46 protein-coding genes (1 of these 46 running past the window's edge) are annotated in these 57,671 nt (G+C 69.0%); 35 read left to right on the plus strand and 11 right to left on the minus strand.

What is annotated here, in order from left to right; all coding sequences use genetic code 11:
* Positions 1 to 41: 41 nt before the first annotated feature.
* From ACTWQN_RS00005 to ACTWQN_RS00015, 3 genes are all read right to left on the minus strand, one after another.
* Entirely contained in the window at positions 42 to 1,601 is a 1,560-nt protein-coding gene (locus ACTWQN_RS00005) for a phosphodiester glycosidase family protein (RefSeq protein WP_443201161.1), read from the minus strand.
* Positions 1,602 to 1,743: 142 nt separating this feature from the next.
* Positions 1,744 to 2,586: an SAM-dependent methyltransferase gene (locus ACTWQN_RS00010; RefSeq protein ID WP_443201162.1), complete on the minus strand. Its 843-nt coding sequence runs from the start codon at positions 2,584 to 2,586 to the stop codon at positions 1,744 to 1,746.
* 320 nt (positions 2,587 to 2,906) lie between these two features.
* The gene (locus tag ACTWQN_RS00015) at positions 2,907 to 3,674 is read right to left on the minus strand and encodes an SDR family NAD(P)-dependent oxidoreductase (protein WP_443201163.1); all 768 of its coding nucleotides are present in this window, start codon (positions 3,672 to 3,674) and stop codon (positions 2,907 to 2,909) included.
* A 625-nt stretch (positions 3,675 to 4,299) separates the two neighbouring features.
* Here ACTWQN_RS00015 and ACTWQN_RS00020 point away from each other — a divergent pair.
* The 9 genes from ACTWQN_RS00020 (at position 4,300) to ACTWQN_RS00060 (ending at position 10,867) form a co-directional block, all read left to right on the plus strand.
* Complete coding sequence (locus tag ACTWQN_RS00020) at positions 4,300 to 4,548, plus strand: hypothetical protein (RefSeq protein ID WP_443201164.1); 249 nt, start codon at positions 4,300 to 4,302, stop codon at positions 4,546 to 4,548.
* Between the two features lie 119 nt (positions 4,549 to 4,667).
* The gene (locus ACTWQN_RS00025; RefSeq protein WP_443201165.1) at positions 4,668 to 5,321 is read left to right on the plus strand and encodes a hypothetical protein; all 654 of its coding nucleotides are present in this window, start codon (positions 4,668 to 4,670) and stop codon (positions 5,319 to 5,321) included.
* A gap of 15 nt (positions 5,322 to 5,336) precedes the next feature.
* Positions 5,337 to 5,651, plus strand: coding sequence for a hypothetical protein (locus ACTWQN_RS00030; RefSeq protein ID WP_443201166.1), 315 nt, complete (start codon positions 5,337 to 5,339; stop codon positions 5,649 to 5,651).
* 19 nt (positions 5,652 to 5,670) lie between these two features.
* Positions 5,671 to 6,450 (plus strand): hypothetical protein, encoded by a 780-nt coding sequence (locus ACTWQN_RS00035; RefSeq protein ID WP_443201167.1) that lies wholly within the window; start codon positions 5,671 to 5,673, stop codon positions 6,448 to 6,450.
* 197 nt (positions 6,451 to 6,647) lie between these two features.
* Complete coding sequence (locus tag ACTWQN_RS00040) at positions 6,648 to 6,776, plus strand: hypothetical protein (RefSeq protein WP_443201168.1); 129 nt, start codon at positions 6,648 to 6,650, stop codon at positions 6,774 to 6,776.
* Positions 6,773 to 7,792, plus strand: coding sequence for a TRAP transporter substrate-binding protein (locus ACTWQN_RS00045; RefSeq protein ID WP_443201169.1), 1,020 nt, complete (start codon positions 6,773 to 6,775; stop codon positions 7,790 to 7,792). Before ACTWQN_RS00040 ends, ACTWQN_RS00045 begins: the two co-directional genes overlap by 4 nt.
* A gap of 10 nt (positions 7,793 to 7,802) precedes the next feature.
* Entirely contained in the window at positions 7,803 to 8,327 is a 525-nt protein-coding gene (locus ACTWQN_RS00050) for a TRAP transporter small permease (RefSeq protein ID WP_443201170.1), read from the plus strand.
* A complete protein-coding gene (locus ACTWQN_RS00055; RefSeq protein WP_443201171.1) occupies positions 8,324 to 9,634 on the plus strand; it encodes a TRAP transporter large permease in 1,311 nt (436 codons plus the stop codon). The genes ACTWQN_RS00050 and ACTWQN_RS00055 overlap by 4 nt, the downstream gene beginning before the upstream one ends.
* 177 nt (positions 9,635 to 9,811) lie before the next feature.
* On the plus strand, positions 9,812 to 10,867 hold the full coding sequence (locus ACTWQN_RS00060; protein WP_443201172.1) for an amidohydrolase family protein: 1,056 nt from the start codon (positions 9,812 to 9,814) through the stop codon (positions 10,865 to 10,867).
* Here the strand turns inward: ACTWQN_RS00060 and ACTWQN_RS00065 are convergent.
* Entirely contained in the window at positions 10,857 to 11,879 is a 1,023-nt protein-coding gene (locus ACTWQN_RS00065; protein WP_443201996.1) for a LacI family DNA-binding transcriptional regulator, read from the minus strand. The two genes, ACTWQN_RS00060 and ACTWQN_RS00065, sit on opposite strands and share 11 nt — an antisense overlap.
* A 372-nt stretch (positions 11,880 to 12,251) precedes the next feature.
* Here ACTWQN_RS00065 and ACTWQN_RS00070 point away from each other — a divergent pair, with 372 nt between their 5' ends.
* The 20 genes from ACTWQN_RS00070 (at position 12,252) to ACTWQN_RS00165 (ending at position 44,371) form a co-directional block, all read left to right on the plus strand.
* Positions 12,252 to 13,439, plus strand: coding sequence for a sugar ABC transporter substrate-binding protein (locus ACTWQN_RS00070; protein ID WP_443201173.1), 1,188 nt, complete (start codon positions 12,252 to 12,254; stop codon positions 13,437 to 13,439).
* Between the two features lie 13 nt (positions 13,440 to 13,452).
* Positions 13,453 to 14,394, plus strand: a complete 942-nt coding sequence (locus tag ACTWQN_RS00075) for a carbohydrate ABC transporter permease (protein WP_443201174.1) — start codon at positions 13,453 to 13,455, stop codon at positions 14,392 to 14,394.
* Positions 14,395 to 14,399: 5 nt separating this feature from the next.
* Positions 14,400 to 15,206 carry a carbohydrate ABC transporter permease gene (locus ACTWQN_RS00080; protein ID WP_443201175.1) on the plus strand — a complete coding sequence of 269 codons (807 nt, stop codon included), beginning with the start codon at positions 14,400 to 14,402 and terminating at the stop codon, positions 15,204 to 15,206.
* Between the two features lie 220 nt (positions 15,207 to 15,426).
* A complete protein-coding gene (locus ACTWQN_RS00085) occupies positions 15,427 to 16,164 on the plus strand; it encodes a ThuA domain-containing protein (RefSeq protein WP_443201176.1) in 738 nt (245 codons plus the stop codon).
* Complete coding sequence (locus ACTWQN_RS00090; RefSeq protein ID WP_443201177.1) at positions 16,161 to 17,201, plus strand: Gfo/Idh/MocA family protein; 1,041 nt, start codon at positions 16,161 to 16,163, stop codon at positions 17,199 to 17,201. The genes ACTWQN_RS00085 and ACTWQN_RS00090 overlap by 4 nt, the downstream gene beginning before the upstream one ends.
* Positions 17,202 to 17,293: 92 nt before the next feature.
* Positions 17,294 to 18,427 carry a Gfo/Idh/MocA family protein gene (locus ACTWQN_RS00095; protein ID WP_443201997.1) on the plus strand — a complete coding sequence of 378 codons (1,134 nt, stop codon included), beginning with the start codon at positions 17,294 to 17,296 and terminating at the stop codon, positions 18,425 to 18,427.
* 70 nt (positions 18,428 to 18,497) lie between these two features.
* On the plus strand, positions 18,498 to 19,505 hold the full coding sequence (locus ACTWQN_RS00100) for a sugar phosphate isomerase/epimerase family protein (RefSeq protein WP_443201178.1): 1,008 nt from the start codon (positions 18,498 to 18,500) through the stop codon (positions 19,503 to 19,505).
* 209 nt (positions 19,506 to 19,714) lie between these two features.
* Complete coding sequence (gene mycP / locus ACTWQN_RS00105) at positions 19,715 to 20,941, plus strand: type VII secretion-associated serine protease mycosin (RefSeq protein WP_443201179.1); 1,227 nt, start codon at positions 19,715 to 19,717, stop codon at positions 20,939 to 20,941.
* A 231-nt stretch (positions 20,942 to 21,172) separates the two neighbouring features.
* On the plus strand, positions 21,173 to 25,108 hold the full coding sequence (gene eccCa / locus ACTWQN_RS00110) for a type VII secretion protein EccCa (protein ID WP_443201180.1): 3,936 nt from the start codon (positions 21,173 to 21,175) through the stop codon (positions 25,106 to 25,108).
* Positions 25,105 to 26,514 (plus strand): type VII secretion integral membrane protein EccD, encoded by a 1,410-nt coding sequence (gene eccD / locus ACTWQN_RS00115; RefSeq protein WP_443201181.1) that lies wholly within the window; start codon positions 25,105 to 25,107, stop codon positions 26,512 to 26,514. Before eccCa ends, eccD begins: the two co-directional genes overlap by 4 nt.
* 15 nt (positions 26,515 to 26,529) lie before the next feature.
* Complete coding sequence (eccB, locus tag ACTWQN_RS00120) at positions 26,530 to 27,885, plus strand: type VII secretion protein EccB (RefSeq protein WP_443201182.1); 1,356 nt, start codon at positions 26,530 to 26,532, stop codon at positions 27,883 to 27,885.
* Positions 27,882 to 29,900, plus strand: a complete 2,019-nt coding sequence (locus ACTWQN_RS00125) for a hypothetical protein (protein WP_443201183.1) — start codon at positions 27,882 to 27,884, stop codon at positions 29,898 to 29,900. The genes eccB and ACTWQN_RS00125 overlap by 4 nt, the downstream gene beginning before the upstream one ends.
* 474 nt (positions 29,901 to 30,374) lie before the next feature.
* The gene (locus ACTWQN_RS00130; RefSeq protein ID WP_443201184.1) at positions 30,375 to 30,695 is read left to right on the plus strand and encodes a WXG100 family type VII secretion target; all 321 of its coding nucleotides are present in this window, start codon (positions 30,375 to 30,377) and stop codon (positions 30,693 to 30,695) included.
* A 35-nt stretch (positions 30,696 to 30,730) separates the two neighbouring features.
* Positions 30,731 to 31,033 carry a WXG100 family type VII secretion target gene (locus ACTWQN_RS00135; protein ID WP_443201185.1) on the plus strand — a complete coding sequence of 101 codons (303 nt, stop codon included), beginning with the start codon at positions 30,731 to 30,733 and terminating at the stop codon, positions 31,031 to 31,033.
* Between the two features lie 6 nt (positions 31,034 to 31,039).
* Positions 31,040 to 31,642 carry a hypothetical protein gene (locus tag ACTWQN_RS00140; protein ID WP_443201186.1) on the plus strand — a complete coding sequence of 201 codons (603 nt, stop codon included), beginning with the start codon at positions 31,040 to 31,042 and terminating at the stop codon, positions 31,640 to 31,642.
* 20 nt (positions 31,643 to 31,662) lie between these two features.
* Positions 31,663 to 33,033, plus strand: a complete 1,371-nt coding sequence (locus ACTWQN_RS00145; RefSeq protein WP_443201187.1) for a hypothetical protein — start codon at positions 31,663 to 31,665, stop codon at positions 33,031 to 33,033.
* 32 nt (positions 33,034 to 33,065) lie between these two features.
* A complete protein-coding gene (locus ACTWQN_RS00150) occupies positions 33,066 to 33,482 on the plus strand; it encodes a YbaB/EbfC family nucleoid-associated protein (protein ID WP_443201188.1) in 417 nt (138 codons plus the stop codon).
* Positions 33,479 to 33,802, plus strand: a complete 324-nt coding sequence (locus ACTWQN_RS00155) for a WXG100 family type VII secretion target (protein WP_443201189.1) — start codon at positions 33,479 to 33,481, stop codon at positions 33,800 to 33,802. Before ACTWQN_RS00150 ends, ACTWQN_RS00155 begins: the two co-directional genes overlap by 4 nt.
* Positions 33,799 to 36,264: a right-handed parallel beta-helix repeat-containing protein gene (locus ACTWQN_RS00160; protein ID WP_443201190.1), complete on the plus strand. Its 2,466-nt coding sequence runs from the start codon at positions 33,799 to 33,801 to the stop codon at positions 36,262 to 36,264. Before ACTWQN_RS00155 ends, ACTWQN_RS00160 begins: the two co-directional genes overlap by 4 nt.
* A 40-nt stretch (positions 36,265 to 36,304) precedes the next feature.
* Positions 36,305 to 44,371 carry a DUF8616 domain-containing protein gene (locus ACTWQN_RS00165; protein ID WP_443201191.1) on the plus strand — a complete coding sequence of 2,689 codons (8,067 nt, stop codon included), beginning with the start codon at positions 36,305 to 36,307 and terminating at the stop codon, positions 44,369 to 44,371.
* Positions 44,372 to 44,502: 131 nt separating this feature from the next.
* Here the strand turns inward: ACTWQN_RS00165 and ACTWQN_RS00170 are convergent, their stop codons facing one another.
* The 3 genes from ACTWQN_RS00170 to ACTWQN_RS00180 all read right to left on the minus strand — a co-directional run bounded on the left by ACTWQN_RS00170 (position 44,503) and on the right by ACTWQN_RS00180 (position 46,357).
* Positions 44,503 to 44,877: a hypothetical protein gene (locus ACTWQN_RS00170; protein ID WP_443201192.1), complete on the minus strand. Its 375-nt coding sequence runs from the start codon at positions 44,875 to 44,877 to the stop codon at positions 44,503 to 44,505.
* 381 nt (positions 44,878 to 45,258) lie between these two features.
* Positions 45,259 to 45,696 (minus strand): hypothetical protein, encoded by a 438-nt coding sequence (locus ACTWQN_RS00175; RefSeq protein ID WP_443201193.1) that lies wholly within the window; start codon positions 45,694 to 45,696, stop codon positions 45,259 to 45,261.
* Positions 45,683 to 46,357 (minus strand): bifunctional DNA primase/polymerase, encoded by a 675-nt coding sequence (locus ACTWQN_RS00180; RefSeq protein WP_443201194.1) that lies wholly within the window; start codon positions 46,355 to 46,357, stop codon positions 45,683 to 45,685. Before ACTWQN_RS00180 ends, ACTWQN_RS00175 begins: the two co-directional genes overlap by 14 nt.
* A 778-nt stretch (positions 46,358 to 47,135) precedes the next feature.
* Between ACTWQN_RS00180 and ACTWQN_RS00185 the strand changes: the two genes are divergently transcribed.
* The 3 genes from ACTWQN_RS00185 (at position 47,136) to ACTWQN_RS00195 (ending at position 48,663) form a co-directional block, all read left to right on the plus strand.
* Positions 47,136 to 47,981 (plus strand): helix-turn-helix domain-containing protein, encoded by an 846-nt coding sequence (locus ACTWQN_RS00185; protein WP_443201195.1) that lies wholly within the window; start codon positions 47,136 to 47,138, stop codon positions 47,979 to 47,981.
* Entirely contained in the window at positions 47,974 to 48,150 is a 177-nt protein-coding gene (locus ACTWQN_RS00190; RefSeq protein WP_443201196.1) for a DUF397 domain-containing protein, read from the plus strand. Before ACTWQN_RS00185 ends, ACTWQN_RS00190 begins: the two co-directional genes overlap by 8 nt.
* Positions 48,151 to 48,450: 300 nt before the next feature.
* Positions 48,451 to 48,663 (plus strand): DUF397 domain-containing protein, encoded by a 213-nt coding sequence (locus tag ACTWQN_RS00195; RefSeq protein WP_443201197.1) that lies wholly within the window; start codon positions 48,451 to 48,453, stop codon positions 48,661 to 48,663.
* Positions 48,664 to 48,711: 48 nt separating this feature from the next.
* Here the strand turns inward: ACTWQN_RS00195 and ACTWQN_RS00200 are convergent, their stop codons facing one another.
* Positions 48,712 to 49,452: an SDR family oxidoreductase gene (locus tag ACTWQN_RS00200; RefSeq protein WP_443201198.1), complete on the minus strand. Its 741-nt coding sequence runs from the start codon at positions 49,450 to 49,452 to the stop codon at positions 48,712 to 48,714.
* Between the two features lie 96 nt (positions 49,453 to 49,548).
* Between ACTWQN_RS00200 and ACTWQN_RS00205 the strand changes: the two genes are divergently transcribed.
* Complete coding sequence (locus ACTWQN_RS00205) at positions 49,549 to 50,109, plus strand: TetR/AcrR family transcriptional regulator (RefSeq protein ID WP_443201199.1); 561 nt, start codon at positions 49,549 to 49,551, stop codon at positions 50,107 to 50,109.
* 616 nt (positions 50,110 to 50,725) lie between these two features.
* On the opposite strand, the gene ACTWQN_RS00210 is transcribed toward ACTWQN_RS00205, so the two are convergent.
* Complete coding sequence (locus tag ACTWQN_RS00210) at positions 50,726 to 51,298, minus strand: DUF308 domain-containing protein (protein ID WP_443201200.1); 573 nt, start codon at positions 51,296 to 51,298, stop codon at positions 50,726 to 50,728.
* A 390-nt stretch (positions 51,299 to 51,688) separates the two neighbouring features.
* Between ACTWQN_RS00210 and ACTWQN_RS00215 the strand changes: the two genes are divergently transcribed.
* Both ACTWQN_RS00215 and ACTWQN_RS00220 read left to right on the plus strand, forming a co-directional pair.
* The gene (locus tag ACTWQN_RS00215; protein WP_443201201.1) at positions 51,689 to 52,321 is read left to right on the plus strand and encodes a TetR/AcrR family transcriptional regulator; all 633 of its coding nucleotides are present in this window, start codon (positions 51,689 to 51,691) and stop codon (positions 52,319 to 52,321) included.
* A 543-nt stretch (positions 52,322 to 52,864) separates the two neighbouring features.
* Positions 52,865 to 53,185, plus strand: coding sequence for an EF-hand domain-containing protein (locus ACTWQN_RS00220; RefSeq protein ID WP_443201202.1), 321 nt, complete (start codon positions 52,865 to 52,867; stop codon positions 53,183 to 53,185).
* Between the two features lie 129 nt (positions 53,186 to 53,314).
* Here the strand turns inward: ACTWQN_RS00220 and ACTWQN_RS00225 are convergent, their stop codons facing one another.
* The gene (locus tag ACTWQN_RS00225; RefSeq protein ID WP_443201203.1) at positions 53,315 to 56,074 is read right to left on the minus strand and encodes a helix-turn-helix transcriptional regulator; all 2,760 of its coding nucleotides are present in this window, start codon (positions 56,072 to 56,074) and stop codon (positions 53,315 to 53,317) included.
* A 57-nt stretch (positions 56,075 to 56,131) separates the two neighbouring features.
* Positions 56,132 to 57,671: the 3' portion of an ATP-binding protein gene (locus ACTWQN_RS00230; RefSeq protein WP_443201204.1), read on the minus strand. The gene runs 1,307 nt beyond the window's last position; the window shows 1,540 of its 2,847 coding nt (coding positions 1,308–2,847); its start codon lies beyond the right edge, outside the window; the stop codon is at positions 56,132 to 56,134.

Raw genomic sequence — 57,671 nt, forward strand, 5'->3', positions numbered from 1 at the left:
CTAAAACCGCCACCAACCGGATTCCGCAATCACGACCACGATCAGCGGCGCGGCAACAGCAGCAGGGCGTCGCCGACAGCGCGTTCGCCGGTCGCGTCGGAGGGCGCGGTCACCAGGCGGTCGTTGACGACCATCGCGGCCGAGCCGCCGCCGTCGAGCGCCATCGCGTCGACGGCCCCCATCGAGCGGATGAACTCGGCGGCCTCCGGCAGGCCCCAGCCGTCGCTGAAACCGGGCTGGCGGCCGTCGGTGGTGACCAGGATGATCCGGCCCCGAGCGTCCACGCCGATGATGCTCCGCGGGTTGCGCTTGAGCCCCCACGTGTAAGCGAAGGATCGGTCGCCGTCGTGGACAACCCCGTCCTGCTGAAGGTTGATCCGGATCTGCCCGTCCCGAACCAATTCCGGGCCACCGTTGACGACGTCGTCGCTGGATCCGAGGCGCACCGGAACGCCCCGTTCGTCGCGGACCCGCTGGTCGACCAGCAGCGGTTCACCGGGCCGCGCGTTCGCGGTCAGCCAGCTGGCCGCTTCACCGACACCCTGCACGACGGTGCCTCCAGCCGGGACCGGGCCACCAGCCGGTCGGACCTCGACGACCCGGCCGGTGGCGTCGCGAACGGCCTCCACACCACCGCCAGCCGGTGTCGAAGCACCGAGCTCGTCGGTGAACAGCACCAGCTCGTCCGGGTCGGTGCAGGTCACGTCGTGCTGCGGACGTTCGGTCGGGCTGTCGCCGCCGACCCCGCCGCAGTTGCGGATCTTGCCGGGAATCCGGTTGATCCCGTCGACGATCCGCTGCTGCCCGCGGGCCGACGCGACGACGTCCGTGGACAACTTCGCGATCCTGGGGCGCATGCCGTTCCCGTCGAGGACCAGCGCGACGCGGCCGTTGGTCGCCGCGCTCTGCAACTGCCCGTCGTAGGCGCCGATGCCAGCGGGGGCTCCCGGAAGGCCGTCCTCGTCATTCACCACGAAGAACCCCGCGTTGATGCCCAGCACTGCGTGCCGCTGCGCGGACATGTCGGTCACCTTCTCCCGACCCGCGACGGAGTTCCCGTAGCTGGCGGTCAGCTCGCCGTCGAACCGGCTGGGGTCGATGATCGCGACGGTGGTCCGGGCGATGCCGGTGCCCGGTACGGCGTCCGCGCCGGTCCACTCGGTGCCGGAAGCGAAACCAGCCGCATTCACCTCCCGCACCAGCGCATCGGCCTGGTCTCGGCTGGCGAACCGGCCGGTTCGGACGAGCCATCCGACGGTGCCCGGGGCGGCATCGACACCGGCGGGCCAATCGATCCGCTCGACCCGGGACTCGAATCCACTGGCACCCAGCCGCCCCGCCATCGCCTCGGCATCGGCCTCGGAGCCCAGTACCTGGAAGCCGTTGGGGGTGGGAAATGCCACGGTCACGGTCCAGAAATCCGCGCCGGGCTTACCGTGCACCACCCCTTGGTACAGCGTGACGCCGGGCGACACGTCGGTGCGCTGCCAATCCCGGACCGCCTCCGGCGCGGCAGCACCGGCGGTGCTGGTCCCCGAACAGATCCCCACCAGGGCGATCGCAAGCAGGCTCGCGGCCGCGGATTTTCCGGGTCTGATCATCACTTCTCCATTCGTTCCTCGGTCGGTGCAGCTCAGCACCCGGCGCGGACGCGGATGTGTCGAGAGCTGAACCACCGGAGAACGAGGCAGCTAACGCGCGAAGAACATGGCAGGCGCGCACCTGCGGAAACTGCTGCGCAGACTAGGGCTTTCGCGCCACGCCGCCGGTCATGAAGCGGGCCGCGGTGGACGTGGCATCGGTGACGGGCGTGTCCGGGCGCCACAGCGGCAGCGGGACGACCCCCGGGGTGAGCAGTTCCAGGCCGGTGAAGAACCGAGCGAGCTCCGCTGGGGTGCGGACCCGTCCGGTGCCCAGCTGGGACAGCAGCACTCGCTCCAGCTCGACCGATTCCGGAGCGTCGCCGAGCCTGGTGAAGTTGGTGATGAAGAAGAAGGAACCCGGCGCGACCGCCTCGCGCAGCGTGTCGACGATGCCCTGCGGGTCCTCCTCGTCGAGGAGGTGGTGCAGGATGCCGCACAGCATCACGCACACCGGCTGGTCGAAATCGATCAGGCCGCGGGCGTCGGGATGGTCCAGCACCTCGCGCGGCTGGCGGATGTCGGCGGTGGCCACCCGGGTGTTGGCGTCGTTGGCGAGGATCGCGCGGCCGTGGGCGAGCACGATGGGATCGACGTCGACGTAGACGACGCGGGCCTGGGGGTTGGCCTGCTGCGCGACCTCGTGGGTGTTCATCGCCGTCGGCAGCCCCGACCCGAGATCGAGGAACTGGGTGATGCCCTCGTCGGCGGCGAGGTATCGCACCACGCGGTGCAGGATCGCCCGGTTGTGCAGTGCGATTTCCTTCAGCTCCGGCATCACCGCCAGGCTCGCTTCGGCGACCGCCCGGTCCGCGGCGTAGTTGTCCTTGCCGCCGAGCATCACGTCGTAGACGCGGGCCGCGGTCGGCACCCCGGTGTCCAACTCCGCTGAGGGACCAAGACTTCCTTCGCGATCACGTGCCCAGCTCAGGTGGTCAGCGGACATCAGAACTCCCTCAACGCGGACATTTCGCCAGGCATCGTAACGTTCCGGGCACGTGTCGTCACCAACTGCATCGACTGGAACCGTGCAGCACGGGAGATTCCCGTTGCGGGCTCGGCGGGCGCGGATCGTCGCTGGGCAGTTCGTGGTCGTGGGTGAAATCCCGGTTCGCACCGGAACAACCACCCACGCGAACCTCAGCGCCTGTCTTCGAAGTGGCGGTGTCGGGCCGACCGGACCGGGTGAGGTGGGCGATTTCGCGCGAAATCGCCAGGTTCCGCTACTCGCACCGCCATGCGAAACGAGCTCGAAGACAGGCTCTCTCAGATGCTGTACCCGCCGTCGACGTCGAGTTGTTGGCCGGTGATGAAGTTGGCGCGATCCGAGGCGAGAAAGGCCACGGCCTGGGCGATGTCGCCCGCGTTGCCGAACCGGCGCAGCGGGATGTTGCGGCGGGTGACGGCGAGAGCCGCCTCGTCGAGTTCACCGGATTCGATCAGTCGCGCGGCCATCCCATCGGTCAACATGCCCGGGCCGACGCAGTTGACGCGCACTCCGAAGCGGCCTTCTTCGGCGGCCAGTGCGCGGGCGACCGCCTCGACCGCACCTTTGGCGCCGGAGGACAGGCCATCGCGGACCGGGAAGCGCCGAGTCGCGGCGGTGGTGACCGCGACGATGCTGCCCTGGCTGGCGCGCAGCAGCGGCAGCGCGAAATGCGCCAGGTTGAAGAAGGCGACCGCGTCGGCTTCGAGTTGGGCGCGGTACTGGGCCGGTGCGACCTTGCTCAGGTGGACCATCGGCACATGCGGTCCGGCCGCGTACACCACGGTGTGGACGCCGCCGAACTCCTCGCGCACCCGATCGACCACAGCGGCGGTCGCCGCCTCGTCACCGAGATCGAGTTCCAACGCCAGTGCGGCGCAATGCCGTTGCACCGCACCAACCAGCTCGGCCGCCTTGCGCTCGTTCGAGCGGTAGGTGAAGGCGACTTCGCTACCCCGTTCGGCCAACAACTGGACGACCGCCGCACCGATCCCGCCAGTCCCCCCAGCGACCAACGCCACCCCAACCCGCCCCGCGAAGTCCACCATCCCACCACCCCAACCACGAATCCCGAACCGTTCCGATCATTGTGCCCGCACCCGATCAACATAACCAAGCACTCGCTTGGTCGCCAATAGTGCCGACGCGTCGGACGCGAAGTTCTCGCAGCGATCAACGAAATCCGACACCAGTGCCCTCGGCAAAAATTCATCGCGACATCCGGCCAAGCTGCCACCAGCGGCGAGCCGCCAGGACACAGTGGACCATCGCACACTGGTCATCGGGCAGCACCATGATGGGAAACATGGCAGACAGGCGGGGGCGCATGTCATTGGAATCGGTGCTTCGCTGGGCAACTTGCCGGTTTCATGCGGTTTGCCCTGAATGGCGGTGTCTGGTGTACCAGCGCTGCTGGGACATTGTTTTTTCGGATTTCTTGATTGGGGGGTGGTTTCCGCCACTCCATTCAGTGAAGTGTGCCTATTGGTGATCATGCGCCGCCGGTCGACGGTGATAGGAAGTGGCATGCTCTTTCGGCGTCCTGCGGTAGCTGTGACATGGAGCGCAGTCTCGGAGATCTGCCTTGCTGGCGCACTTCTCGTCGCATCCGGTGCGGGAGTGGTGACTACGCGGCCTTTTGGGTTGAACAGCGCTGCGGTAGTGGTTGTTGCCATGGCCGAAATCGCCGGGGCCGTCTGTTTGGTGTTGCTGGTCAGAAAGCCACGGGTGGTGGGGTTGGTGGCGTCGCTGCTCGTCTCCATTACCGCCGGAGTAGTGGCGGTTTGGGCGTTGCGATGTCTGGTCACTGCCACCGGACTGGCGCAGGTGGGAACCGGGGCGCTGCTCGCGGTCGGCGTGATCGGGATGGTCATGATCGCCGCACAGTTGGCGCGGCCAGTCGGTCCGAGGCCCGCGATGTGAGGCAGGCCCGCGATGTAAGGCAGGCCCGCGATGTAAGGCAGGGGAGTGTCATGGGGGATGCTGACGTAGCAGCGAGGCTTGAGCGGCTCAGCCGACGACTGCGGAGTACGCAGGCGGTTTTGGCGAACGCGGCGCATCGCAGCTCACCCGACGTTGAGGGTATTGATCGCACGGGCGTCGTTCGTGTCCGGTTGGACTCGGACGGGATTCCGATTGCGATCCGGGTGCGCCCGCGTTGGCGCGACAGTCTTCCTTCCGAGAGGTTGGCGGCGGCGGTGGGCGAAGCCGCCGACGCGGCCGCTGAGCAGCGGACGACAAGCTGGGCAGCCATGTTGGCTGAGGGACGTCGTGAAGAACATGACGACGAGAGGTGTTCGAGCAAGCCGCCGGAATTGCCATTTCCCGAAAGGGCGTCCCGAAAGCCTCGTGATTTGGACGCGCTCGCCGAACAGATGCTGGCGGCGTTGTCCGCTGCGCAAGAGTTGGCGCAGCATCCGCCACCCGTCGCTCAGGGAGTTGGTGCTGCCGCTGGTGGAAAGCTGACCCTGACGGTCTCCTCGGTCGGCCAACTGTCCTGCGTGGTCGATCGAGAGTGGATTGGGACAAGGGGAGGTGCGCGGTTGACCCATGCTCTGAGCGAAGCGTTGGCGCAAGCGCGATCCAAGTTGCGGAAGGCCGTGGCGACGCAGTTGCGCAGTGCGCGCAAATGGGATTCGGCGGTGGATGAAGCTCTCTCGATCATGCGTGAGCTGGACAAGAACCACCCGCTGTGAGTGGAGGTGAGAATCATGCCGCCGCCGGACAAGAACAAAGTCGAGGTCGCTACGGGGGCGCTGCGAGTAGAAGCGGACATCTGGGACGAGCAGGCCGACGTGCTGGCGCTGATTGTGTCGCAGGCCCAGCAGCTCCGCGTGGGGTATCTGGAATCGGGACTGTTCTTCCCGATGACTTCTGCCTACGACGAGGTCGTTGACCAGGTCCACGGTCGGTGCGCGGAAGGCGTCGAGCGGACGCGTGAAGTGGCCGACATCTTGCGGCAGGTTGCAGATACCTACGAACAAGAAGACGAGGCGGGAACGCACCTCTTCCGCAACCTGTACTGACACCGGGCAGGTGATTTTCGTGTTCAGCGAAGCACAGTTCGGCACTGTCATAGATCAGCTCACCGCCGGTACGGAGGAGCTGAACCGCCAGATCGCCAGGATCGGGCCAGCGGCTGCGTCCGCGATCGAGTCAGGCTGGGTCTCCCAGCCGGTCAAGGATGCGATCGAATGGTGCGCGCAAGAGCTGGAAGAGGCGGCATCCGAGTTCTACAGGGTGATCGTGGATCTGCTGAAGGCCGCCATCGCGCCGGTCCTGATGTACCAGAGAGCTTGGGAATGGCAAAATCTGCGAGGGCAGGCCAGCGGTGTCGCCGATTGTCTCACCCCAGAGGCACTGAACGTCGACAACAAGTGGCATGGCGAGGCAGCCACGGCCTACGCTAAGACGATCAAGCGGCACTCGAAGGCGGCTGCTCGCATAGCGGCGATCGCCAGCAGGATCGTAGGATCCCTGGTGTTCTGCGCGAGCGCCGGGCTCGCGTTCTACGTGGCGCTTGGGTTCGTCGTCGCCAAATACATCCAGACGATAGTCGTGGCCATCGCGGCAATTGAGTCAGGAGTCTTCTCGTTGGGCGGCGCTGTACTTTTCGTCGCAGAAACAGCAGTCGACTCAGCGCTCACCGGTGCCCTTGTCGTTGGTTTGGTCACGTTGATTGGTATCCAGGTTGAAGAGATGATCGCGCTTCACGGTGAAGCCGTCGATCCCGCCGGTTTTCCGGACGGTTGGCCCAAGCCGGGCACCACCCCTTTCAACGACGCAACCGTCACCGACGGCGATGCGGACTGGTCCCTCGCATGAACGGGCCCGCGTGATCGTTGTCCTGTTCGAGGTGGCGGACTGCTGGTTGATCGGGTCGGTCCCCGATGACGTTGGGCGAGCGGTTCTCCCGTAACGATCCCGGCTGTGGCGTTTCGTTCAGTGGGACGTTTTGCTTGGCTTGGGTGTCGGGGTGGTGTCAGAGTCCGGCGGCTCCACCGGTGGAAGGGAGTTCAGCGTTGAACGATCCCGAATTGGTGCTTTGCCGCGAGTTCCGGTCCGGTGACGATGCGACCAGGTGCCTCGCCGAAGGGGTGCACCACGTCCGCGCTGCCGGGCTCGGCCCGGTGCGGGGCGGTCGGTGGTGAGCGGGCTGGCGCGACGGGACTTCCTGGCCGCGGTGGGATCCGGGGTGCTCGCCGCCGGGCTCAGCGGCTGCGCTCCGGTGCGGGCCGGTGCGAAGCAGCCCATCGCGGCCACCTACCTGACGAAGTCCTACGACGACCTGTTCCCCGGCATCGAGATGTTCCTCGACACGGCCCGCGACGTCGGCGGATTCTCCTTCGACGTCTACAACTCCGGCACGCTGCTCGGCGCCGAGGAACTGGTGCCGGGTCTGCTGGGCGGCGTCGTCGACGTCGTCTTCCAGACCAGCTCGTACGTGTCGTCGAGCTTCCCGGTCCTGGGTTGCCTGGAACTGCCCTTCACGACCGAGGATTTCCGCAAGCACCGCAGGGCCGCTGATCCCGACGGTCCGGTGTCGGCGGTGATCAACGAACGGTTGGCCCGGCAGAACATGCGGGTGCTGGGCGGGATGCCGACCGGGTTCGAATACCTGTGGACGATCAACCGCCCGATCCTGCGCCCGGCGGACGTGCGGGGGCTGCGGCTGCGGGTCGCCGGTGAGATCGAGGGCGAGACGGTCAAGGCGCTCGGCGGGGCACCGGTGTTCATGGGGTCGGCGGAGGTCTACCAGGCCCTGGAGCGCGGCACTATCGACGGGATGATGAGCTACCTGGGCACCGTCGTCTCCCGCGACCTGCAGGAGATCATCCGGTACGGCACCGCGGCGCAGTTCGGAACGTACACAGTGGACGCCTACTGCCGCGTCGACTGGTACGCCGGGCTCGGCGAGCAGCAGCGGGCCGCGCTGGACGAGGCCGGGCGGACCATGTTCCGCGCGGGCACCGACCGCATGCTGGCCGTGCACGAGCAGGACTACCTCCCGGCGGTCCGCGCGGCCGGGGTGGAGTTGGTCGAACTCGACGAGGCGCAGCAGCGCCCGTTTCGCGCCGCGGCGGCCGAGGTGCACGAACGGTGGCGGCGGATGCTCGGTGACCCCGTCGCCGCACAACAGGTCCTCGATCTCGTCCGGAGTGCATGAGGAGGTTGCGATGCTTTCCACCGCACGCCGGATCGTGCTGGCGGGCACGCTCGCGATGGCGGTCCTCGCGATGGCGATGGTCGGACTGATGATGCTGACGATCAGCTACGACGTGCTGGTCCGGTACGCCTTCGCCGCGCCGACCGACTGGGCCTACCCGCTGAATTCGGGCGCGGTGCTGGCGGTGACCGTGCTGGCGATGCCGCACCTGTACGCCACCGGGCACCACATCTCGATGGACCTGGTGCACCGCGCGCTGCCGCCGCGCTGGCGGCGGATCGCGGACCTGGTGACCGCGGTGGCGGCGGCGCTGCTCGGGCTGGTGCTCGCGGTGACCGGGTTCCAGTCCATGGCGCTGTCCTATTCGCACGGCCTGACCGGGGCGGGCACGTTCAGCGTGCCGCTGTGGATTCCGGACGCCGTGCTGGCCGTGTCCGGCGCCTTCCTGGTGCTGGTGGCGTTGTTGTTCCCGCCGGGCGGGACGGCTGCCCCGGTCACAAGCGGTACCGGCGTGGCGGACGGAGCGAACCCGTGATCTTCTCCGACGGCCTCATCGTGGTGCTGGCGGTGCTGTTGCTGCTGGTGCTGATCGCGTTGCGCACACCGATCTTCATCGCCCTGGCGGTCTCCGGCGTCGCCGGACTGCTCGGGTTGGCCGGAACCGGCGGGCTGAAACTCGTGCCGCTGGCGATGGTCGCGCAACTGCAGGAGTACGCGCTGGTGGCCGCGCCGCTGTACATCCTGCTCGGCGAAGCGCTGGCGGTCAGCGGGCTGGGCCGGGACCTGTTCACGGCCGCGCACCGCTGGTTCAACCGGGTGCCGGGCGGGCTGGGCGCGTCGGCCATCGCTTCCTCGACGCTGTTCGGCGCGATGTCCGGTGTGAGCATCTCCTCGGTGGCGCTGATCGGGCGGATGGCGGTGCCCGAAATGCTGGCCCGCGGCTACAAACCCGCATTCGCCAGCGGTTCGGTGGCCGCCTCCGGTGCGCTGGCGATGCTCATCCCGCCGAGCCTCATGTTCATCCTCTACGCGTCGGTGACCGGGGAGAGCGTGGCCGCGCTGTTCGCCGGTGGCATCCTGCCGGGTCTGCTGCTGGCCGCGCTGATGATCGGCTACGTGGTGGTGCGCGCCAAGGTGGCGCCGAGCAATGCGCCGATGGAGCGGGAGCGGTTCAGCTGGGGGGAGCGGCTGCGCTCCATCGGCAAGATCGCCCCCGCCCTGGTGCTGATCGTGCTGGTGCTCGGTTCCATCTACACCGGGATCGCCACGCCGACCGAGGCGGCGGCCTTGGGCGCGCTCGCCGCGTTCGCGGTCACCGGCCTGGTCTACCGCAAGCTGGGCTGGCAGAACCTGAAGCTGATCTTCGCCGCGACCGCCCGGGTGTCCGCGGCGATGCTGGCGATCGTCGGGGCGGCCTTCGTGTTCACCCAGATGCTGGTGGTCGCCCGGGTGCCCGATGCGGTGACGGACTTCGTGGTGGGGCTCGACGTCCACCCGTACCTGGTGCTGGTCGCCATCATGCTGGTGCTGGTGCTGTTGGGCTGCCTGGTCGACGCCGCCTCGCTGCTGCTGGTGGTGACGCCGATCCTGGTGCCTGCGGTGGAGGGGCTGGGCTTCGACCCGTTGTGGTTCGGGGTGCTGCTGGTGGTGAACCTGGAGATGGCGGTGATCACGCCGCCGGTCGGGCTCAACCTCTACACCATGAAATCCGTGGTGCCGCAGCTGGATCTGGGCGACATCTTCCGAGGCATCGCGCCGTACCTGGCCATCGAGTTCGCGCTGATCCTGGTGATGATCGCGGTGCCGGAGATCGCCACCTACCTGCCCAGCGTGCTGACCTAGTCTTCGCCAACGAACGCGTATTGCGGTTCCGCGTCCTGGAAGACCCCGAGATTCGGGCCCCGTACCGCGAGTACGGTTACCATCTGGACAAGCGTCTCTGCACGAGGTGGTCGAGCTGTTCGGCGAGGACTGCGAGTCTTTTTCGCTGGTGGCTTCTACCACACGGAGGGATCTGCGATGACCGAGCTCAGCACCGGCGGTGGGATCGGCTACCGGCGAGTCGCCACCGAAGAGGCCTTCGCTCCGGCCGAGATGCTGGAGCACTACGTGAAACTGCTGCGCAACGGCAGCGGCGACAAGGGCTTCGACAGCCTGTGGGGCTTCTACCTGGAAAGCCAGGCACAACGCCCGCGCGACGTCCGGCGTCGGCTCGCCGACCTCGGCGACGAGCGGCTGTCCGATATGGACGCCACCGGCATCGACCACCAGGTGCTCGCCCTGACCTCGCCGGGCACGCAGATCCTCGACACCGCGACGGCCCGGTCGATCGCGGCGCTGGCCAACGATGCGGCGGCGCAGGCCGTCCGCGATCACCCGACCCGGTTCTCGGCGCTGGCCGCCGTGGCGTTGCAGGACCCGGAGTCGGCGGTCGCCGAGCTCGAACGAGCCGTCACGAAGCTGGGGCTGCGCGGGCTGATCGTCAACTCGCACGTGCACGGCGAATACCTGGACGATCCGAAGTTCTGGCCGGTGCTGGAGGCCGCCGAACGCCTCGACGTGCCCGTCTACCTGCATCCCAACACGCCGACCAACCGGATGATCGAACCGCTGCTGGAAGCGGGCCTGGACGGTGCGGTCTTCGGCTTCGCCGTGGAGACCAGCACGCACCTGCTGCGGCTGATCACCGCCGGTGTCTTCGACAGGTTCCCCCGGCTGAAGCTGGTCGTCGGCCACCTGGGGGAGGCCCTGCCGTTCTGGCTCTACCGGCTGGACTACATGCACACCGCGACGGTGCGCGCGCAGCGCTACGAGGTGCTCAAACCCCTGCAACGCAAGATCAGCGACTACTTCCGCAGCAACATCTGGGTCACCACCAGCGGCATGGCGTGGGAACCGGCGATCCTGTTCTGCCGCGACGTCCTCGGCGCCGACCGGGTGCTGTACGCGATGGACTACCCGTACCAGTACGCCCCGGACGAGGTGCGGGCGCAGGACGGCCTGTCGATCAGCCTCGACGAGCGTCGGCAGTTCTTCGAGACCACCGCGACGGAACTCTTCGGCATCAGCCTGTGAGCCGCCCGGCTCCTCGGCGCGCGGTGCTCCGGCCGGGGTTGAGTTGCGGTGTGAGCAGCCGGATTTCGGGCGAGCTGGTGCCGTCGAGTTGGCTCATCACCATCTCGACGGCGATCCGGCCGACATCGTTGGACGGCAGCGGAACCGTGGTCAGTGGCACCGACCAGTTCGTGGCCATGTCGTCTGGGCCGACGGCGACCACCGAGATGTCTTCTGGAATCCGCTTGTTCCGGCTCCGCAGCCCGGACAGGATGGTGCCGAGCGCGGCTTCGTTGTGCACGACCAGGCCGGTGAGTTCCGGGCGGTCGGCGAAGAGCTTGTCGAGGCAGTCGCCCACCGCGTCGTAAGTCGGTGCGCACGGCTGGTTGGTGGCGTGCAGGCCGCGTTCGCGCGCGGCGGCGCGGAAGCCGCGGAGGAACCGGCCGACGAAGTTGGTGCCGCGCTGGTGCACGGCCGGGGAGGGCCCGATCAGCGCGACGTGCTCGTGCCCGAGGTCGGCGAGGTGGTTGACGCAGCGGCGGGCCGCGGCGGCGAAGTCGAGGTCGACGCAGGACAGACCGGCCGGATCGTCGGGCACGCCGATCAGCACGGCTGGGCGCGACAGCGCCTGCACCACCGGTATCCGGGGGTCGTCGGCCTCGATGTCCATCACCAGGAGGGCGTCGGCCATCGCCGAGTTCACCACCCGGCGCAGCCCCTCGGGCCCCTCGTCGTTGGTCAGCAGCAGCACGTCGTAGTCGTACTTGCGCGCGCAGGTGACCACCGACGCGACGAATCGCATCATGACCGGCACGTGCACGTCGGTGCGCAGCGGTGTGGCCAGCGCCAGCACGTTGGTGCGGCTGCTGGCCAGCGCGCGGGCCCCCGCGTGCGGGTGGTAGCCGAGCTTGCGGATGCTCGCCTCCACGCGGCGCCGCGTCTCCGCGGAGATCGACCGCTTCCCGGACAGCGCGTAGGAAACGGTGCTCGACGACACGCCCGCGTCGCGCGCGACGTCGGAGATGGACACCATCTTCACCTCTCCAGCATAGGTGCGTCGAAGCGAATCGACGAAATCGACGCCGGACCGGAGGCTGCGGCCGGGCTGCGAAGAACAGCGAGTTACTAGCCGATTTCCCGGTAATTTCCGGTTGAGTATTGACCGCCGCGCGGCGGCGGCAGCAGAATCCGAACCCATCGCACGATCTCGCACCGGTGTTCTCGACGATAGTTGTCGAAGCGCTTCGACAGTGCTTCGAAGTCTTCGGAGGTGATACCAACCGGACATCCCGCGGCTCAGGCCCTATCGCCGCGGCTGATCGCAGAGCCCTCTAGTGCAACGGAGCAGGAGGAGAAGCCCTTGAAACGCAGGTCCCCCCGTCGCAGACGGCTCCGAAGTAGGACGGTGCTCGCCGCCTCGCTGTGCGCGCTGAGCCTGACCAGCTGCGCCAGCGGCCCCGACCCGAACGTCCTGACGTTCATGGACTACCACGGCGACGAACCGATGAAATCCGCGATGGGCCAACAACTCGCCGCCTGCGGCCGCGACATCGGCATGCCGGTCCGGCACTACAGCGTGGCCGGGGACCAGCTCGTCGCCAAAGCGCTGCGGATGGCCTCGTCGCGATCGCTGCCGGACGTGCTGATGCTGGACAACCCCGACCTGCCGCAGTTCGCCGCGACGCAGGCGCTCAACCCGCTGGCGGAGCTCGGGGTCACCGGCGAGGGCATGGCGCCGAACATCCTCGCCACCGGGCAGTACCAAGGCCAGCTCTACGGTGTCGCACCCACCGTGAACACCCTGGCGCTGTACTACAACGAGGACATCCTCGAACGAGCCGGGGTGCGGCCGCCGCGCACCTGGCAGGAACTCCGGGACACCGCGCGGCAGCTGACCGACGAGCGGCACCGCGGCGTGGCGTTCAGCGCCTACGCGTCGTTCGAGGGCGCGTACCAGTTCCTGGCGTTCCTGTGGCCGGGCGGCGGCGACGAACGGCGCCTGGACTCGCCGGAAGTGGTGGGCGCACTGCAACTCTGGGTCGATCTGGTGCGCTCGGGCTCGGCCTCGCAGTCGGTGGTCAACTGGGAGCAGGGCGACGTCAAGAACCAGTTCACCGCGGGCCGGGTCGCCATGATGGTCAACGGCAGCTGGCAGGCCGCCGAACTGCGCAAGACCCCTGGACTGCGCTGGGGCGTGGTGCCGGTCCCGGTGCCGCATCCCGGTGCCGCACCGGCCACCGCGCTGGGCGGCGAGGTCATGACGATCCCCAAGACGAGCCCGCAGCGGCAGCGCAAGGCCGCCGAGCTGGTTCGGTGCATGAACTCCGAACAGGCCCAGATCGCGGTGGCGCGCGCCGCGGACCGCGTTCCGACGCGACCCGCCGCTGCCGAGCAGCTGCGTCCCGAAGTCCCGGACCTCCAGGTCTTCTACGACACCGTGCCAGCCGCCCGGGCCAGAACCGCGCAGCTGGGCACCCGGTGGCCGACCACCGCGCGGGCGCTGTGGACCGCGTTCCAGTCGGCGCTGTCCGGCACCGCGACCCCGGAGCAGGCCCTGCGCCGGGCGCAGCAGCAGGCGAACTCGGGGTCGTGAGGAGGAGATGTCCATGACCACAACGGATTTCGCGGTCCGCCGCGCGCCCAGTGCCGCGCCTGCCGACCAGCACCGGTCTCGCCAGACGCTGGCCAAGTGGGCGTTCCTGGTCCCGGCGATCGTCTACATCGCCGCGTTCTTCGGCTATCCGCTGGTGAACAACGTGGTGATGAGCTTCCAGCACTACACCGCCAGCACGTTCTGGACCGGCGAGTCGCCGTTCATCGGCTGGGCGAACTGGCGGGCGGTGTTCGGCGACGAGGTGTTCCGCCGGGCATTGATCAACACCGCGCTGTTCACCGCGGGATCGCTGCTGGGCCAGTTCACCATCGGTCTCGCGCTGGCGCTGTTCTTCCGGCGCCGGTTCCCGCTGGGCGGCCCGCTGCGGTCGTTGCTGCTGCTGCCGTGGCTGGTTCCGCTGGTCGCGGCGGGCACCGTGTGGCGGCAGCTGCTCGACCAGGAAGGCGGCGCCGTCAACGAGTTCCTGCACGGCGTGGGGGTGATCTCGCAGAACGTGCCGTGGCTGAGCAGTCCGCAGATCGCGCTGCTGTCGATCATCCTGGTCAACATCTGGATCGGCATCCCGTTCAACATGGTCATCCTCTACGGCGGCCTGCAGGAAATACCCGCCGACCTCTACGAGGCCGCGTCGATCGACGGCGCGGGGCGGTGGCGCACCTTCACCGCCATCACCTGGCCGATGCTGCGGCCCGTGGTCGCGGTGGTGCTGCTGCTCGGGTTCATCGCCACGGTCAAGGTCCTCGACATCATCCTGGTCCTCACCGGCGGCGGCCCGGCGAACTCGACCGAGTCGCTGAGCACCCAGGTGTACGTGAATTCCTTCCTCCAACTGGACTTCGGCCGCGGCGCGGTCATCGGCAACGTCCTGATGGGCGCCTGCCTGGTGTTCGCGGTGATCTACCTGCGGGCCAACCGGAACGCGGACGTGAGGTGACCCCCATGCGTTCCTCATCACTGGGACATACCGCGCTGGCGTTGGGCATTCTCGCGGTGCTGCTGTTCCCGCTGTACTGGATGCTCAACATCGCGCTGCAACCCGGCAAGAGCCTGACGGCGATCAGCCCGGTGCCGCTGGACGCCGGTCTCGGCGGATTCGCCGAAGCGCTGGGCACCCAGGGCGGGGCGATGCTCACCAGCTTCGCGGTCGCGATCGGCGCGACGGTGCTGTGCCTGGCGATCGCCGCGCCCGCCGCGTTCGCCCTCGCCCGGTTCCGGCTCCCCGGCGCCCGGGTAGTGCTGTTCGCGGCACTGGTGGCGCAGATGGTGCCGGACATCGTCATCGCCAACGCCGTCTACAACGCCTACGTCGACCTGCGCCTGGTCAACTCCTACCTGGGCCTGGTGCTGGCCGATGCGGCGCTGGGCATCCCGTTCGTCATGGTGCTGCTGCGGGCGTTCATGACGGGGCTGCCCGGCGAGGTGTTCGAGGCGGCGATGGTCGACGGCGCCAACCGCTTCCGCGTCTTCGTCTCGATAGCGCTGCCGATGAGCCGCAACGCCCTGATCACCGGCGGGTTGTTCGCGTTCCTGTTCGCCTGGAGCGACTTCCTGTTCGCGCTCACCCTCAACACCACCGACGACATCAAACCGATCACCTTGGGCATCTACGACTTCCTCGGCGTGGACCTGACGGACTGGAGCGCGGTGATGGCCACGTCCGTACTGGCGTCGGTTCCAGCGGCAGTACTGCTGGTCTTCGCCCAGCGCTACATAGCCGCCGGAATCAGCGGAGGATCTATCAAGTGACAGAACCTGTCTTTGAACTCGTTTTGCGTGGCGGTGCGGGTGGCGGAACCTCAGAGGTCTTCTCGTCTCCGGGATCCCCGACTCATGTATGTCCGACGCAGCGTCGTGGCTGTCCTCGCGAGAAGACCTCTGAGAACCCGCGGCGGTGCGAGTGCCGTAGGTGGGCTAAGCGGCTGACGCCGCTTGAAAAAACAGATCAAATTATGGAAGGAAATCACGGATGGGCGAGCAAGTGCTGCGGGTCACGGTGTGGAACGAGAACGTCCACGAGACAACCGAACCCGAGGTCGCCGAACGCTACCCGGAAGGCATCCACGGCGCGATCGCGCAGGGCCTCCTCGACGACCACGGCGACGGGATCCGGGTGCGCACCGCGACGCTCGCCGACCCGGAGCACGGCCTGACCGAGGACGTGTTGGCCAGTACCGATGTGCTGACCTGGTGGGGGCACAAAGCGCACCAGCAGGTCAGCGACGAGGTGGTCGACCGGGTGCAGCAGCACGTGCTGGCCGGGATGGGGCTGGTGGTCCTGCACTCCGGGCACCTGTCGAAGATCTTCCGCCGCCTGCTTGGCACCACCTGCAACCTGAACTGGCGCAGCGAGCAGGACCGCGAACTGGTGTGGACCGTCGACCCGACGCACCCGATCGCCCGCGGCGTGCCGCACCCGATCGTCATCGACCGCCAGGAGATGTACGGCGAGTTCTTCGACATCCCCGCACCGGACGAACTGATCTTCATCAGCTCGTTCACCGGTGGCGAGGTCTTCCGCTCCGGCTGCACGTTCCGGCGCGGGAACGGCAAGATCTTCTACTTCAGCCCCGGCGACCAGGCCTTCCCGGTCTACCACCACCCCGACGTCCGGCGCGTCATCGCCAACGGCGTCGCCTGGGCCGCGCCAGCCGGGCAACGCACCGTGCCGACGCTGCGGAACAGGCCCGTGGGGTGGTTCGAGTGACGGTGTTCCGCACCATCCCCGGCGCGGACCCGCTGCGCCTGGTCGTGGTCGGCGCCGGGCAGATGGGCCGGGCCTGGTTGCGGGCGATCGACCGCAGCCCGCTGGTCGAAACCGTCGGCGTGGTCGATCTCGACCTCGCCGCCGCCGAGGCTGCCGCGCCCCCGGGCGCGGTCGCGGGCACCTCGCTGTCCGAGGTGGTCGGTCGTTGCGCGGCCGACGCGGTCGTCAACGTCACCGTTCCGGCCGCGCACCTGCCCGTCACGCGGGAGGCCTTCGGATTGGGTCTGCCGGTGCTCGGCGAGAAACCGCTGGCTGCCGCGCTCCCGGAGGCGGTGGTGCTGGTGCGCGCCGCCGAAGCCGCTGGTGAGTTGTTCATGGTCAGCCAGAACCGCCGCCTGCACCCCGGGCTGTGGGAGCTCAAGCGGCAGGTGGCTGGCCTCGGCCGCGTCGGCGTGCTCACCCACGAGTTCTTCAAAGCGCCCCGGTTCGGTGGGTTCCGGGACGCGATGGATCACCCGCTGCTGCTGGACATGGCCATCCACAACTTCGACGCGGCCCGGTTCCTGCTCGACGCCGACCCGATCGCGGTCTACTGCGAGGAGTACAACCCCACCTGGAGCTGGTACGCGGGCGATGCCGCCACCACGGCGATCTTCGAGATGACCGGTGGGGTGCGGTTCATCTACACCGGCAGCTGGTGCAGTCCGGGGCTGGAAACCTCGTGGAACAGCGAGTGGCGGGTCAGCGCGGAGCACGGCGCGGCCCGCTGGGATGGCGCCGGGACCCCACAGGTCGAGAGCATCGACGGCCAGCCGACCGCGGGCACCACCGACTATCCGGGTGACGACCTGCTGGGGTCGTTGACGTTGTTCGTCCAGGCGTTGCGCACCGGGCAGCCGCCGATGACCGACTGCCGCGACAACCTGCGCAGCCTCGCGATGGTGCACGCGGCCATCGCCTCCGCCGCAAAGGGAAGCCGGGTGCAGGTCGCGGACGTCCTGAACGCGGCCGAAGCCGAAGCCGAAACCCTGAGCTGAGTGTCTGTTTTGGTCTTCGGCACTAATGTGGCGCTGGGCAGGAAGGGAGGAACGAGGTGTCCGAGGACAGGAAACCGGCGTTGAGCGTGGGGATGATCGGCTACGCCTTCATGGGCCGGGTGCATTCCCACGCGTGGCGCAGTGCGGGGCGGTTCTTCGACCTGCCGCTGGACGTGCGGATGTCCGTGCTGTGCGGGCGGGACGCGCAGGCGGCTGAAGCGGCGGCGCGGACCTTGGGCTGGTCGTCGGCGGAGACCGACTGGCGGCGCGTGGTGGACTCCGACGAGGTGCAGTTGGTCGACATCTGCACACCCGGCTCCAGCCATGCCGAGATCGCGATCGCCGCGCTGGCCGCCGGAAAGCACGTGCTCTGCGAGAAACCGCTGGCCAACACCGTCGAGGAGGCGCGCGAAATGGTGCGCGCCGCCCGCCAGGCGGCCGAGGCGGGAGCGCTTGCGATGGTCGGGTTCAACTACCGGCGGCTACCCGCCGCGACGCTGGCGCACCGACTGGTCGAGCAGGGGCGCATCGGGACCGTCCGGCACGTGCGCGCCCAGTACCTCCAGGACTTCATCACCGACCCGCGGTTCCCGCTGGTGTGGCGGTTGCGCCGGGATGAGGCCGGGTCCGGTGCGCTGGGCGACATCGGCGCGCACATCGTGGATCTCGCGCAGTTCATCACCGGTGAGACCATCAGTTCGGTGTCCGGGACGACCGAGACGTTCGTGCGGCAGCGTCCCCTGCCCGACGGCTCCGGCGAGGGCGAGGTGACCGTTGACGACGCAGCTGTCTTCCTGGCCCGGATGTCCGGCGGTGGCCTGGCGACGTTCGAGGCGACCAGGTTCGCCAGCGGCCGCAAGAACGCGTTGCGGATCGAGATCAACGGCTCCCGAGGCAGCCTGGCCTTCGATCTGGAGCGGCTCAACGAGCTGGAGTTCTACGACGCAACCGAGGACGCGGCCACCGCCGGGTTCCGGCGGATCCTGGTGACCGAACCCGATCACCCGTACCTCGAAGGCTGGTGGCCACCGGGGCACGGGCTCGGTTACGAGCACAGCTTCACGCACGAGGTCAAGGACCTGGTGGAGTCGCTGGCCACCGGAACCCAGCCGCGTCCGTCCTTTGTGGATGGTCTGCGGGTGCAGGTGGTGCTGGACGCGGTCGAGCGCAGTGCGCGGGCCGACGGCCAGTGGACGAGCATCCCCGCCGACTCCGACGAGCTGTGAACGACCACGCGCCGAGACGGCCGGACCGTCGCACGCACGAAGTTTGCTGACTGACCGAAGGAGATCACGAATGCCGAAACCGATCACGCTGTTCACCGGCCAGTTCGCGGACCTCCCGTTCGAGGAGATGTGCCGCCTGGCGGGGGAGTGGGGCTACGACGGCCTGGAGATCGCCTGTTCCGGAGACCACTTCGAGGTGGACCGGGCGCTGGCCGAGGACGACTACGTCCAGGGACGGCTGGACATCCTCGAAGCGCACGGGCTGAAGGTGTGGACGATCTCGAACCACCTGGTGGGCCAGGCGGTCTGCGACCACCCCATCGACGAGCGGCACCGCAACATCCTGCCCAGCCGCATCTGGGGCGACGGCGAACCCGAAGGCGTCCGCGAGCGTGCGGCGGAGGAGCTGAAGAACACCGCGCGCGCCGCAGCGAAGCTCGGGGTGTCCACAGTGGTGGGATTCACCGGCTCGTCCATCTGGCACACGGTGGCGATGTTCCCGCCCGTGCCGCCGGAGATGATCGACCGCGGCTACGCCGACTTCGCCGCGCGGTGGAACCCGATCCTGGACGTCTTCGACGAGGTCGGGGTGCGCTTCGCACACGAGGTGCACCCGAGCGAGATCGCCTACGACTACTGGACCACGCAACGCGCGCTGGAGGCCATCGGCCACCGCGAGGCCTTCGGGCTCAACTTCGACCCGAGCCACTTCATCTGGCAGGACCTGGACCCGGTCACGTTCCTCTGGGACTTCCGGGACCGGATCTACCACGTCGACTGCAAGGAGTCGGTGAAGCAGTTCAACGGGCGCAACGGGCGGTTGGGCTCGCACCTGCCGTGGGCGGACCCGAGGCGCGGCTGGGACTTCGTGTCCACCGGGCACGGCGACGTGCCGTGGGAGCCGATCTTCCGGATGCTCAACGCCATCGGCTACGAGGGCCCGATCTCGGTCGAGTGGGAGGACGCGGGCATGGACCGCCTGATCGGCGCACCCGACGCACTCGCGTTCGTCCGGCAACTCGTGGCCATCGAGCCGCCAACAGCGGCCTTCGACGCCGCGTTCTCCACGAACAAGTAGGTGCCGCAGGTACCGAGCCGATGACGTGACCCGTGGTTTCGGTGGCTGGCCGCGTAGCGGATCGAGTGGCTGTGCGGGAAGCGTGGGCGGGTGCGGTGGGGCAGACCTGGGCGATGCGTGCGGCCGGGCGGTGGTGGGCGCAATACCGTGCGCTGTTGGCTGGTCGGTCCTGCGGTGGCGGGTTCTTGGTGCCGAATCGGGGGGTTGCGGTGACTTTTCGGGTTCGAGCGCTGGTGCTGTCGGCGGTGCTGGTCGCTGTTCCGGTGGCTCCGGCGTCCGCGCAGGCACCGCCGGTGCCCGATCCGTCGAGCCTGTCCGCGTCCAGTTGCGTGCCAGCGGCCACCGAGGTGGTCGGCGAGCTGCCCTGGGCGCAGCGGTTCCTCGCGCCGCAGCTGGCGTGGTCGGTCACCAGGGGAGCAGGGCAGCTGGTGGCCGTGATCGACTCCGGTGTCGATGGCGCGGTACCGCAGCTGGTGGGCCGGGTGCTGCCGGGAGTCGATGTGGTTCGCGGGTCCGGCACCGCGGCCGACGACTGCGTGGGGCATGGCACGTTCGTGGCCGGAATCATCGCCGCACAGCAGGTTCCCGGTGTTGCCTTCAGCGGTGTCGCGCCTGCCGCGCGGATTCTGCCCATCCGGCAGACCAGCAGCGGGTCGGACGGTACCGCCGGGTCGATGGCGACCTCGATCCGCGTCGCGGTGGACTCCGGCGCGAAGGTGATCAACATTTCGGCGAGCGCCCAGTACGGCAGTGCCGAGCTGGCCGCGGCCGTGGACTACGCGGCCGCGCACGACGTGCTGATCGTGGCCGCCGCGTCCAATGCCGCCGCGCAGGGGAATCCCAAGGCGTACCCGGCGGCCTACCCGTCGGTGCTGGCGGTCGGAGCCATCGATGGGCAGGGCAACCGGGCGGAGTTCTCCGAGACCGGTAGCTACCTCTCGCTCGTCGCCCCCGGCGTGGACATCCTCAGCGTCGGACCGCGCGGGCCGGGGCACCTGGTCGGCGACGGCACCAGCTACGCGGCGCCGTTCGTGGCCGGGGCGGCGGCACTGGTCCGGGCGGCGTTCCCGGATCTGTCCGCGCCGCAGGTCAAGCACCGGCTGGAAGCCACCGCGAACCATCCCCCGGCGGCACTGCCCGATCCGCTGCTCGGGTGGGGCGTGGTGGACCCGTACGCCGCCGTCACCCGAGTGCTGCCCGAGGAGCACGGCCAGGTGGCGACCGCTGGCGGGCCCGTGGTGGTACCGGCGGCCGCGCCACCGGCAGGGCCGCCGCCCGCTGGTGTCGCGGCGCTGGTAGTGGGTGCCGCCGCCGTGCTGGCGGTGCTGGCGATCGGCGCGGCGGCCGTGGTGGTACCGGCCGGACGTCGGCGCAGGTGGCGCCCGGCCGAGGCGAAATCCACCGTGGACGGTCTGGGACGAGCACCGCAGGCGTGATCGCGTGCCGACGCGGTTCGGTGCTGGTCGGATATCGCCATCGGGCTCGCCTTCAATTGTCCATAGTGGATCCGAACGTCGTGGTCAAGTGCGAAAACGCCCACCAGGGGCGATCGCGGTGCGGGCCGGTGATCACGCGGCGGGCGGCGCGGGAACAGTTGGCGGGTCCGTTGGGGAACACCTGGGCGTCGGCGCTTGTCCGCACAGGTGATCCGGTCCACCGTTCATGGCGTGAGCACGGTGGTGATCAGTCGACCGCCTCGGCAGCACGGTCCCGAGCGTCCCCAAGGCGAGTTGGAGCTGCCCGAACCACCGGCGCTGCCGGAGATGACGGGCGCCGACGTGGTGTCGACGATGAGCGCCCTGCCGATGCTGCTGGGCTCCGGCGCGATGGTCCTGATGTTCGCCAGCCCCAACGCCGGGCCGCTGGTCTACCTCGGTGCCGGACTCATGGGGCTCTCCTCGATCGGCATGCTGGTGGCGCAGCTGAGCCGAACCGCCATCGAACGCAAACGGCGGCTGCACGGCGAACGCCGCGACTACCTGCGCTACCTCGCGCAGGCCCGGACGAAGGTGCGCACGGCGATGACCGCGCAGCGGGCCGCCATCGTCTGGGACCACCCGCAGCCGCAACAGCTCCGCTGGCTGGCGATGGGCCCGAGGGTGTGGGAACGGCGCAGTTCCCACCAGGATTTCGCCGAGGTGCGCATCGCCGTCGGCCGCCGCCGGGCCGCCTTCCGGGTGCGGCCCCCGCAGACCAAACCGGTCGAGGACCTGGAGCCGCTGTGCGCGGTGGCGCTGCGCCGATTCATCCAAGCCGCGTCGGCGGTTTCGGACACGCCCGCGGTGGTGTACCTGCGCGGGTTGCCGCTGTTGTCCTTCAGCGGAGACCGGCACGTGGCGCGCGGCATGGTGCGGGCCCTGTTGGCGCAGCTGGTGACCTTCCACGCACCCGATGACGTGCGGATCGGTTTCCTGACCGGCGGGGCCGAATCGGCGCACTGGAGGTGGGCCAAGTGGCTGCCGCACAACGCGCACCAGTCCGAAGTGGACGCCGCTGGAGCCGTTCGGCTGTTCGCCGACGAGCACGACGACCTGCTGCGGCTGCTCGGCCCGGGTTTCGCCGCGCGTCCCGCCTTCGACGGCGATGCGCGGCCCGGACCGGCGGAGCCGCTGTTGGTGATCGTGGTCGACGGTGTCGAGCTGCCGCCCGGTTCCCGGCTGACCAGCGGGGTGCGCAACACGGTGGTGCTGGATCTGACCGCCGAGCACGAACATCCGGTGCTGGCCGTGACCGCCGAGCAGGTGCGGCTGCGCCGAGGCGACTCGACCGAGCTGGTCGGCAGGCCCGACCAGCTCGACGAGGCTGACTGCGAACTGCTGGCCCGACAGCTGGCGCCGCTGCGCCTGGGCGGCGCGGTGGACACCTCCGAGCCGCTGACCACCGACTTCGACCTGGTTGCCTTGCTGGGAATCGGAGATCCGCGCGGCTTCGACGTAGCCGCGACCTGGCGCGAGCGGACCCGGTGGGGCGCGTTGCGGGTGCCGATCGGCATCGGTGAGACCGGCGAGGTCGTCGAGCTGGACATCAAGGAGTCGGCGCAGGGCGGCATGGGGCCGCACGGCGTGCTCATCGGCGCCACCGGCTCGGGCAAGTCCGAACTGCTGCGCACCCTGGTCATCGCGTTGGCCACCACGCATTCCCCGGAGAAGCTGAACTTCGTGCTGGTCGACTTCAAGGGCGGCGCGACGTTCCTCGGCATGGACGCGCTGCCGCACGTCTCGGCGGTCATCACCAACCTGGCCGACGAGCTGAGCATGGTCGACCGGATGCAGGACTCGCTGCACGGCGAACTGATCCGCCGCCAGGAGCTGCTGCGCAGGCAGGGCTACAGCTCGCTGCTGGAATACGAGAAGGCGCGGGCGAAGGGCGCCGTGCTCGACCCGCTGCCGACCTTGCTCGTGGTCGTGGACGAGTTCTCCGAACTGCTGGCGAACAAACCGGAGTTCATGGAGCTGTTCGTGATGATCGGGCGGCTCGGCCGAAGTCTCGGGGTGCACCTGCTGCTGGCCTCGCAACGCCTGGACGAGGGGCGCATCCACCAGGTCGAATCGCACCTGTCGTACCGGATCGCGCTGCGGACCTTCTCGGCGATGGAATCCCGCAGCGTGATCGGCGTCAGCGACGCCTACGAGTTGCCCGCCGCGCCGGGCAACGGCTACCTCAAGGTCGACACCAACACGCTGCTGCGGTTCAAGGCCGGTTACGTGGCGGGCCCGTGCCCGGTGGCCGCCACCGATTCGGCGCCCCGGCCGAGCGCGGCGGATGAGATCGTGCCGTTCGGCACCGGATATCTCGCCCCGCGCGCCGCGGTGGTCCCGCCACCGGCCGTCGAGGACGACGACCGCGCGGACGACGACACCGAAACCCTGCTGGACGTGCTGCTGGCGCGGCTGCGCGGGCAGGGACCGGTGGCGCGCCGGGTGTGGCTGCCGCCGCTGTCGGTGGCCCCGAGCCTCGACGAGCTGTTGCCGACCATCGAACCCGATGCCGCGCGCGGGCTGACCGCGACGCAGTGGTCCGGCAGCGGCGCCTTGCGGATCCCGGTCGGCATCGTGGACAAACCCTTCGAGCAGGCCCGCGAAGTGCTGATCGCCGATTTCAGCGGTGCGGCTGGGAATGCCGCCATCGTCGGTGCCCCGCAGTCGGGCAAGTCGACCCTGCTGCGGTCGTTGGTCACCGCGCTGGCCGTCACCCACACCGCGGCCGAAGTGCAGTGCTACTGCCTGGACTTCGGCGGCGGCACGCTCGCCGGTCTGGCCGGACTGCCGCACGTCGGGTCGGTGGCGACCCGGTTGGACCGGGAACGCGTCAAACGCACCATCGCCGAGCTGACCGGGCTGCTGGAACGCCGGGAGCAGACCTTCGGCCCGCACGGCATCGATTCGATGGCCAGGTATCGCCGGATGCGCGCGGGTGGTGCGGTCGACGATCCGCACGGCGATGTTTTCCTGCTGGTGGACGGCTGGTTCACGCTGCGCCAGGACTTCGAGGAACTGGAGGCGGCGGTGGCCGAGCTGGCCACCCGCGGGCTCGGCTACGGCATCCACGTGGTGATCACCGCCTCCCGGTGGTCGGAGATCCGCCCGTGGCTGCGCGATCTGCTGGGGACCCGGTTCGAACTCAAGCTCGGCGACCCGCTCGAATCGGAGATCGGCAGCCGCATGGCCACCGGGGTGCCCGCGCAGCCCGGCCGCGGTTTGACCAGGGAAGGCAAGCATTTCCTGGCCGCGCTGCCCAGGATCGACGGGGCAGCGGACACCGACGACCTGGCGGCGGCGATCAAGGTGCAAAGCGAGGAGATCGCCGACTTCTGGGCCGGTCCCCCCGCACCGCCGGTGCGCATGCTGCCGCTGCGACTCGCGGCGGCGGAACTGCCCGCCGCGAGCGGCGATGTGACGGTGGCGCTCGGGCTGGGCGAAGCGCGGTTGGAACCGGTTCGGCACGACTTCGACCAGACCCCGCACCTGATGGTCTTCGGCGACGCCGAGACCGGCAAGACCAACCTGCTGCGGCTGATCGCCCGCGCGATCGTCCAGCGCTACTCGCCGGAGGAGGCCAGGGTGCTGGTCGCCGATCCGCGCCGCGGCCTGCAGGCCGCGATTCCCGAGGCGTACCGGATCGGATACGCGGTGAACACCGAGGCATTGGCGGAGTTGGCCGCTGGCGCGGCGGTCTCGATGCAGAAGCGGTTGCCAGGCCCCGACATCACCCCGGACCGGTTGCGCAACCGCGACTGGTGGAGCGGGCCGAGGCTGTTCCTGCTCATCGACGACTACGACCTGGTCGGCGGCGGGCTCGCCGGTCCGCTGGACCCGCTGCTGCCGCTGCTGTCGCAGGGCTGCGACATCGCGATGAACCTGGTGATCGCGCGCTCCAGCTCGGGCGCGATGCGGGCCATGATGGATCCGCTGCTGCGGCGGTTGTGGGAGCTCGGCACGCCCGGTCTGCTGCTGTCCTTTCCCAAGGAGGAAGGCAAATTCCTCGGCGAAGCGCCGCCTGCGCAGCTCCCGCCGGGGCGCGCGCAGCTGGTCACCCGGCGCAGCGTTCAACTCGTGCAGACCGCCCTGGTCGAGCCGTCGACGGAGGATGGTGGAATCCGATGAGCAATGCGTCCGTGGCTGACCTGTGCCGGTTGACGGTCGTGGCACCGCACGGCCGGGCCGATTTCGCGATCCCCAACGGGGTGGCCATCGGTGCCCTGCTGCCGGTGCTGGTCAAGCAGAACGATCCGATGCTGCACGAGGCGACCGGCAGCACCGGGCGCTGGGTGCTGCAACGGCTCGGTGAAGCACCGCTGGACGATCGCGGCACGCCCAGCACGCTCGGCCTGCGCGACGGAGACACCCTTTACCTGCGGGCGAAAGGGGTCGAACTGCCGCCGATCGACTTCGACGACGTGGTCGACGGCGTGGGCACCGCGATCCAGCAGCGCCGGGACCACTGGCGAGCGCCGTTGACCAGACTGGCGTTCCGGCTGTTCGGCGGCAGCGGCATGCTCGTGGTCTTCCTCGGCTTGCTGCAGCCCGGCCCGCTGCTGCCGCGCGCCATCATCTCGCTGGTGTTCGCCGCGCTGCTGGTGGCCGCCAGCGGGGCGTGCTCACGGGCCTTCGGTGCCGCGGACCTGGCCGTGGTGCTCGGCCTGGCCGCCCTGCCCTTCGCGGGAGCGTCGGGATTCCTGTTCCCGGGCGCCATCGTCGAGCTGGTCGCGGGGCCAGGTGCGAACCAGGCGATGATCGGCGCGAGCGTGCTCGCCGCCGGTGCCGTCGGCTGCGCTTTCGCGCTGGGCGTCATGTTCCTGGTGGCGGTGTCCCGGCCGGTGTTCCTGGCGGCGACCGCGAGTCTCGCGGCAGTCGTGCTCGCCGGGCTGCTGGCGGTGCTGACACCGCTCGGTGGTTTTCAGGTCGCCGCCGTCCTGGCCGTGCTCGCCTACCTGCTGAGCGCCCTGGGGCCGCGGGTGGCGGCGCGGCTCGCCCGGGTACGCCTGCCGCAGCTGCCCGCGCGGGCCCGCGATCTCGGCGACGACGTCGAACCGCTGCCCGGCCAAGTCGTGATCGCCAAAGCGCACGCGGCCGGTGACTACCTGGCGGCGCTGCTGATCGCCGCGGGTGCGGTGAGCGCGGGCAGCGTGATCGTGCTGTCGACCGGCGCCCACTGGGATGCCACCGTGCTGCTGGGGGTGCTCGGGGCCGCGTTCTTGTTGCGCGGTCGAGCGTTGACCAGCGTCTGGCAGCGCGTGAGCGTGCTGGTACCGGGTGCGGTGGCGTTGGCCGCGCTGACCGTGTCGTGGTCGGCGCGGCTGCCGATGTCGGGGCGGCTGGTCCTGCTGGCGGCGGTTTGGTTGATCGGCGGGGCGCTGGGCATCGTCGCCGGGCGGATCGCGGCGCGCCGACTGCTGCCGATCTGGGGCCGGCTGGCCGACATCGGCGAAACGCTGCTGACGGTGGCGATGCTGCCGCTGCTGGGCAGCGTCGTGGAACTGTTCGCCTGGGCCCGCGCGCTGGCCGGTTGAGGGCGGGGAGTCGAAGTGCAGAACAAGCGGGACCAGCTCCACGCCTACCAGTTCATGGTCGAACGGCTCACCTGCGCGTTGGTGCACGGCGATCCGGATAGCGCGGAAACCCCGCTGCGCCGTTCCCGGGTGGCGGGCCTGTTCGGGCTGCTGTGCCTGGTGCTGGGTGTGCTCGGCTGCGCCGTGTACGGGCTGATTTCGCCCGGCGGCAACACCTCGTGGCGGCAGGACGGGGCGATCGTGGTGGCCAAGGAGACCGGCAGCCGCTACATCTACCTCGGCGGCTCGCTGCGCCCGGTGCTCAACCACACCTCGGCGCTGCTGGCGGCCAGCGGCCCGGCGGGGCTGCGCACCGTGTCGGAATCGTCCCTGGCGGGTGTGCCGCACGAGCTGCCGGTGGGCATTCCCAACGCGCCGGAGGCGCTGCCGCAGGTCGACCGGCTGGCCGCCGGGGCGCGGTGGCTGGTTTGCGCGGCATCCGAACCGCAGCCGGACGGCACCGAGAAACCGCGCGTGGTGGTGGATCTCGACGACCGCACTGCGGTCGAACCGGTCGCCGCCGGGCGCGGGGTGCTGGTCGGCACCGCCGATGGCGCGTTGTTCCTCGTCGTGGGCGACCAGCGGTTCCCGGTGCCGGACCGGACGGCGCTGGTGGCCCTGGGATTCGCGACCGTCGAGCCGCTCCCGGTGGATCCGAGCTGGCTCAACGCCCTGCGGCTGGGACCTCGCCTGGTGCCGAGGCAGCTCGACGGCATGGGAACGCCGACCGATGTGCTACCCGGCTTCGTCGGGCAGCTGTTCAGCGTGGGCGACCAGCTCTACGTGCTGGGGCACGATGGTCTGCTGCCGATCAGCGCGACCGAGGCAGCGCTGATGACGGCCGAGGCCGACTATCCGCTTCCGCCCGCGCCGAAGCCGATGTCGGCCGGTCAGGTGGCGAAGGCGCTGGCGCCGCCCGAACAGGTCGGCCAGCCGGGGTATCCGGCGACGCCGCCGGTGGCGGTGCCAGGCCTGACCGCGACCGGCGACCGGGTGCTGTGCGCGCGGGAACAACTGGGCCGGGGACGACCCGCGGTCGCCGATCTCGTCACGGTGTCCCGCGCCGACCTGCCGCAGCGCGCGGTCGACGTGCCGCCGGGCGGTGGGGCACTGGTGGTGGGGACCGCTTCGTCCGGGGTCGCGACTGCGGCGACCTTCCTGATCACCGACCTGGGCGTGAAGTACCCGGTTCCGTCGGCGGCGGTGGTTTCCGCACTCGGCTTCGGCGGGGTGGCACCGATCCAGGTCGACATGACCCTGCTGACGTTCATCCCGACGGGACCGGCCCTGGATCCCACCGCCGCGCGCACGGAATGGACGGGACGGCCGTGATCGAGGTCCAACGCGCACACCGCATGCCGGAGCTCCGCTGGCGGGGTTCGACGCTGCTGGTGACCTGGCTCGGAGACACCAGCCGTCCGGCGGTGGACGTCGCGGCGATCCCGGCCGATGCCGGACGACCGGTCGTCGTGGTGCATCCGCGGCACGACGAGCAGCTGTGGGAGGCGGCGGCGGGCGCCCTCGTCCAGAAGCAACCCGTGTGCCTCGCGGTGCCGGGCTGCGGCGACCGCGCGCGCTGGCTGGCCGACCGGCTGCGCGCCGAAGTCGTGGCCCCGGAAGGCGACCTGGCGGCGACCGCTGGCGTGCTGTTCGCGGGAAGGCGGTGGTGGCGCTTCCGGCCGCGCCGCGATCCGGTGCCCGGCGGGCGCCGTTTTCCCGAACCCAGCTGGGAAACCGAGCTGCCCGCGTTGGCGGTGGGTTGCCGCGTCGATGTGGTTCCGGCTGGATTCTGGCTGCACAACGGGGATTGTGCGGCCAGGCACGCCGCGACGGTGCACGCGATGCCCTGCCGGGCCGGTGAGCTGACCGTGGTGGTCGGCTCGCCCGACACGTCCCTGGTGCCGTTGCAGGACATCCGGGCCCTGCTCGCCGCGCTGCCTGCTGAGGTGCGCGCCGCCGTTCGGCTGGCTGGATTCGGGCCGCGCCACGGTGTCGTACCACTCGGCCAACTCGTCGCCGATGCCCTCGAAGAGCCGGTCACCGCCCACTGCGGGCTCCCGCTGGCGGCGGTGACCAAAGTGGATGGTGCTGGTCGGCCGACCTGGCGGCCGTTCAGCACCGCGGTGACCTACCGGCCGAGGTACATCCTCGGCGGCGACGCGCCGTCGGTGGCCCACGGCCGTCCACCGGTGCCCGGCCTGCCCGGAGCGGGACCGGGATGCTACCGGCTGTCCGACTCCATCGTCGTCGAGCTGGTGCAGTCCGGGCTGTGGCTGCGCGATGCCGTCGCCCCGGAATGCGCCGAGCTGGTGCGGAAACTGCCCGACGACGACGCAGCGCCGACGCTGACGGTCGGGGTGCCGGGGCAGGAGATGCCGATCCGGCTGGTGGCAGCCGCCCGCGAGCTGATCGCCCGACTGGACCCGGCCGATCGCGCCCGGCTGCGCATACCGGTCGAACTCCGGTCGGCCGAACCCGTCGCCCCGCCGCCCGCGCCGGTTCGACCGAAAGCCGCGCCGGTGGCCGTCGAATCCGTTGCGACGGTGGGCGGAAACACCTCGGTGGGCCGCGAAACCGAGCGACCGGCGGCCGGTTCGGTCGATCCCGCGCATCGCAGCACCCAGCAGGAACGCGTCTGGCTGCGGCAGAGCCTCGGCGAGCAGTACGACGGATATGCCGCCGACGTCCAGCGGCTGGTGGCGGAACTGCCCGGCCTGCGGGCAGGTCCGGACGAGCCCCTCGACGCGGTGGTCACCGACCTGGTCGCCGTGCTGGTGTACCTGTCGAGCTCGGAACCCAAGGCCGATCACGCCCTGCGGGCGGGTGAGCTGGGCCGGTTGGCGCCGTTCGTGGGCTGCGTCGTGTCGGGCCTGCGCAGACTGCCCTCCTACCGTGGCGCGGCCTGGTCGGGTGGCACCGTCGATGCCGCCCAGCAGGGCCGCTACCGGGGTTGCGCCCTGCTGCACGAGCCGACCTTCCTCAACGCCGTGCTGGACAGCCACGGCGAACTGCCCGGCGGCACCGAGTTCCTGGTGTGGTCGACGACCGGCCGCCGGGTCGGCGCGATCGCCCCGGACGTCGGCGCGGGGCGGGTGGTCTTCCTGCCCAACAGCACGTTCAAGGTGCTCGCCGCGGATTCGACCGGCGGCGCGCTCCGACGCGTCCTGCTGCGGGAGGTGCTGCCCGCCGAAACCAACCGGTCGACGGTGACCGACCGCGACCGCGCGGTGCTGGTCCGGCTCCGCGACCTGGCGTCCGAACGCGATTCGGTACCCGCGACCCAACGCGTCCCGACACCCGCCCAGGTCTTCCTCAACCAGCCGATCGGCCTGAGTGCCTTTCATTGAACTCGCCTTGCGTGGCGGTGCGGGCGGCGAACCCCCCCGATTTCGCGCGAAATCGCCCACCCCACCCGGGGCGGTCGGCCCGACACAACCACTCCAGAAACACGCTGTCAGACACCGTCTCGACTCCGGGAGTCCGATACACCACGTCGGGGCAGGCCTCGCGGAGAACGCGGTGGGCAGAGTTTGAGAACGCGGCGGTGCGAGTTGCGGCCAAGCGGCTCCGCCGCTTCGAAAAGCAAGATCAAAGACGGACTTTGAGCTGACCCCGATGTCCAGTCCGGTGCCCCGGTCGTGAGTGCGAAAGCCGGTTGCAACCGGCTTTCGCACTCACGACCCCGTGGGGCACAGAAGGGAACGGTGCGGCGGGCCCCAGGGGCACATCGCGCCGGTTCGGTCACCGCGCAGGTGGGGGCGGCGGCATATTCGACCTGCGGACTAACGCGTTTCGCCGTCGACGGAAAGGGATGAACACCGATGGTCAACCAGCCGATCAGCACCACCGCCACCGGGATGCAGCGGGCGGCCGACGTCTACGACACCAAGATCGCCGAATCGCAGACCAACCGCGGCCGGGTCAACTCCGAGGTGCAGACCTTGCTGTCCACCTGGACCGGTGAGGCCAGCGGCATCTTCCGCCAGGCCATGACCCAGTGGGACGCCGACTTCAACCAGATCATCCAGCGCGCGCAGTGGGTGCGCGAGCAGATCGCCGCGGGCGGCAAGCAGTACCAGGGCGCCGAGCAGAACAACGCCGACGCCGCTCGCCAGTTCGCCGGAGGGTTGCCCGGTCTGTGAGCCGGGCTGCGCCAACCACGACGAGGAGAAACCTGATGACCGACACCCTCTTCACCGCCAATCCCGCGCAGGCCCAGCAGATCGAGGCCGACATCCGGGCCGCCTCCAGCGCGATCACCAGCACCATCGAAATGCTGAAGGCCGAAGCCAACAGCGCGCTGGCCAACTGGAGCAGCGACGCCAAGCAGAACTACGAGCAGGTCAAGGCGGAATGGGACGCCCTCGCCGCGTCGCTCAACCAACAGCTGATCAAGGCATGCGGGGCGCTGAACACCATCATGGCCAACTACCAGCAGACCGACCAGCGCATCGCGGGCCAGTTCCAGGGCGGGCGGTAGGCCGCCATGGGCGAGGAGAGGCCCCCGGCATGGGACCGGGTGGGCGCCAGCAGCGGCGCCAATCCGCCACCCGCCGACCACGAGCTGGGCAAGGCGCAGCCGTTCGCGCCGCCGAAGACCTACCAAGGCGGCGCGGCGACCGGCTCGACGGGGATCGGAGTGGACGGGGCAGCGCTCAAGGTCACCGCGGACGCCTTCGACCAACTGCTGCCGAGGATCGACGAAGTGCTCGCCGAGCTGCGCAAGGTCGATGTCCGGCCCGGTGCGCCGAACTTCGCGATGGCCAAGGCGATTCAGGACAAGATCGGCGCCGGTGGGCTCAGCGAAGGCACGGGCGCGCTGCGCGACCAGTACGTGCAGAGCCTGCTGAACATGCGGGACGCGTTCGTGGAAGTCCGCGACGGCCTGCGACAGGCGGAGAAGGACTACGGCAAAGCCGAAGCGGACAACAGCACCGCCGCCCAGCGGATCGCGAACCTGTTCAGCGAAGCGGCCGGTTACCTGGCGCCGGAAGGCATGTCCGCACCGGCCGCGAGCGCGCAGCCGAACTCGTTCGGGACACCGGTCGGTGGGCAGTCCGCAGGCGGCGGTCGGCCACCGCTTTCCTGACCACGCTGAATGGATGCGAGATGAAATTCGACGAGGTACCGACGAACGAAGATTACGGTACGTGGGGCTGGAAGCAGATCAAGGCGGCGATCTGCGGCGGATCGGAGATGAGCACCGACCGCGACCGCGAAGGCGCCGCCTCGGTCGCCGACCCGCAGAGCCTGTGGACGGCCGGTGCCGCGTTCAACAGGACCCGGCAGCTCTTCGAACTGTGCCGGACCACCCTGGAACAGCAGCGCAACGCCACCAAGCAGGTGTGGCGGGGACCGGCCGCGGACGCCTTCGACACCGGCATGGACTACTTCGGCAAGGTGGTCGACAACCACGTCGAGCAGTTGGGCGGTGGCCGATCCGGTGGTGACTCCGTCGCGCAGGAGCTCGTGGACGCCGGGAACAAGTTGCAGCGGGCGCAGTGGGAGATCAACCAGATCGACGCGCACTACGCCGCCTGGGCGGAGCAAAACGGGGCCGACAAGATGGACAACGGGCTCATCATGGTCTCGCAGAAGGGTTTCGCGGTTGACGGGCTCGACCGCCAGATGCGCGAAGTGATCACCCGGCTCGGCGGCGAGTACCAGATCGCCCACAGCAAGCTGCGACCCGCGCCGCCGCCGAACTTCTCGGTGACCAACCCGAATTCCGCACCAGCCGGGCTCAATTCGCTGGGGGTGCCGGGCATGCCCGGTGCGTCCCCGGAAATCGGCGCGGCCTCCGGTGGCGGAGCGATTCCGCCAACGGCCCTGGATTCCGGCGGGCCCGACCAGGCCCTGGGCGCGGTGACACCACCGCCGGTCACCCCGGCCGAACTCGGACTCGGGTCGACCGCGCCCACCGATCCGAGCACCCAGCTGGCGGGCACCTCGGGCGCGACGCTGTCCACGCCCAGCTCGATCCCGCCATGGACACCGTCCTCGCCACCACCGGTCGGAGCGAGTTTGCCCGGCGGCACAAGCGGTTTCGTCCCGATGCCGGGCGGCGCCGTACCGACCACGCGCACCGGCGGCGCGGTACCGCCGTGGCGGCCGACGACGGCGCCGCCGCGAGGTGCATCACTGCCGGGTGGTGGTGCACCGTGGCGCGGGGCAGCCGACGCGATGCCGCCAGCGGGCCGGGGGATCGGTGCGGAGCCGCAGGGCGTCAACGCCAGCGGCATGCGCTCCGGCACCGGGCTGGCGGCCGAAGGCGCGGCTGCCCGGCAGCTGGGCGCATCCGGCACGCCCGGCGGTTCCGGGATGCCGATCTACCCGCCCGGCGCGATGGGTGCCGGTGCAGGTGGCGGCGGTGGCACCGAACGGCAGCGCGAGACCTGGTTGGTGGCGGACGAATCGGTGTGGGCCAGCAGCGACGACCCGTCGGCCTCGGTGATCGGCCGCGAAGACCCCGCACCGTGAGCGGCCGAACTTCCCGAACGGAGGTGCCTGAGGTGAACTTCGACGAACTGGACGCCGAGATCGAGCGGGCCGCCGCCGAGTACCAGCGGCAGCGCGCGGAACTGCGGACGACCGCCGAGCAGCTGGAGCGGCTGTCGGTGACGGTGACCTCGACCAAGCGGGAGGTCACCGTCACCGTCGGACCGCGCGGGGAATTGCGGGACCTGAAGTTCCCCACCGCGGCCTACCGGAGCATGGCCCCGGCGGAGCTGGCCGCCCTGGTCCTGCGCACGGCGGAACGCGCCCGCGAGCAAGCCGGTGCGAAGGTGGCCGAGCTGATGGGGCCGATGTTGCCGACCGGGCTGTCCCCGCAGGCCATCGCGCGGGGCGAGGGACTGCCGGAGGATCCGCGCGACTTCGACTTCCTGGGCGCGCTGCGTTCCGCGCTCGGCAAGGAGGACCGCCGATGAACGAGAAGATCTCGGTCGACCCGAGCGAGATCCGCAGCACCGCCAAGCAGGCCCGGGAACTCGGTGGGCAGCTCGCGGACCTGCGGCGGATCGTCGGTGAGATCGACGAGCTGGGCGAGTTCTGGGGTGGCGACGACCGGATCGGCAAGCAGTTCGCCGAGGGCTACCAGCCAGCGGCCCGCGATTTCGCGGGCGGCGTGCGCAACCTCGGCGATTCCTACCTCAGCACCGGAGAAGCGCTCAACACCAGCGCCCAGCGGTGGGAGGGCACCGAATCGGCCAATGTGGACGATGCCAGATCCGTCCAGCGCGGGCCATGACCGGCGGGCACCTCAGCGTCGCGCCAGGACGACCCGACGCCTACCCGACGATCGGTGCGGCACTGCTGGTCGCCACCGACGGTGCGGTGGTCACGGTCCGGCCCGGCCGCTACGAGGAGAACCTGGTCGTCACCAGGCCGGTGAAGATCGCCGCCGAGGACGGCGCCGGGTCGGTCGAGCTGGTCGCCCGGCACGGCAGCGCGCTCGCCTGCGCGGCCGAAGCGCTGGAGCTGACCGCGTTGGTGATCCGCACCGAGGACGCCGACGCCGCCACCATCGACGTCCAGTGCGGGCAGCTCGCGCTGGAGGGCTGCGAAGTGGACGGGCGGGGCTGGGCGGCGGTGCACGCGCACGACACGGGAGCGGTCGTGATGCGCGGCTGCCGGATCACCAACCGAGCAGGTGTCGGAGTGGCGACGACCGCCACCGTCGAATCCGTGCTCGACGGCTGCACGCTGGCTGATTTCGGTACGTCGGGGCTGGTCGTCGGTGAGCGGGCCGTGCTGCTCGTGCGGGCCTGCACCATCCGGGACGCCCGCGGCAACGGCGTCTACACCAGCGCGCGGGGCAGCGCGGTGCTCGAAGACTGCGGCATCACCGCGGTCGGCAAACCCGCCGTCGCCGCCGACGGCCAGAGCAGCATCCGGGTCACCCGGTCCACCATCAGCGAGGCGGCCGACGCCGGTGTCTACCTCACCACCAGCGGTGCGGTCACCATCGCCAACACGGCGATCTCCGAGGTCAGCGGCGACGGCATCCGGCTGGCAGGCGGCACCGATCCGGTCATCCGGAACTGCCGCACGGTCCGCACCGGTGCCAGCGGGCTGCGCATCACCGACGGTGCGCGCGGAACCGTCGAGGCGTGTGAATTCGTCGAGTCCTCGGCATCGGCGATCGAGATCGGCGAGTCGAGCCGACCGATGCTCGCCGACGTGGTGGTGCGGGGCAGCACGGGCCCCGGGGTGTCGGTTTGTTCCGGCGCTGCGGCGGAATTCGACGGGCTGGCGGTGCACGACACCGCAGGCCCAGCGATCAGCGTGCGTTCCGGCGCGGAACCGGTGCTGCGCAAGGTGAAGATCTCCGGCTGCGCGGGTGACGCCATCGAAGCGGTGCGCGGCGGGCGCGGGCGCATCGACGGCGTCGCGCTGTCCGAGGTGCGCGGCGCTGGCGCGCGGGTCGGCGAGGACGCGCACTTGGACGTCGGCGATCTGCGGATGGTGGCTGGCGGTCGGGTCGGGCTGCTCGTCGAAGCCGGGGGACAGGCGGTTTTCCGGGACTGCGCGATCGACGGCGCCGAGACCAGCGGTGTTTCGATCGCCGAGCGCGGCGCGGCCGTGCTGACCCGCGTCGCGGTGCGCGGCAGCGGGCAGGCGGGCGTGGTGGTGGCTGCCGGTGCCCGCGCGGAGTTGGTGTCCTGCCACAGCACCGACAACCGCGCCGACGGAATTCGGGTGGACAGCGCCGAACCGGTGCTGCTGCGGGACTGCACGGTCACCGGCAACGGCAAGGCGGGGCTGCGGCAGACCACGCCGGGTTCGCAACTGGTGGTGCACAACCTGATCAGCCGGGCCAACCGGTTCGGCGATGCCTGGGGCGCGGTGGCGGAGTCGGCGCCGGTCGAAACCCGTCCTACCGAGGAGGTTCGGCAGGACGTCGGTGACGCGCTCGCCGAACTGCACGAACTGGTCGGGTTGGCCGAGGTCAAGCGCGATGTGACGGCGCTGGTGAACCTGAACAGGATGGCCCGGCGGCGCGAGGAACTCGGCCTACCGGCCCCGCCGATGAGTCGGCACCTGGTGTTCGCCGGTTCACCGGGCACCGGCAAGACGACCGTCGCGCGCCTCTACGGCGCGATCCTCGCCGAACTAGGCGTACTTCCGGTGGGCAACCTGGTGGAGGTCAGCCGGGCCGACCTGGTCGCGCAGATCGTCGGCGGCACCGCGATCAAGACCACCGAGGCGTTCGAGCGGGCGATCGGCGGCGTGCTGTTCATCGACGAGGCGTACACGCTGACCGCGCAGGAACGCGGCTCGGGGCCGGATTTCGGTCGGGAGGCCATCGACACCCTGGTCAAGCTGATGGAGGACCACCGGGCCGACACGGTGGTGATCGTCGCGGGCTATTCCGCGGAGATGACCGGATTCCTGGCCTCCAACCCGGGACTGGCCTCCCGGTTCAGCCGGACCATCGAGTTCGCCGACTACCTCCCGGCCGAACTGGTGACCATCGTCGAGCAGATCTGCGCCAAGCACCAGTACCAGCTGACCGCCGAGGCCACGGCATCGCTGCTGGCCTACTTCGAGCAGCTGCCCAGGGGCGCGGATTTCGGCAACGGGCGCACCGCGCGCAAGACCTTCGAAGAGATGATCAATCGGCAGGCCACCCGGCTGGTCGACAAGGGCGAACCCTCTGCGGCCGATCTGACCACATTGGACACCGCCGACCTGCCCGCGGTCGGCTGACCGGCCCGCATCACCTGGTACCGCACCGAAAGGGGAAGTCTTGAGCATCGACATCCCCCCAGCGCTCAACTGGGTCTTCTACCTGGTCGGCCAACCCTGGCCGAGGGGGGACGAGGACCGGGCGTGGCGGGCCGCCGAGCTCTACCAGGAGGCCAAGCGCGGCCTGGCGACGATCGCCGAGGACGGCGACTCGCTGCTGTCCGCGGTGCGACGCGGCCAGCAGGGCGAGGCGGCGGCGGCCACCGTGGAGCACCTGCGGCAGCTGCGGGAGAGCTTCCAACCGCTGATCCAGGCGGCCGACCAGCTCGGCCAGCAGACCGACAAGCTCGGCACCGACCTGGAATACACCAAGATGTCGCTGATCGTCCAGCTGGGCTGGCTAGCCGCCGAGATCGCCTTGGCGATCAAGGCGGCGGTGGAGACCTTCGGCGTGTCGCTGCTGTCGATTCCGGGCATGATCGCGCTGGTGCGCGTCGCCTGGCTGCAACTGGTGAAGCAGCTCATGACGATGATGGCCAACCGGGCCGCTGCGATGGCGGCGGTGCGGGCCAGCCTGGGCCCGATCCTGGCGGAGACCGCGAAGATCGCGGTGAAGATCGGCGCGATCATGGGCGGTATCGACGCTGGCGTCCAACTCCTCCAACTGGCCAAGGGCAGCCGAGATGAGTTCGACGGTCTCCAACTGCTCAAGATGACCGGATTCGGTGCGGTGGCCGGTGGCATCGCGGGTGGGCTGGGCAGCGTGTTCACCCGAGCCACCAGCGGCGGAGCGACGGGCGCCGCCGCGACGCGGTTGCTGGGTGGCGCCGCGAACGCGCAGGTGAACCCGGCGGTGAAGGCCGCCGTGCGGCAGGCGATGCGCGGCGATGGCTCGGCGCTGCTGCGCAACACCGCTGGCAGCACGTTGAACCAGCTGTGGCGCAACCCGTTCTTCCGCGCTCCCTTCGGCGCGCTGGGCGGGCTCTCGGGCACCATGGTGATCAACGCGATCGAGGGGCGCAACGTCTTCGAGGACGCCGGGCTCGGTGCGCTGGGTGGCGCGGTCGGCGGCGCGGCGGGCCGCTACACGGTGAACCGGCCCGCGGTGCAAATCGACGTCGACGTGCCGACGGTGTCGAGTTCGACGGTCGAATCGACCGGCAGGGGCGGCGAAAGCGGCACGGGCGCGCGTCCGGCGACGGTGGCCGAGGTCGGCGACCTGACCACCGTTCGCACCGATCAACCGACCACTGATCGCCCGGCCACCGAGTCGGCCCCGAGCGGCGCGCGCGAGTTGGTCGGCACCTCGACCGGCCGTGACTCGGCGGACCGCCCCGCCGAGTCACGGTCGGCGGCAGGCGATGCCGTCTCCTCGACTCGCCCGGCCACCATGGCAGAAACCGTTGCACATCAACATGATTCCGGTGCCGCTGTCGATCGAACACCGGCGGTCGAGGGACGGACCTCCGACACCGCCTCGGATACCCGTGCCCCGGCGGCTGCCGCCGGGATCGCGGACACCACTCGGCAGTCGACCGCCACGGCACCGGTCACGGGTGGTGAGCCCGCCCCCGGAAACCCGGCACGATCGGCCACGGCACCATCGGGGGCTGCCGCGTCCTCACCCGTGCAACAGGGTGCGGAACCAGCCCCGCGCCCGGACCGCCCGCAGGTATCGGCACCGGCCGATCGCGGCACCGAAGCCCCCCACTCGCGGCCAGCTACCGAGACGGCGGTGCAATCCGGCGGCCAACCCCAATCGGGCGCGCCACCTCGAACCGAATCCGTCGCCACGTCGTCGAGACCGCCGGTCGCCGTCGACGTGGGCCTGCGCACGCCGCCGGATCACGCCCCGACGGGCGCCCGGCCCACCGAGCTCAGGGCCGCGGCACCCGGTGATCAGACAGCGGCCGTCCCGGTCGCAGCGCCGCTGACGTCGTCCGACGCACCATCGGCCGGAACCACACCACCGGCCAGATCCGGCGGAACCCGAAGCAGCGCTCAAGCGCCGCCACGCGCTGCGGACCGAGACGAGCGCGAGGAGCCACCCCGGGCGGACGACCCGCCGCCCGAGGAAGGCCCGCGGCCACCGGTGTACTTCGAAGAAGGCGACGGCTTCGGCGTCGGCAGCGTGGTGAGCGCCGACGGACGCCCCTTGCACGGCGCGAATGTGTCGAGCCAGCAAGCGCGTGCCGCTGCGGTCGAGTTGATCGCGGGCGGCGTTCCCGCACCGCTGGGCGGTGTCGTTCGGGAGGCGGCGCAGCGATTGGTGACCGAGCTGGGACCGGCTGCGGCGGTGGAATCCCTGTTCGCCGGGACGCGAACGATCCCCGTCGAGGGCGGCCAGGTCGAACTGTCCCTCAAGCCCGCGGCCACGGAGTCCGCGCCGGGCCACGGCGCGGTGCTGGAAGTGTCCAAAATGGTCCTCCCGATGGCCTTCGAATGGCGGGTGGCGGACCGCCAGCGGGAGCTGTCCGCGCAGGTATCGCCACCCACCGACCCGGTCACCACCGCGGTTACCGACGCACACGGCTCGAAGCTGTCGCGGATGCGGATGACGGTGGAGTTCCCGATCACCGACACCTCCTTGCGGGTCGGCGACCAGGTGTCCGAGTTCCACGTCCAGACCGACCGCGAGGTCGTGTTCCGGTCCAGCGACGGAACGCAGGTGCGGGACCAGCGTCGGGCAGGCGAGGTGCGGGTGCAGTTCCCGACCAGCGTGCTGCGCGACCCCGAAGCGCCTGCCGGGCCGGTGCTGCCCGTGGTCGACCAGCGGGGCCTGTCGGAGGCGCTGTGGGCGGTGGAGTCGATGTCCGGCGTCGGCCCGGAACTCCTCCGCCGCGTCATGTCGGAGGTCGAGGACTCGCCGTCGGGCAAGGCTGAACTCCACGAGTGGCTGACCCGGGCGTTCTCCGACGTTCGAATGGTCGGCGACGCCTGGGGCCTGCTGGAAACGGGCAGGCACACCATGCCGGGCAGCGGCACCAGCGTGCGGATCGACCGGCCCGAGATCACCAGCGTGCAGCAGTTGGGCACCGGGCCGGTGCGCGTCAACCGGCTGACCACGTTCGGCCGGGTCGAGCTGACCAGCAACAGCTACCAGCGCAGCGCCGCGTCCGGCATCTCCGCGGGCGGTGGTGTCGAGGCGCCGTTGCAGTTGACGTCGAAGGCGTCCACGACGGTAGGCACCTCGCGCACCGAACTGAGCGATGTCCACCTGCAGGCCCAGCGGTTCCGCGCGGTGCAGCTCAACGAGGACTCGGCGGCCGTCAAATTGGACCTGCGGTTACCGGTGACGGTCCGGCACAAATCCGGACCTCCGCAGCAGTTCACCGCGGATGTCGTTGCCTACCTGCGAGTTCCGGTGTCCGAAGTGGACAACTTCAGGCAGGCGCTGACCAGCGGGGCGGCGCCCGCACCACCGGGACCACCCGCTCGACCGCCGGGTGCGCTGTCGGGGGACGGCGACGGCCTGGCGGCCGTGCATTCGCACCGGGGCATGGCGGATGTGGCGGTGCAGGCGAACCTCCTGCTGGGCGCCCAGGCGCGCCGACTCGGTGCCGACCTGAAGCCCGGCGAGCTCGAACACGCGCAGCACATGATCGTGGCAGAACTGGCGACCCCGGTGCTCGCGAGTCGGCTGGAGGTGATTCGCCAGCGTGGTCGGGACGTGCGCTTCCTGCTCGGCGGCGAGTGGCACGAGATCCACGTCTCCGCTGCGCTGGACGCACCGCGGTCGGGGCGATCGATCGCGGATGCGACGGTCTCGCTGGAGGCCGAAAGCCGGGCGCTGAACTACTCCAAGCTCGTGCAGGACAACAACCGGAAGATCGGCGTCACCCCCTTGAAGCTAGCCGCGCCGCACGTGTCGGCGACGCTCGACGCCAGCGCGAGCTGGCACACCTTCGACCGGGGCGGTGCGGGCTCCGGCGGTGCCAACGCCGTGCGGCTGGAATATCGCGGTCCGGCCCGGATCTGGGAGCGAACCGGCAACCTGACCATTGAGTTGCGCCGCGCATCCGAGAGCTCCGGCCACGACGTCGCGTCCCGGCTGCGCGCCGATCAGGCGGTCCTGATCCGCAGCGTCGTGCCGGACGGGATCGAACCGGTCGCCCCGACCACGGCCCGCGAACCCGTGCGCGGCGCCACCGAAGCCGACCGGGAGCGGTTGTTCGGCAGCGGCGCGCGGCGAGTGGAGCTGCCCGAGGCGACGGCGGCGGTGACCAGCAGCCGCGGCCGGGAACTGGTGCAGGCGGCCGTTGACGACCTGGTCACCGGCGGCCGGTTGGAGCTGGGCGCGGAAGTGCTGCGCGAGCACCTGCTCCGGTCCGCCTCGGCGGCACCGCTCGCGCTGTTCGGCGATCCGCGAATCCCGGATCGGCTGCGAACGGCGGAGGTCGAGAGGCCGCAGGTCGAGCTCCGCACCTCGCTGTTCAACCCGAGGCAGGTCGCGACCACCGACCGGATCAGTTCCACCACCTCGACCATCACCTACGCCTTCGAGGAGGCCAGAACCGGGTCGGGGAGCACGGCATCCGCAACCGCGAAGGCCGGATCGCACGTGTCCGCTGGCGGCGGATACGCCACCAGCCGAACCGATTACCGCGCGGACAACCACATCGTCAAGGTGGTGCACGAGGTCAACAACGTCGAGCCGCACCACCTGTACCGGCTCGACGTCGAGTACCTGGTGTCCGACCACCCGCGTGCCGAACGGATTCTGGTGCCCGACGGGCTGGAGGTGTGGGTTCCGGACAGCATCGCCAGGGAACTCCGACTACCGGATCGTGATGGCCTACCGACCGAACCGGTTGCCGGTGGTGAGGTCCCCGCAGGCCATCTGCCGTCCTCGCTTTCCGAACTGCCGATCCGCTACGTGGTCAGCGGAATGCAGGAGTTGGCGCTGAAGGTCCGCAGTTCCTTCGCCGCGGCGCTGCGGCTGAAGTCGCCGGACGATCGCGACTGGGTGGACCGGACGCTGCGGCTGGCGCTGTCCAACGACAAAGTGCTGCTGCGACTGGCCCAAACCGATTCCGGCTACGTGCACAACATCCCGCTGCGGGACAGCAACGACATCTACCAGCTGCGCGTCCAAGTGATCACGCACCCGGAACAGGCCAGCTACGAAGGCAGGCTGCCCGGCGACGCCGGGGCGGCCACGGCGCGGCGGGCCAACCGCCGGATCGTGACCGGCGGAACGTCCGACACCGCGAAAACGCTGACGTCGTCAGTGGGAAACCCGTCCGGGCAGATGACCGGCAGCGTCGAGCACGCCTACACCACAACGCGGTCAACGCCGTGGGAAGACGTCGAATCCAAGCGGGTCACCGACAAACTGAGCGGCCCGGATACCGGAGCGCACCAATACCTGGTCCCGTTCGAGGTCAGATTCGAGATCTACCAGCGCGAACAGCGATCCGAACACCTTCGCCACTACGTCGGTGACCTGTTCGCGACCGACCGGCTCCGCAAGATCGACCTGCCGACCGAGGTCGAGCGGGCAAGCGGCGTGCTGCGGTACGCCGTGCCGGAGCACGAACTGCTGGGCACCCCACCGCCACCGCACGCGCCCGTCACGACCGCGCGGGCCACCGCGTCCAACCGGGAAGGTGCGGTCGAACTTCCGCCCGGCTCGGTCGTCAAGCAGCCGCGCGGTGACCTGCCACCGATTTTCCAGGAACTGCTCGCGCAGATCGGCGTGCCCGACGGCGTCGCGGGCCGGGCGACCGCCGGGGAGAACCAGCTCATCCACCTCTACGGCAACGACGTGCTCGCTGGGTTCTTCGAAGACGCCCGCCGGGGCGAGCTGGGCACCGAGATCGTCGACAACGGCCCCGTGTTCACCGACCGGTACCGCGTGCGGATCAACGACGTCCGGCTGTTGGATCCGGTGTTCGTCGACGAGACGCGGATTTCGCACAAGCGAACCGAGGACGCGCTCGGCGTGGTCAGTCGGGGCCAGGGCACCGCGACCGGCCACACCGCGCGGGCCACCGCGTCCCCGCCGTTCGTCAGCGTCACCGGATCCGAAGGCTTCACCCGCACCGACGCGACGCGGCAGGGCGAGTGGTCGAAGGACACGCGCTCGTCGACGGCGAAGGACACCGCCTACTACCGGTATCGGATGACGGCCGTCTACGACCTGGTGGCCGACCGCACTCGAACCAACTTCCTGCTGGACGCCCTGGGCGCCCAGTTCACCCGCGACCCCAAGCACCTCGAAGCCGAAGTGGCCGCCGGGGTTGAAGTGCTCGTCCCGAAGGAAGCGGCGCGCGAGCGGGGCTTGCCCCTGCCCGAGGACCAACCGCAGTCGAGCACCGCGGTCGGCGGTGCCGCGCCGGATCTGGCGGCGATGGACGCGATCCTCAACCCGCACACCGGCCCTCGGCTGCTCGACGAGATCGTCCAGGAGCTCGCGCGGATCGATCCCGAGGCGGCGCAGCTGCTCCGCCGGATCGAGCCAACCCCCTTCGAAGCCACCCCGGGCGGCTCGTCGCTGCACACCGACCCGAACATGCGGGACCTCGCGCAGCGGGTGCCGGACGACGGCGCGCACCACACCGTCGACGTGCACGCACTGCCCGACGGCCGGGTCCGCGTCGGCGACCGCGACCTCAACGCCAGGGAATTCGCCGACGCGCTGCGGGGCGACCCGAACTGGGACGGCCAACCGATCCGCCTGCTGTCCTGTGACGCGGGCACCAGTGGCCTGGCCCGCGAGCTGTCCCGCGAACTCGGCGTCCCGGTCACCGCACCCCGGGGTCTGGTGTGGACAGACGGCAGCGGCCGGGTCTTCGCCAGCAGCAGAGCCCCGGATGGCCGACCTGGCTGGCCCCCGAACGGAAGTTGGGACACCCACCACCCGGACGGCACCACAACCCCGGCCAGCGCCAACGGCTTCCACCCACCCCGCGACGGCGAAGACCCGGGCACGCCGCCGCAAGACGCGCAAGCGCGGTCCGCGGTCGAGCGGATCGAGTCGTACCGCCCCGATCCGAACCGAGGGGAGCGGGAGGACGGCCACTGGCATCTGCCGGGCGAGGGGCAGGGTGCTCCGAGGTATGCCGAGTACCAACCGTCCGAGTTCGTCCGGTTCCGCGTAGACGCCGACCACACCGTTGGCGCGACACCCATGATGGTGCGCAACTGGCTGGGCGAAGCCGGATTCCACTACTCGATGGCCGACGGCGTGCAGCACGCCGTCATCGAGCACCTCTACGGCCGGGATGGGCGCGAACCGGAGGTGTACGGCGTCGACGAGGCCGACAGGTTCGCCGCGACGGTGCAGGCCATGTCCAGCCGGAACCACTTCGAGGGCCAACAGCAGGTCGTCGCGGCCGTCAACGATCTCGCCAGCTGGATCACCCGCCAGTACCCGCCGGAGCAGTACAGCTACGTGGGTCTCGGGCGCAGTCCAGGTCCCGTGGTGGCAGCTCTGCGGTCGCACGGACACGACGCGGCCGCGGTGCCGCTGTCGAAATTCCGTCCCGCTCCCGTCGACCTGAACTCGATCCTGCGCCCCGCCTTCGAAGGTCCAGGCCGGGAACCGAAAGCCCTGACCGACGATCAGCAGCAGCTGCTCGACGTCCACTTCCAGGAATTCCTCGGGCACCTGCCCGAGGACCGGAACATCCTGCTGATCGACTACACCCAGTCGGCACTGTCGCTGGTCGCGGCGCAGCACTACCTCCAACAGCACGTCAGCGCCCACCGCGAGCCGGACATGCAGGTCCACGCGCTGGCGGTGCACCAGGACATCAACACCGACACCCTGCGCAAGACCTACAACCAGGCGGCGCACCCGACCACGTTCCTGGAACGGATCGTCGAGCAGCTGTGGGACACCGAACGCGGTGCGCAGCGGGACACGTGGCGGCAGCGGTTCACGTCGCTGTCGCTCGGCGCGGACGGCCCGCTCGGCGAGAACGGCCCGATCCTCGGCCAAGCGTTCAAGACCGAAGCATTCGACGACCTGGCCGAATACGGATCCTACGAACTACTCGCCCAAGAACCCGACACATCCAACCAAACCAGACCAAGACGCCACCACGAACCGAACACCACCAACCCCCCAACAGCCTTCCAAGCCCTAACCGAAGCAATCCAACAACGCCCGAACGACAGGTGAAGGGCACCTTTCGCCAACTTACTTGGTAAAAGGTGCCCTTCACTTCGCCCCAATCGGGTGCGGTGGCTGGATTACCGGGCGGGCACTTGCGGCGCCCAATCGATCATCAGCCCTGCTGAGCGTGGCCTCTTTCAGGAAGTGCGGACGGCTACTTCCGATTCGATGCGCTCGAAGATGTCGGAGTCCGTTTCCTTCTGCCATTCGGGCATGTCTGTCCAGTCCGCCACATACGCGGGCTTGGGGTCGGCGATGTGGCGGAAGATTTGCCCGATCCAGCACAGCGCGACGAAACGGCCCTTCTGCTCACGGGTGAGCTTGGCCGTGTTGCCCTCGGTCGCGACGATGAAGTCGTGCACCTGCTGGTACACCGTGGCCGCGCTGGCGCGCTCCCAATCGGGCGTGTCCTCCCACGGGGCGATGTAGCCGGGCTTCGGCTCGCCGGGGTAGTACTTGTTCACCCCGTCGATCCACGCCTCGCGGAAGATACGACCCTTCTCATCCGACACTGAACCTCTCCTCACTGCTTCGGGCCGGGTACGGACACAACGTCCTTGATCTGCGAATCCAGGTAGCAACGCCCGCAGCATCCTCCAGCATCTGAACACAACCTGACCACGGGTAGTACAACGCCCGCACCCTCCAGCGAGCGCGGCGATCGCTCCGGCCGCATGCGTGTCTGGCCGTTCGGAGTCCGGCGGCCGGGGGTGACGCGGCCCGGCCCCAGCCGTGCCGTGGTAGGGGTCGGGCGCGTCCTTGTGCGCTGCGGTCAGGTCGGCGCACACGGCGGAACATCGTGACTGGGAGGGGACGGGTTTGCCGTGTGCGCCAGTGGTTTCATACGCGTTCCTCCTTTCTCGTTCGTCGTTTCTGGCCGCTGGGTGTGGCGGTCAGAGCCTCAGTTGCGGAAGGCGGATGCGGACGTGTTCGGTTTCGTAGTGCGCGATCCACAGCGCCGCGCCCGGTGCCGTGTCGGGGATGTCGGCGATCTCACGCGGCGGCTCATAGGGGCGGGTGGGCGCGTTCGGATGGCCCGGCTCGGGAAGATTCCGCAACGCTTCCAGCGCATCCACGATGCCGCCCCAGTAGTGCCACACCACCCAACGAGGCTGGTACACGTTCCCGCCCGCGTTCTTCACGACCCGCGCCACCTCGGTGCGCACCTCCCCGCGGACGTGGGCCACGTCGATGTACCTGTCGTCCTCCCAGCAGTGGAACAGCACGATGACGCGCGGATCGCCGGGCGGGCCGATGACGTGGCGGGCGAAGTCGCGTTCGACGAACCACAGCAACAACTCCTCCGCCGCGAACGGGTCAAGCCCAGGCATCCCGCCCCGCCCCCACCGCTGTCCACAGGCCGCGCACCGCCGAGTCGGTGTCCCGGTCCCGGCACGCCTGGGTCAGCGCCGCAACCAGCACCGACGCCTGAACTGCCTCCCACTGCACGGTTTCCGGCGCGACCCACCACACGACGTCCACCCCGAACGTGCGCGACGGCGGGGCCACCACCCACCCACCTCGCGCAAGCTCCACCACCTCGCTGGGCTGGTGGCCGGAGATCGCCAGATTGCCCGCGCTCACCAGGAAATAGGCCCGCACCAGGTCTTCCCGGTACAGCACCGGGCCCGGCTGCGACTGCCACACCCCGGTCCGCAGCGCCAATTTGGCCAAGTTCGCCGCAACGGACACGAACCCGAACGCCGGACCCGAGCGCAGCAGCACGGTCGGCACCACCCGATCGTCTGCTCCTTGCCACCACCGAGCCGCTTGTTCGGGGTCGGTGGTGGCAAGGTTGCGGGCCACGAGCGGACGCACCCCGTCGGTGACCTTCCGGGTTCCCGGCACCACGTACCGCCGACCGTTGAAAGCCGAGCCGGGCAACACCGGCCACCCATGCCCCGCATAGCGGATTGCGGCTATTTCCGACTCGCTTGGCACGCGCTTCGGCGGAATATCAGCAGAGCGCGACAATGAACCAGAGCCAATCATCAATCCTCCCGAAAAATTTCAGCATCAAGCCGAAGTGATCAACACGCCCGACGTTCGCGAAGCGCGTGCCTGCCCGTTTCGCGGAGCGCGTGTCGTCCTGTTCGCTGCGCGGGTGTGGCTGGGATCCATCGGGCTTGCCGGACGTCGGGGACCGGCGGCAAGCCCGATGGAAGAATCGGCGCCGTCAACTCGGCATCGGTTTCACAGCAGCAGAACGACATCGGCCGTCGTCATGACAAACACCCCGAGAGGAAGACGGGGCCGTCCGAGATGTCAGGAATGACGACAGCCTCGACGAGGTCGGCAAGCCATAACCGAGCCTCCTCGCGTTGCACGGGCAAGGCGTCGTCCTTGAGCCCCTCCCTGATCACATGCTCCGCGATCCACACTCGCAGCTCAGGAACCAAGTCCCGGCTCCGCAGTGCCGCTGTAACCCCCGTGCTCAGCGGGTTTGAGCCCGAGGTACCGGTATGGTCGCCTACCTGCTGTGAAGATCTACGGTCCACGGTCACGTGGCACCGCCGAACACCGCGTGTCGGCTCACGCTGATCACCTACCTACGTTCGGGTGGCCGTGCCGTCGTCCAGCTGATCCTGGGATTGCCGTTCTGACCAGCTACAACGCTGCGTCACCTGCAAGCAAACTGGCAATTTGTCCTGTTGACTAAGAATCTTGCAACCGGACAGAATCTGCAACGCGGTTACCGTGTCGCAACAGGTGATCTTTTGTGCCGACGCGGTGACACTATGCTGTTACCGGTCGACAACGCGGAGACGTCATGACGAAGACGCCCAAGGCACGTGCGCTAGGCGGTGCATTGAGGGCAGCGCGTGAAGAGCGAGGTTTGAAGCTACGAGAACTTGCTACGAAGATTGAGCGCGATCCCGGCATATTGTCTCGTTGGGAGACGGGGGAACGAACCCCTAAGCCGGAGAATGTATCCCGGATTCTTACTGAGCTCGGGGTTAACGGGGTGCGGTACGACGGAATAATGACCTTGGCTTATCGCACGGATGAGCCGCAATGGGCAGCTACTACGCTCCCCGAGCAGAGGCAGCAGTTGGCTGCCTTTCTCGACTATGAACAGAACGCCACCAAGATCATTGAGGTTGCACCGCTTCTCGTACCTGGGTTGCTGCAAACAAGCGGATACATTCGGGCGATCATGTCAGCTGGCGGGGTACCTGTCGGCGATATAGCCACACGCATTGCAGTGCGGATTGGCCGACGCGAAGTGCTCGCAAAAGAAAATCCTGCGCAACTCGTGGCCCTGATAGGTCAAGGCGTGCTTTTTCATGGCGTTGGAGGTCGATCAACTGCGGTTGAGCAGGTAAAATACTTGCTGGAAATGGCACGATTGCCAAATGTCGACCTGCGAATAATACCGTATCACAGTGGTTGGCATCCCGGGCTTGAAGGTCCGTTCACGTTGATTGAGTCTGAGCAGGCTACCCCAGTGGTTCTCTTGGAAACGCGCAGATCCGGACTCTGCCTGCATCAGGACGGAGACGTGAACGCGTATCGAGAAGCTGCGGACATGATCCTCCGCGTGGCAATGAATTCTGACGAATCTATGCGACTTATCGCAGAAATTGCCAATAGATTGGAGAAAGAAGATGGCTAACCCGAAATGGTGGATTAAATCAAGCCGCAGCCAGGCGGTTCAGAATTGTGTCGAATTGGCCAATACCTTAGATTGCATTCGGGATTCCAAGGACCTGGATGGGCCAGTGCTTGAGGTGGATGTCGTCGCCTTTATTCGGGCGGTCAAAGCTGGCCGGTTCGATCGCTAGCATGATGGGCCCCGGCAATGGTTGGCTGTGGGTGCCATCTTTTCGTGCTCAAGATCTGCTGGGCGGTTCGACCGCTCCTGAAGCAGTCGCCGCAGTGGGGCCGTTCCGTTGGGGCGGCCCTGCTGTTCCTGATGTGGGTCACGGCGTGGTCGTGATCAGCGAGAGTTGTTGTCCAGAGTGGACGATGACGCTTGCTCTCTGCGGTCGAGGCGATGGCGAAGCATCGCGGACCGTTTGACCTCATGGTCCGCGATGCGCTTCGCTTGAGGTTATCCGCACGAAACTAGAGGTGAAATAGTGATGCGTTGTCAAGGGGCGGACTCGGGCTGGTTTAAGAGTAGTCGAAGCACGTCGGGGAATGAGACATGCGTAGAGGTTCGGATTATTGCAGAATCCACGGTCGGGGTGCGGGACTCAAAGGATCAGGAAGCCGGAGCCTTCTGGGTGCCGCCCGTCGCGTGGGCTTCATTCATTGGGCAGGTAAAGGCCGGTGCCTACGACCTACCGAACTAGGTCCTGTCCGACAACGCTTTCCCTTTGTCCACACGCTCTCGGGGCCTTTCAGCCTTGTCTGGCAGGCCGGATGGTGATGTCGCCGATTTCGACGTCGTCGGGCTGTTCGATGGCGAACGCGATGGCGCGCGCCACGGCGTCGGGGCTGATGCCGAGTGCCGCCATGGTGTGCTGGGCTTGCTCTCGCTGCTCGGGGTCGTCGATGTGGTCGACGAGTTCGGTGTGCACGAATCCCGGCGAGATGGAGGTCGTGCGTAGAACGCCGTCGGTGGACTCCTGGCGTAGCGCTTCCAGCAGTGTGCGTACGGCGTTCTTGGTTCCCGCGTAGACAGCTTGAGTCGGGACGATCTTGAGGCCCGACGTCGACACAGTGGTGACGAGGTGCCCATGGCCCTGATCGCGGAACACCGGCAGCGCGGCGGCGATGCCGTGCAGGACACCGCGCAGGTTGACGTCGATCATCACGTCCCAGTCGTCGACGTCGAGGTCTGCCATGGGGGCGATCCGGGCGACTCCGGCATTGCCCACCAGGACATCGAGGCGTCCGAACCGGTTCACGGCCAGGGTCACCAGTCGCTCAAGATCGGCGCGTTTGGTGACGTCGACTTCCAGCATCTCCGCGCGGCCACCCTCGGCCCGGATTCGCGCTACGAGCGAGTCGAGCCGGTCAGTGCGCCGGGCGCCCAGCACGACAGCCGCACCACGGGTCGCTAGCTCCAGGGCGGTAGCCGCGCCGATACCGCTACTGGCTCCGGTGATGGCGACGACCTTGCTGTCCAGTCTGCTCATCGAGACGTCTCCTGCTCTAAACTGACAACTGTCCGGTTACAGCCCGACAGTACCGGACAGTTGTCCGCTTTGCTATGCGGGAAGGGAGGTAGCGTCGTGGCGAGTCGTGAGCGCCGGTCAGACGCAGTCGCCAACCGGGACCGCATTGTCGAGGCTGCGCGGGCCGAACTGAGCAAGTCCAACGGTGCGGCCGCTGATCTGAAGCTTCACCGGGTCGCCAAGTCGGCGGGTGTGGGGCAGGGCACCCTTTATCGGCACTTCCCGACCCGCGAGCACCTGCTGGCGGAGGTGTATCGGTACGAGTTGACCCAGCTCGTCGACGCCGTGGCGCCGCTGCTGGCAGAGCATCCTCCGCTTCGGGCACTGACCTGCTGGTTGCAGCGGCTGGTCGAGTACGCGCGGGTCAAACGCGGTGTCATGGCGGCTATCGAGGCATCGGCGTGGGGCGATCTCTACTCGGAGCAGCACCACCGACTCGATGAAGCGCTCGGGATGTTGCTCGATCGGGGAAAAGCCGCCGGTCAAGTGCGCGAAGATGTTGATGCCGCCGACGTCATTCTTCTCTTGGGTGTGTTGTCGCGTATACCCGAATCGGAGTGGGACGCGCGGGCGCACACGATCGTGGCGGTCATTGTCGACGGTCTCCGCTCTCGTTGAGAGCACGACATACCCGGCCGAGGCTCGGTGACTCGCAACAATCCTTGTCAGACATGCCCTGGGTCACCCGCAGACGCACCGCAGTGGGGCCGTTCCGTTGGGCGGCCCCACTGTTGCTGAAGCCGGTAACGGATTAGTCGTGATCAGTGGCCTCGGTTGTCCAAAGTGGACTAGTTGGACCGACTCTTTCGGGGATCCCGCGTGCAGAGTCGGTCGTCATGCGGGGTAGCTGCTACTTCGTGGTCTTGTTGAGGGCGCCGCTGACGTAGAGCATGTCGCCCATGCGCATGCCGGGCCGCCGCGGCCATGGTGGCGGTCGCGCCGACGCTGGATGCCAGGTCCCAGGTGTCTCCGTCGTGCCTGGTGGAAGTCATGTTCTGCTCTAACTTTCTTTGGACTTAGGTCGTGTTTGACAAGTGGCGTACCACTTTTCAGGGCCGGGTCATGCCTTCCAGTATCCGCCCCGCTAGCCCCCGCCTCGGCACGTGAGTGTTCGGAAAACCGTTCGTTTTCTGCGAGCCGACGATGATCGGCACGGCACCAGTCCCCGGCAGGTTCCCGACCGGACCGGCGCCAATGACGATGACGTCGAAGACGCTGTCGACGCTGGTTCATCTCAGTTGCTCCCACCGGCGCTCCGGCTGGCGTTCCGTCCGAGGCGCAGCGCGGAGACGAGGAAGAAGATGCCGCCGAGCAGGGCGTAGCCGGCCAGGTTGCTTAGCGAGGCGTGCGGGGCAGCGGCCTGCAGGAGGAACGAGATCCCGGCGAGCGTGGAGATGGCGCCGCTGGCGATCATCGCCCACTGGCCTCCGAGGTCGCGTCGCCGCAGAGCGACGATGAGCTGGACGAGGCCCGCTACGACGGCCCAGACCCCCCACACCTGCAGGACCGCCGGAATGCCGGAGGTGACCGCGAAGACCAGTCCGACGGCAGCGATCACACTGATCGCGATGTTGACGTAGAGACCCAGAGCGGACCGGCTCGCTCGGGAGGAGCGAGCATCGACGACGGCGGCGCCCACGTCGAACAGCGGGTAGATCACGAGCAGGGCCGCGCTCACCGGCCCGATGCTCGACGCGGTCAAGAAGAGCACGACAGCCCAGATCAGCGCGAACCCGAAACGAACGAAGTAGAGCCGACGAAGCGCTGGCGCGACGGTGGCAGCGGCAGGGGCAGTAGTCGTGGTCATGACAGTTCCTTTCCAAAGAAAGCCGTTGAATCTGGTGTCTGCTGACGTGTCCGAGGCGGGTTGCCCGCGCTGCTCCTCGATCGGCAACGGTGTCGATGCCCGTCGCGATCGGGTTCTCCGCGTTCAGAACGCCCGAGAGGTTCTCCGCAGGGGTCTGACGTCGGGCTCCGCGGCTCGGGTCGGGAACGGCACGTCAAGCTCCCCGGGCGTTCGACGAGTCCAAGCTGACGGTGCCACTACCGTGCAGCAGGTCGCCCTGCCACTGGCTGGCCGCGTCTCGGCTCGACATGGTACCTCCTAGTAGAAAGACCGTTCTCTCTTGCGGAGAGCAGCCTGACACGACTCCTTGGCGATTGCAAGACCGATCGTTCTTTCTGCTACGGTGAGGTCATGGCCACACGGACACGCCCCGCGCCCGACAGCCCGAACGGCAGCTCATCGGGAGAGCCGGGCCGGTCCGAGGCGCGAGAGCGGCTGCTGTCCACGGCCAGCGGGCTGTTCTACCGCGAAGGCATCCGGGCGGTCGGGGTCGAGCGGATCCTCGCCGAGGCCCCGGCCACGCGGGCGACGTTCTACCGGCACTTCCCCTCGAAAGAAGACCTCGTGGTCGCCTACCTGCGCGGCGTCGACACCGACATGCGGGCCGGCGTGCAGGCCGCCATCGAGGCCGCACCGTCACCGGCCGACGCACTGCGCGCGATCGGGACTGCCGTCGCCGACAGCCTGGCCTCGCCGGAGTTCCGCGGCTGCGCGTTCCTCAAGGCCGCCGCCGAGTACCCCGACCCCGACGACCGGGTGCGCCGGGTGATCCTCGACCACCGAGCCTGGTACACGACCACGCTCACCGAACTCTTCGCGCAGGTCTTCGGGAACTCACCGCGGCGCGGCAAACCAGAGCACGCCGCCCGACACTTCGTCATGATGCGCGACGGCGCCATGAGCGGCGCTCACCTCGACGGCGTCGACAGCGTCGGCGCCGCGTTCCGCCGCGGCGTCGAGGGCCTGCTCACCGTCCTTCACTGAGCACCCGCACAGCATCGGGTCACGAAGCAACACACGGCGACCGCAAACGATCGTTCGTGAGCCCCCGGCCGTGGCTCGTTCCTGCCGGTCGCTGGTGTCACGCGCCCAGCCGCCAACAACGCGATCTGACCAGACAAGCAGCACCAATCGTTGGGCCGTGCGTTGCTGACCAGCGATGCAGGCGTCCTCGATGGGGGTGCGGTGGACATGGACGTATTTCATCGTTGTGGCCACCCAAGAGTGACCAAGCGCCTCGTGGATGGAGATCAGGTCCGATGTGCTCGGGTGCATCGGGATGAATTGGATATTGTGACCAAATCGGATCATGAGTCCTGCAAAGGGAAAACATTCGCACTGGCCTGGTCATAGGCCGGTGGCTGGTCTCGCCGCGCCGGGTCGTGGTACCGAAGTGTGGGCTGGCTTTCGGGTTTCATACCGTTGCCGAGGCTGGTGGGCCTAGGATCACCGCGTGTTCGACGGTCCGAAGCGTGCGGGATGATCGAACTCAGCCCGATCCGGAGGACGGCCCCGAGAGGAACCGGCATGGCAGACGAGGAAGCGACAGCGTACGAGTTCGATCCCAGGACCTTCTTCGCATTGTTCGACGTTGATTCCAACGGCGTGCTCGATCGCAACGAGGTCACGGCATTGCTGCTGAAGTACCTCAACGAGCTTTCCCAGCACGGTGGCTCCGAAGACGTCGTGCGGGAAGTCGCCGACAGCATCGAGCAGACCGTCGAGAATCTCATGCAGCAGCTCGACAAGGACGGCGACGGTTGCGTCACGTACAACGAGTTCCTCGACTGGATCTCCCGGTTGGGGCTGTTGAAGGTTCAACCCGGGCAAGGACCTCATCAGAGCTAGTGCCGTGAGTCGGCGAGTCCGTGATGGACGGGGTTCGGCAGTACGTGCTCATGAGTGAAGACCTTGGTTCTCACCGGAACGATCGAACCCCACGCGCATTCCCTTGCCCAGCAAGTGATTTCGCCATCGTCAGCGGCGGTGGCGGATCGCGATGACGGCGAGTTCCACTCTGGAGTGGCAGCCCAGCTTGGCCAGGATGCTGGAGATGTGGGACTGCACCGTCCGGCGCGACACGGTCAGCCGGTTCGCGATGTCCGGATTGGACAGTCCTTCGGCGGTCAGCAGTGCGATCCGGACTTCGGTCGGGGTCAGCGCCGCCCACCCGGACTTGGGCCGGTTGGACCGGCGTGGCCGTCGCAGTCCGCGGCTTCGGGCCCAGGTATCGATCCGGCGCAGATCCCAGCGGGCGTCGAACGACTCGTACGCGGTGATCGCCGCCTTGGTCGCCGCGGCGCACCAGGCGTCGGAGGTCGGCGTGAGTCGGGCGACGATCTCCCAAGCCATCCCGGACAGCAGCGGACGGCCGCCATCGGCGAAGTCCTGGGCGGCGGCGGTCACCGCTGGTGGATCAGCGGTCGCGGCGCCGTGCAGCAGGCTGGCCAGGCCGCGTTTCACCGGCGTCGGACAGCGCTGGTGCCAGCCCCGTGCCGCGGGCACCAGCTCGTCGAGCACCTCGGGGCGGCCGGTGATCACCGCGACGCGCGCCAGATCCACCCACGTGTGGTGGACCAGCATGTCCTGTCCCCAGTCGGAGGTCGCCGCCCGAAGGTGCGCGAGGTGTTCGACCAGCGCGCCTTCGTCGTCTCCGGAGCGCTCGACGTCCAGCGCTCGCGCCCACCGCCGGAGGTATTCGTAGTTCTGCGCGGCGCGGCCCGGTGCGCTGCTGGGCAGCGAGTCCGTCGGCTCGTCGCGGTGGATGCGGATCAGCGCCTCCTGCAGGCGCAGCGCCGCGTGCTGGCCGAAGGGGTCGTTGAGCTGGTACCCGGCCTGGATCTCGGCCAGCGCGTCGTCCCAGCGCCCCTGTTCGAACCCGACCCGCGCCGCGACGAGGGAGTACCACGTCAGCGCCGAGCTCCCGAACGCCTCGGAGACCCGGATGCCGTCGCGGAGGCACTGCTCGGCCTCGGCCAGCCGATCCAGCTCCAGCAAGCTGTTCGCCTGCAACAAGGGCGCCGCCAACTCGTCTTCCTCCGGCCCGTAGTCCTGATCGCCCCACGTCGCACGTCCTCTGGTGGCGAGTTCGAAAGCGCTGGCCGGGTCGCCTTCCACCAGCTTCGCGGCACCGAGCATGACCAGGCCGCAGGCGACGAAATGCGCACTGCCGACTTCCTCGCCCAACCGCACCGCCTCTTCGGCATGCCGGGTCCACGCCTCGCGGTTGCCGCGGATGAAGTTGAACTGGGCCAGCGTGGAGTGCGCTTGGCCCGCCACGGTGCCATCCAGCTGCCCGGCGGAAAGGATGTCCTCGGTCGCCGCGACCGCCCCGTCGGCGTCACCCTGCAGCAGGCAGGCCCGCGATATCGACCACCGCAACTGCACGATCAGATCAGGATCGCGGTTGCGGGCCAGCGCGGCACGGGCCGCCTGCTCGGCCTCGGCTCCGCGACCCACCCACTGCAATGCGATGACGTGCAGGAAGCGCAGCACGTCGCAGCGCGGTTCAGCCGGGTCGTGCTGCGCCAACGACCTGGTGAGCAGTTCGATGGCGGTGTCCGGAGACTGCAAGATCAGGGTGATCGCCGACTCGATCAGCCAGTCGATGGTGTCGTTGTCCAACTCGTTGCCAGCCAACAGGAATTCCGCCACCCGGCGCACCGGCGCCCCGGTCCCGGCCAGCGCTCGACCCGCCTCCAACAGCATCGGTTGCCGCATGGTCGCGGGCACGGTCGCCACCATCGCCTGGCGGATGAGATCGTGTTGGAACGCGAGTCGGTCGCCGTCCTCGACCAGCAGCCCGTTGTCGACCGCGTCGCGCACCTGCCGCCACAGCACCAGCGGTGAGCGGCCGACCACGGCCGACAGCTCCGAGATCGTCATGCGACCGCCGAGCACGGCCATCAGGCCCAGCACCTCGCGCGATGGTTGGGGCAGGTAGTCGAGCTTGAGGTGCACCGCGGCGGCGAAGGTCTTCGGGGCGACCGCGGTGTTCCACCCGCCCGGCTCGCGAAGCGAAGCCACCAGTTCCTTGATGTAGAACGGGTTTCCGGCGGCGCCGTCGACCAGGTCGAGCAACGCGTCGGGCGCCGGTGCCGCCAACAGGGATTCGGTGAGTTCAGCGGCGGCTTCGGGAGACAGCGGGCCCAGTCGCAAGCTCAGCGCACCACCGGTTTCCAAACCGTGGATCACGGTGGCCAGTTCGGCACCGACCGGAACCGGTCGGTAGGCGCACACCAGCAGCACCGGAAGTTGGCTGAGCAGTCGGGAGATCCGGTTGACCACGACCAGGCTGGCGATGTCGGCCCAGTGCAAGTCGTCCAGCAGCAGCGCGACGGGCTGGCGAGCCGCCAGCTTCTCGACCAGATCGACCACGGATTCGGTGACGACGTACTCCCACCGCGCCGCGCCGAGGACCCGGCCCCGCTCGCCCGCCGACAACAGCTCCGCGACCTGGGCCAGCTCGGCGCCTTCCGCCGCGCGATCGATACCGAGCCAACCGGTCAAGGCCGCGAACGGGATGCGTTCCTCCATCGCCTCGGTGCCGCCCTGCGACACCTGGAATCCGGCGCGGGCGCATTCGTCGGCGGCGCGAGCCAGCAGCGTGGATTTGCCGATACCGGGCTCGCCGAAGACCAGCACCGCACGGCCGCTGCCGCTGGCGGCGGTTCTGATCCGGTCCCGCAGCGCGGCGATCTCGGTGTCACGGCCCAGGATCGGTTGGTCGGTCGGCACCGGGGTACCGTACCCGAAACTCGAAATCGCTCGTGCACGAACCGGTTTCGTGATCCGCTACCGGTTCGGCCGCGGCCCAACGACGGGTTCGGTGTCCTCCGCCGACTGCTGCGCGGCGGCGACCACCGCGATCTCCACCCGCGATCGCACCCCCAGCTTGTGCAGGGCGCTGGACACCTGCGCCTGCACCGTTCGCCGCGAAACACCAAGCCGCGCGGCGATTTCGGTGTTCGACATCGCCTTGGCGACCATGGTGGCGACGCGCTGTTCGGCCGCGGTGAGCGCCGCCCAACCGGTCAGCGGTCGGTTGCCGCGCCGCCGGTTGTCGCGGGTCCGGCGGACACCCAGTGGGTAGCTGCGGCCCTCGGCGCGGTCGATGTCCCATCCTGCGCCCAGGCTCCGGTAGGCCGCGACGGCCTGCTCGAATGCCTCGGTCGCGGCGGCTGTTTCGCCCCGGGTGGCCAGGGTGACGCAGCTCTGCTCCAGCGCGTAGCCGAGCAGCAGGGTGTGGTTGCCGCTGCGGAACGCTGCGACGGCGTTTCGCAAGGTTCGCGGGTCGTCGTCAGCGGTGCCGCACACCAGGTGGTGGAGCCCGGTGGTCCGCGCGGTCGGCGTGGCCGCCGCGCGTCGCCCGGTATCCGAGCGGACCCGCTCGATGAGGTCGGGTTCTCCGGCGTGGTGGGCGAGGCGGACGAAGTCCGGGTACAGGTGGTGCGCCATCGCGTGGTTCGCCCAACCCCGCCGGGCGAAGGCCGCGGCGTAAACGGCGAGCGCACTGGTGGGTTGCGCGGCCTTCTCCAAGGCCAGGGCGAGTGCCCAGCTGCGCAGCCAGTCGTAGTAGGGCGAAACGCCCTTCTGGAAGGGATGAAGTGAGGGCTCCTCGGCGATGGGGGCGTCCCGGTGCACCGAGATGATCGTGTCGAGGCTGCGCCTGGCGCGCGCCAGACCGAGGTGGTCGGCGTCGGAGAGTCCGGCGTCGGTCTCGGCGAGCACCTCGTCCCACCGCCCCTGCGCGAAACGCACCTGCGCTCGCACCAGGCGGTACCAGGACTGGTGGATGCTGCCGTGTTCGGCGGTGAACCGCAGCCCGATTTCGAGGGTCTGTTCCGCCTCGGCCATCCGGTCGAGTTCCAGCAACGCCATGCCGCCGTTCATCCGCGTGCCCGAGACGGTATCGGCGCGTGGTTCCTCGCCGCCCCACGCTGCCAGGGACTGCTGGCAGAGCTGCAGGGCTTCGCTGAACCGGCCCTCGGTGATCCGGACCGCGCCGAGCGCCACTCGCGCGGTCGCCGTGGTGTAGGCGTCCGGGGTGGTGCCGCCGATCTCGATCGCGCGCAACGAGGCGGTCTCGGCGGTCTCGGTATCCCCCAGCATGATCGACGTCTGCGCGATGCCGCTGTTGAACCGGCCGAGTTCCACCGCGGTCAGGGGTACCGTGGCGATCGCGTTCTTCGCGTTGACCACGGCGTCTTCCAGCAGCCCGGCGCGCGTGCAGGCCTGCGTGTGAATCCACTGCAACGACCCTTCGAGGGCCGGATCGCGGTTGCCGCGCAGCGCGCGGGTCACCTGCCGCAGGGCCTGCTCGACGCGACCGGTC

It is taken from the genome of Saccharopolyspora antiqui, from assembly GCF_052246905.1.
Lineage (GTDB): Bacteria > Actinomycetota > Actinomycetes > Mycobacteriales > Pseudonocardiaceae > Saccharopolyspora.

Excerpts from the sequence above, each read along its gene's own strand:
- ACTWQN_RS00210 (WP_443201200.1), bottom strand. The coding sequence starts at position 51,298 with ATGACCACGACTACTGCCCCTGCCGCTGCCACCGTCGCGCCAGCGCTT.
- ACTWQN_RS00135 (WP_443201185.1), top strand. The coding sequence starts at position 30,731 with ATGACCGACACCCTCTTCACCGCCAATCCCGCGCAGGCCCAGCAGATC.
- ACTWQN_RS00075 (WP_443201174.1), top strand. The coding sequence starts at position 13,453 with ATGACCACAACGGATTTCGCGGTCCGCCGCGCGCCCAGTGCCGCGCCT.
- ACTWQN_RS00145 (WP_443201187.1), top strand. The coding sequence starts at position 31,663 with ATGAAATTCGACGAGGTACCGACGAACGAAGATTACGGTACGTGGGGC.
- ACTWQN_RS00215 (WP_443201201.1), top strand. The coding sequence starts at position 51,689 with ATGGCCACACGGACACGCCCCGCGCCCGACAGCCCGAACGGCAGCTCA.
- ACTWQN_RS00180 (WP_443201194.1), bottom strand. The coding sequence starts at position 46,357 with ATGATTGGCTCTGGTTCATTGTCGCGCTCTGCTGATATTCCGCCGAAG.
- ACTWQN_RS00160 (WP_443201190.1), top strand. The coding sequence starts at position 33,799 with ATGACCGGCGGGCACCTCAGCGTCGCGCCAGGACGACCCGACGCCTAC.
- ACTWQN_RS00065 (WP_443201996.1), bottom strand. The coding sequence starts at position 11,879 with ATGGTGTCCATCTCCGACGTCGCGCGCGACGCGGGCGTGTCGTCGAGC.
- ACTWQN_RS00080 (WP_443201175.1), top strand. The coding sequence starts at position 14,400 with ATGCGTTCCTCATCACTGGGACATACCGCGCTGGCGTTGGGCATTCTC.
- ACTWQN_RS00190 (WP_443201196.1), top strand. The coding sequence starts at position 47,974 with ATGGCTAACCCGAAATGGTGGATTAAATCAAGCCGCAGCCAGGCGGTT.
- ACTWQN_RS00060 (WP_443201172.1), top strand. The coding sequence starts at position 9,812 with ATGACCGAGCTCAGCACCGGCGGTGGGATCGGCTACCGGCGAGTCGCC.
- ACTWQN_RS00195 (WP_443201197.1), top strand. The coding sequence starts at position 48,451 with ATGCGTTGTCAAGGGGCGGACTCGGGCTGGTTTAAGAGTAGTCGAAGC.
- ACTWQN_RS00010 (WP_443201162.1), bottom strand. The coding sequence starts at position 2,586 with ATGTCCGCTGACCACCTGAGCTGGGCACGTGATCGCGAAGGAAGTCTT.
- ACTWQN_RS00050 (WP_443201170.1), top strand. The coding sequence starts at position 7,803 with ATGCTTTCCACCGCACGCCGGATCGTGCTGGCGGGCACGCTCGCGATG.
- ACTWQN_RS00020 (WP_443201164.1), top strand. The coding sequence starts at position 4,300 with ATGGCCGAAATCGCCGGGGCCGTCTGTTTGGTGTTGCTGGTCAGAAAG.
- ACTWQN_RS00095 (WP_443201997.1), top strand. The coding sequence starts at position 17,294 with ATGATCGGCTACGCCTTCATGGGCCGGGTGCATTCCCACGCGTGGCGC.
- ACTWQN_RS00005 (WP_443201161.1), bottom strand. The coding sequence starts at position 1,601 with ATGATCAGACCCGGAAAATCCGCGGCCGCGAGCCTGCTTGCGATCGCC.
- ACTWQN_RS00200 (WP_443201198.1), bottom strand. The coding sequence starts at position 49,452 with ATGAGCAGACTGGACAGCAAGGTCGTCGCCATCACCGGAGCCAGTAGC.
- ACTWQN_RS00140 (WP_443201186.1), top strand. The coding sequence starts at position 31,040 with ATGGGCGAGGAGAGGCCCCCGGCATGGGACCGGGTGGGCGCCAGCAGC.
- ACTWQN_RS00100 (WP_443201178.1), top strand. The coding sequence starts at position 18,498 with ATGCCGAAACCGATCACGCTGTTCACCGGCCAGTTCGCGGACCTCCCG.
- eccD (WP_443201181.1), top strand. The coding sequence starts at position 25,105 with ATGAGCAATGCGTCCGTGGCTGACCTGTGCCGGTTGACGGTCGTGGCA.
- ACTWQN_RS00030 (WP_443201166.1), top strand. The coding sequence starts at position 5,337 with ATGCCGCCGCCGGACAAGAACAAAGTCGAGGTCGCTACGGGGGCGCTG.
- ACTWQN_RS00085 (WP_443201176.1), top strand. The coding sequence starts at position 15,427 with ATGGGCGAGCAAGTGCTGCGGGTCACGGTGTGGAACGAGAACGTCCAC.
- ACTWQN_RS00175 (WP_443201193.1), bottom strand. The coding sequence starts at position 45,696 with ATGCCTGGGCTTGACCCGTTCGCGGCGGAGGAGTTGTTGCTGTGGTTC.
- ACTWQN_RS00015 (WP_443201163.1), bottom strand. The coding sequence starts at position 3,674 with ATGGTGGACTTCGCGGGGCGGGTTGGGGTGGCGTTGGTCGCTGGGGGG.
- ACTWQN_RS00130 (WP_443201184.1), top strand. The coding sequence starts at position 30,375 with ATGGTCAACCAGCCGATCAGCACCACCGCCACCGGGATGCAGCGGGCG.
- ACTWQN_RS00185 (WP_443201195.1), top strand. The coding sequence starts at position 47,136 with ATGACGAAGACGCCCAAGGCACGTGCGCTAGGCGGTGCATTGAGGGCA.
- ACTWQN_RS00155 (WP_443201189.1), top strand. The coding sequence starts at position 33,479 with ATGAACGAGAAGATCTCGGTCGACCCGAGCGAGATCCGCAGCACCGCC.
- ACTWQN_RS00220 (WP_443201202.1), top strand. The coding sequence starts at position 52,865 with ATGGCAGACGAGGAAGCGACAGCGTACGAGTTCGATCCCAGGACCTTC.